The following is a 57,671-nucleotide window of genomic DNA, read 5'->3' as shown; positions in this document are numbered from 1 at the left end:
GCCCACGCCAGCCGAGGAGTTGGGTGGCCGCGCCGCCGACGACCGGTCCGGCGACCTGGGCCGTGGCGGCCACGGTGACGTTCCAGCCGAGGGCCCGGCCCAGGGTCCGCGCGGGGAACACGTCGGTCAGCAGGGCGGTGTTGTTGGTGATCACGGCGGCGGCGCCGACACCCTGCACGAGCCGGGCCGCGATCAGGAACCCCGCTGACGGGGAGAGCGCCGCGAGCCCGGTCCCGGCGGTGAAGACGACGAGCCCGGCGAGGTACAGGCTGCGGCGGCCGACGATGTCGGCGAGCCGGCCGAAGACGAGGATCAGGGCGGTGGTGACCAGCATGTAGCCGAGCAGGATCCAGTCGGCCTGCCCGGGGTCGGCCCCCAGCTCCCGGGTGATGGTGGGCAGCGCGACGGCGAGACCGCTCATCTTGAGGAACACGGCCACCACCCCTACGGCGGTGGCCGCGAACACCCGCCACGGACCTCGGCCGGCGGTCACGACCGCGGGCCCGGAGCAACGGGAGCGGCGGTCACCCGGCCTGCGACCGTGACTTCATCAGCGGCTGGATGCGGGTGCCGAAGTTCTCCAGGCCCACGAGGAAGTCGTCGAAGACGAGCATGATCCCCTTGGTGCCCTCGACCTCGGCGACCTCGTCGAGCAGCTTCGCGACGGTCTCGTACGAGCCGACCAGCGTGCCCATGTTGAAGTTGACCGCGCCCTCGGGCAGCACGATGGTCCGGGCGGTGGAGGTGTCGTCGGCGGTGGTGTCGGTGGCGGATTCGCCGGCCATGTACGCCAGCGCGGCGTGGTCGGCGTTGTCGTGGTAGTCCTGCCACTTCGCGCGGGCGGCCTCGTCGGTCTCGTCGGCGATGATCATGAAGAGGGAGAGTGCGCCGACATCACGGCCGGTCCCCTCCGCCGCGTCCACGAGCGAGGCCGTGGTGTCCGACAGGGCAAGGGGGGTGTTGACGCCGCTGCCCAGGATGAAGTTGTACTCGGCGTGCTCGGCGGCGAAGCGGATGCCCGTGGGGCTCTGCCCGGCCGCGACGATGTCGATGTGCCCGTCCGCCGGGCGCGGCGAGAGCACGCAGTCGTCCATCTCGTAGAACTCGCCCTTGAAGTTGCTGACGCCCTCGCTCCACAGCTCCTTCATCACGGTGACGTACTCGGCGGCGCGGGCGTAGCGGTTGCCGAAGTGTTCGTCGCCGGGCCAGAGGTCCATCTGGGAGTACTCGCCGGGTGCCCAGCCGGTGACGATGTTGATGCCGAAGCGGCCGGGGGCGATGGAGTCGATCGTGGTGGCCATGCGGGCGACGATCGCCGGGGGCAGGACGAGGATCGGGGTGGAGGCGTACAGCTTGATGCGCTCTGTCACGGCGGCCAGGCCCGCCATCAGCGTGAACGACTCCAGGTTGTGGTCCCAGAACTCGGTCTCGCCGCCGAAGCCCTTGAGTTTGATCATCGACAGCGCGAAGTCGAGCCCGTGCTCCTCGGCCTTCTGCACGATGGCCTTGTTCAGCTCGAAGCTCGGCAGGTACTGGGGTGAACTCTTCGATATGAGCCAGCCGTTGTTGCCGATGGGGATGAATACGCCGATGTCCATGCCGCTCCTGTGTGACGGGTGGGCGGGGGTGAGCCTGACGGGGTGACAACGTCCGGACATGATCAAGGGGTTCCATACCCCGTTCACGACGCCCCGTTCCCCCGGATGCCGAGTATTGTCACCCGAGCGAGCACGGGTGGAATGCCGGGGCAACTCGGTCTGGAGCGCTGCCTGTTGAGAGCCGTGTGCGAGAGCGGGAGTCAAAGGTGAGAGTCCTGCGCAGCACCGCGTTATATGAGGCGGGAACGGTAAAATTTACGGTATGAACGCACGTCTGGCTCTGCTCGACACCGTGGACCCCGGCGTCACCGAGAGCGAAGTGTTCCGGCTGGCGCTGCAGCACGCGGTGGGCGAGCTGGGCGCGCTCGGGGGAGCGATTCATCTGCGGGGGCCGATGTCCGCACTACGGCTGGTGTCGTCGACCGGTCTGCCGCCCGCCCTGACCCGCCCGTGGGAGATCATCGACCAGGAGGGCCCGACGGCCCCGGCCAGGGCCCTGCACCAGGGCAGTGGCGTGTGGGTGCCCGTGCCGGCCGCGCCCACGGGTCAGGATCTGGCCTGGCCCGGCACCGGGCTTGCCGCCGTGCCGGTTTCCGGCGGGGACCGCAGCATCGGCGCGCTCACGGTCCTGATGGGCGAACAGGGCGAGCCGACCCCTCGGCAGTGGGACTTCCTCCGCGACCTCGTCGCCTGGACGGAAGAGCGCATGAGCCAGGCACCGCCGCCCACCGGCCCCTCCCAGTCGGAGCCGGGCGGCGACCGTGACCGGCTGCGGCAGGCGTTGAAGGAGGTCAGCGTCGGTTCGTGGGACTGGAACATCCGCACCGGCGACCTCATCTGGGACGAGGAGGCCCTGGAGCTGTACGGCACCAGGCCGGAGGACTACACCGGCAAGATCGAGAACTGGATGCGGATCGTCCACCCCGACGACCTGGCGCCCACGCTGGACGCGGCCGGACGGGCGATCCGCGACCACGGCGTGTACGAGGCCGAGTACCGGGTGCGGCGCCTCGACGGCACGTACGGCTGGACGCAGGCCCGCGGCCGGGCGACCTACGACGAGCACGGCGAGCCCCACCGGATGATCGGCGTGGGCTGGGAGAGCAACGAGTCGCGGTCGGCCCGGGACGCGCTGAGCCGGGCCCTGCGCCACATGAGCGACGGGTTCCTCGCGGTGGACGAGGAGTGGCGGATCACCTTCGCCAACCTGGAGGCGGAGCGCACGCTGGGCCTCTCCGAGGAGGAGTTGTTCGGGCGTCTGCTGTGGGAGCTGCCCGCGGTACTGAACGTCCCCGGTCTGGAGGACCGCTGCCGCAGGGCCGCCGCCGAGGAGACGCCCGTCGGCTTCGACGCCCAGTTGGGGGGCACCGGTCGCCGCCACCACCTGCGGCTGGTCCCGGGTCCCGACGGGGTCACCATGTACCTCACCGACGTGACCGAGAAACGGCAGCACGAGGAGGAGCGCCGGGCGTCCGAGCTGGCGGTGGCCCGACGCGCGGTCCGGATGGGAGAGCTGACGGCCGCCCTCGCCAAGGCGACGACCTCGCAGGACGTGGTGGCCGCGGTCGCCCGCCGGGTGCTGCCGCCGTTCGCCGCCGCCGGGCTCCTCGTGCAGGCCGTCGAGGGCGACCGGCTGCACACGGTGGGCGCGGACGGTTACCCGGACGACTTCCTGGCCACCGTCGACGGCCGCGTCCGGACGCCCGGTGAGCCGGGCTGGGACGTGATCGCGTCCGGTCTGCCGATGTTCCTCTCCTCCACCGACGAGTACGCGGCCCACTACCCCGAGCTGGCCGCCCGACCGGAGCGGGCGGGGAAAGAGGCGTGGGCGTTCCTCCCGCTGACCGCGTCCGGCAAAACCTTCGGCGTCTGCGTCGTCGCCTTCGACCGCGCCCGCCGGCTCACGGACGAGGAACGCACCCTGCTGACCACGATCAGCGCCCTCGTCGCCCAGGCCCTGGAGCGGGCCCGGCTCTACGACGCCGAGCACACCCGGTCCCGCGAACTCCAGCGCAGTCTGCTCCCCCGCGCCCTGCCCGAGCTCCCTGCGTGCACCGCGGCCGCCCGTTACCTTCCGGCGGGCCAGGGCATGGACGTGGGCGGCGACTGGTACGACATCATCCCGCTCTCCGGCGGCCAGGTGGCCCTCGTGGTGGGCGACGTCATGGGCCACGGCCTCCCGGAGGCGGCGACGATGGGCCGGCTGCGCACAGCGCTGCACACCCTCGCCGACCTGGAACTGCCGCCCGACGAGATCATGAGCCACCTCAACGAACTCGTCGCCGGCATGGGCGAGGAGTCGTACGTGACGTGTCTGTACGCGCTCTACGACTCGACGACCCAGATCTGTTCCATCGCCGGGGCCGGGCATCCGCCACCGGCGGTGGTCCACCCGGACGGCACCGTGCACTTCCCGGAGCTGTCGGCCGATCCACCCCTCGGCGCGGCTGAACCGCCGTTCGAGACAGTCGAGTTGAAGGTGCCGGAGGGCAGTCTCCTCGTGCTCTACACCGACGGCCTGGTCGAGTCGTCGAAGCGCGAGATGGACGAGGGCATGGCGGACCTGGCCCGCCTCCTGAGTACGGCGATCCGGACCGAGTCCGGCGCGGAGGCGGACCTGGAGGACCTCTGCGACACCCTCACCGCGGGCCTGCTCCCCGCCGAACACTCGACGGCCGACGACGCCGCCCTGCTCGTCGCCCGCCTCCACGCCCTGACCAGCGACAAGATCGCCTCCTGGCCGCTCCCCCAGGACCCACGGGCGGCCGGCCAGGCCCGCCGTCACGTCCGGGAGCAGCTGCGCACCTGGGGCCTGGAGGACCTGACCCCGACCACGGAACTCCTGGCCAGCGAGCTGGTCGGCAACGTCGTACGCCACGCCAAGGGCCCGGTCAGCCTGCGCCTGCTGCACGGCGCCGAGCTGATCTGCGAGGTCTTCGACGGCAGTCTGACAATGCCCCGGATCCGCCGCGCCACGGAGACGGACGAGGGCGGGCGCGGCCTGCAACTGATCACCGCTCTCTCCCAGCGCTGGGGCACCCGCTACACGCCGACCGGCAAGTGCATCTGGACGGAGCAGGCGCTGCACGCGTCAGGCCTTGGGCAGGAACTGCCGCCCGACGCCCTGGAGTTGGCGTTCCCGAACATGGAGGACTTCACCGGAGACCTCGACGCGCTGTCCTTCGGCGACGAGGACTGACAGACCCGTCGTGAGCGCTCAGGCTGTCGCTCGACCGACCGTCCCTACCCCCACAGAAACGCGAACAGGCCGATCAGCCCGAGGATCACACCGCCGGTCAGGGCCATGCCCACGAACATCTCCCCGACACCGACGGTCGCTTCACTCTCGTAGTCGGCCAGGTTGCCGAGGTAGCACCACGTGTCGGGGCGGTCCCGCCGATAGAGCACGGGCAGCTGAACGCCCTCCTCCGGTGGAAAGCTCTTCGGTTTCCCCTTCGCCTTGGCGCGCACCAACCGGCCTGTCTCGATGGTGAATTCGAGTGTCGGCACGTAACCCTCGGGGTCGCTCTCGTCCCCACGGACCCACCGTTGCTCGACCACCACCCCGGTGGTGTCCTTCAGATGGGGCCGCACGAACTCGAGGCGTATCCGCATCAGCACCGCGACCACCGTGACCAGGGCCACGCACGCAGCCCACAGCCCCACCAGAGGCAGGAACCAGCTCAATTCGAGACTCCTTCCCGATGGCACTCGGACGGCACACCACCGCCGCTCCGGGCCGGTGCCACAGGTCTGGGAGGTCATACCCGTGGGTGTCACCGGTGGAACCACGTACGAGTGCGGACTCGCATCCCATCGGCAGGACACGCTCAGCGCAGCCGGTCCCTGGCCTTGTAGTAGGCGCCGCCGAAGGGACCATTCACCTCTCGGTCCCGGACGCGTTGCAGTGCCTGGTGGTCGTGGACCGGGTGGACTGCCATCACGCGGTACGGACGTTCCACACCATCGGCGACACCTCACCGCTGCACGCCACCGCCACGGGCCGTACGATCCTCGCCCATCTGCCGAGGGCCGACGTGGACGAGCTGATCGGCCGCGGGCTGGAGAGCTACTACGAGTCCACACCGGCCGAACCCGGTCTGTTGCGGGCCGAGTCGGAGCGCGTGCGGGCCGACGGCTACGCGGTCAACCGCAACCAGTACCGGCCGGACGTGTGCGCGCCGACGGCCGCGATCCTCGACGAGAACGGCACGCCCCTCGCCACCGCGGCCGTCTCCATGCCGGACTCGCGGTACGACGCGGAACGGCTCCCCGAACGGGGGCAGTTGGTGGCGGACACGGCTGCGGAGATCGCCGGGCGGCGCAGGGGAGGGTGAGCACGCCCGGTGTCCGCCGGCCCCGAACTCAGCGCGACTCCAAGGCGGTTACGTCCCTGACGTAGCCCTTCTCCTTGTCGACCACGTTCCGCAGCGGCCGGCCCTCCGCCCTGCGGGTGAGGTTCTCCAGGAACAGGTCCGCCAACTCGGCGCGCCAGCCAGTCACTTCACCCGCAGTGTGCGGGGAGACGATCACGCCGGGCATGTCCCACAGCGGCGAGAGGGCGGGCAGCGGCTCCTGCGCGAAGACGTCCAGGGCCGCCCCGGCCAGCCTGCCGTCCGCCAGGTGCTTCACGAGCGCCTCTTCGTCCACGAGGCCACCCCGGCCGACGTTGACCAGTCGCGCCCCGGGTTTCATCGCACCGAGGACGGACGCGTCGACCATGCAGCGGGTGGCCGGGGTGAGCGGGGCCGCGAGGATCACGTAGTCCGCGTCCGCCAGCGCGGTCCGCAGGCTCGCGCCCCGGTGCACCGTCCCGAAGTCCGGGTCGTCGGCGCGCGCGGTGCGCCCGGCGCCGCAGACCCGCATGCCGACGGCACGCAGCATGCGGGCGACGGCACGGCCGATGGGCCCTGTCCCCCACACCAGTGCCGTGCGTCCGCCGATGCGTTCGCTGTCGCGGGGGCGCCACTCGCGACGCCGCTGGTGCTCCCAACTACCCGGGAAGTCCTTGGCGAGGGCGAGGATCAGACCGAGGACGTACTCGGCGATGGCCCGGTCATAGACGCCCCGTGAGTTGGTGAGCACCACGCCCGGGTGGTCGACCAAGGCCGGGAAGAGGAGCGAGTCAACCCCGGCGGCGGCCACATGAACCCAGCCGGGGGCCAGGGCCGGGTCCTTCGGCCAACTCGCCGCGACCGCCGGGGTGATGGAGTGCCAGCACAGGAGGACGTCCGCGCCGGGCAGGAGGAGCGGAAGTTCCTCCTCGGTGGCGTACACCGTGTCCGCGAGCGCTTCGATGTGCCCGGCGTTCGGCGGCAGGGCGCCCTGGTGCAGGACGACGAGCCGGTCAGCCACGGCCGTCCGCCGCCACGGGAACCACGGGGATGGCGAGGTACTTGTACTCCAGGAACTCGTCGATGCCGACGCGTCCGCCCTCACGCCCCAGCCCCGACTGCTTGACTCCGCCGAAGGGCGCGGCCGGGTTGGAGACCAGGCCGGTGTTGATGCCGACCATGCCTGTCTCCAGCCGCTCCCCCACGCGCAGGGCGCGGTCGAGGTCGCGGGTGAACAGGTAGCCGACCAGGCCCCATTCGGTGTCGTTGGCGGCGCGGACGACCTCGTCCTCGGTGTCGAAGGTGAGGATCGCGGCGACCGGGCCGAAGATCTCCGCGCGCATCAGGTCCGAGTCCGCGCGGACCTCGGTGATCACCGTCGGCGGGTAGAAGTGGCCCGGCCCGTCCGGGACTTCGCCGCCGGTCAGCACCTTCGCGCCGCGCGTGACGGCGTCCTGCACGAGACCGTCGGCCTTGGCCCGTCCGGCGGCGTCGATCAACGGGCCCACCTGGGAGCCGGGTTGGGTGCCGGGACCGACGGCGAGTGCGGACATCCGCTCGGCGAGCCGCACGGCGAACGCGTCCGCGACCGCGCGGTGCACGAAGAAACGGTTGGCGGCGGTGCACGCCTCGCCCATGTTGCGCATCTTGGCGACCATGGCACCCTCGACGGCCCGGTCGAGGTCGGCGTCCTCGAAGACGATGAAGGGCGCGTTGCCGCCCAGCTCCATGGAGGTGCGGACGACGGTGTCGGCGCACTGGGCAAGGAGCAGCCGCCCGACCTGAGTTGAGCCCGTGAAGGACAGTTTGCGTACGCCTCCGCCGCGCAGCAGGGGCTCGATCACTCCGGCGGCGTCGGTCGTGGTCACGACGTTGAGCACACCCTCGGGCAGTCCGGCCTCGGCGAGGATTCCGGCGAGGGCCAGGCTGGACAGCGGGGTCTGCGGGGCGGGCTTGAGGACCATGGTGCAGCCCGCCGCGATCGCGGGACCGATCTTGCGAGTGCCCATGGCGAGCGGGAAGTTCCATGGGGTGATGAGGAGACAGGGTCCCACCGACTGCCGCATGACCAGGACGCGGTTGGCTCCGTCGGGGGTCCGTGTGAACCCGCCGTCGATCCGTACCGCCTCCTCGGAGAACCAGCGGAAGAACTCCGCCGCGTACCCGACCTCGCCGCGCGCCTCCGTGAGGGGCTTGCCCATCTCCAGGGTCATCAACAGGGCGAGTTCTTCCCGCCGTTCGAGGATGATCTCGTAGGCACGGCGCAGGATCTCACTGCGAGCGCGGGGCGCGGTCGCCGCCCAGGTCTCCTGCGCCGCGACCGCCGCGTCGAGGGCGCGTTGCCCGTCGGCCGGTGAGGCGTCGGCGACCTCGCACAGCCGCTCGCCGGTCGCCGGGTCGTCCACGGCGAAGTGGCCGCCGTCGACCCCGTCCTGCCAACTCCCCCCGATGAACAGCTGTTTGGGGACGGTCTCGACGACGGACACGGTGTCGACGGCAGGCGTGGACGTAGACGTGGTGGTCATCAGCGGGTTCCTCCGGGCGGGTTCGGGTCAAGCGATTGGGCCAGGCGCCGGGACTGCGGGGCGTCCGGGCCGATCGGACGCGCCGCCTGGGTTCGGCAACTGAAGCCGTCCGCAAGGACGTTGGCGTCGGAGTCGAGTGCGGCGAGCTTCGGGGTGAGCGAGAGGGCGCCGACCGTCATCGAGGTGTCGTAGTCCTCCGCCTCGAAGCCGAAGTTGCCCCCAGGGCGCGGGCGTTGTGCGCCGCCCCTCCCCCGTGTCGACCTGCCGACCCGGACGGGTCCGGGTCGGCAGGTCGACCATGGAACGGGCGTCGGTCACCCAGCCGTGCCCACCGCGACGGCGGCCGACCAGGCGCGCAGCCCCTCGTCGATCGCGCCCGCGTCGACGATCAGCGGCGGGATCATCCGGACGACGTTGCCCCACGGGCCGCAGGGCAGCAGGAGCAGCCCCTCGTCAACGGCCGCCCGCATCACGCGAGTTGCCGTCCCCGGGTCGGGCTCCCCGGCCTCCGTCACGAATTCGCTCGCCAGCATCAGGCCGAGCCCGCGCACGTCACCGATCGCGGGGTTCTTCGCGGCGACCTCGTCGAGCCCTGCCCGCAACCGGGCGCCCATGGCGGCGGCGTTCGCGACCAGGTTCTCCTCCTCGACGACGTCGAGGGTGGCGACGGCAGCCGCGCAGGCGACCGCGTTCCCGCCGTACGTTCCGCCCTGCGAACCGGGCCGTGCTTTCCGCATCAGCTCTTCGGAGGCGGCGATGCCGGACAGCGGGAAGCCGCTGGCCAGGCCCTTGGCCGTGATGAGGATGTCGGGGCGGACGCCGAAATGGTCGTGGCCCCAGAAGCGGCCGGTGCGGCCGACGCCGGTCTGGATCTCGTCGAGGACCAGGAGGATGCCGTGGCGGTCGGCACGTTCCCGAAGTCCTTGCAGGAAGGCCGAGTTGGCGGGAACGTAGCCGCCCTCGCCGAGGACCGGCTCGACGAAGATCGCGGCGGTGTCGTCGGGATCGGAGACGGTCTGGAGGAGCTGGTCGAACTCGCGCAGCGCGAACCGGGTCGCCGTCTCCTCGTCCCAGCCGTAATAGAACGCGTGCGGGAACGGTGTGACGACGACCCCGCCCATGAGCGGACCGAACCCGGTGCGCACCTTGGCGCCGGAGGTGGTCATCGACGCGGCGGCGACCGTACGGCCGTGGAAACCGCCGTGGCATACGACGACGTTGGGGCGGCCGGTGGCCTGGCGGGCGAGCCGCAGCGCGGCCTCGACGGCCTCGCTGCCGGAGTTGGCGAAGAAGAGGCTGTCGAGCCCCTCGGGCAGGACCGAGCCGAGCCGCTCCACCAGGCGCTGCAACGGCCGGTGCATGACCGTCGTGTACTGGCCGTGGATCAGCGTGGCCACCTGTTCCTGTGCGGCGGCGACCACCTTGGGGTGGCAGTGGCCGGTGCTGGTGACGCCGATGCCTGCGGTGAAGTCCAGATAGCGACGGCCGTCCGTACCGAAGAGGTGCACCCCCTCGCCGCGTTCGACGACGACCGGTGTGGCCTGGCGCAGGTGCTCTGACAGGTGTGCCATACGGCGGTTCTCCCACGACGAGAGGAGGTGCGGGGGACATCTCCCACCCTGTGGGCGGTGCGCCGGGAGGGGCAACGGTCAACGTGTTCCCCCGGGCCGCCCCGTGTGGACGGTCTGTCAACCGGAGCGCGTCCGCGGAACAGACTGTCCACCCACCGGTGGCGAAGCGAACACGGTGTTCATTGACGGTGGCCGCGCACTGAACCAGGGTGTTGCCAACCCCGGACCGCCTCACCGCCCCACTCCCCCCTCGGTGACCTGCCGGTCCCTCCGGCGTACAGCGGCGTACGCATTCGAATGCTTGACGCAAGCCCTCCTCCGCTCCGGTCCCCCTGCCGGTGCGCGTTCCCCGGCAGCCCCCGCGTCCCCAGGAGCCTCAAGCATGTCCGTGACCTCGTCCACCACCACCGGAGGTGCCTCGTCGCTCGACGACGCGCCCGTCAGTTCCTTCCACCGCCGGATCATGGCCGTCGCCATGGGCGGCCCGTTCTGTGACGGCTACCTGCTGGGCGTGATGGGTGTCGCCCTCGGCCTCATCACCCCGGCACTCGCCCTCGACACCCTGTGGACCGGCCTGGTCGCCGCGTCCGTCCTGATCGGCGTGTTCATCGGCGGAGTCGTCTTCGGCCCGATCACCGACCGGGTCGGCCGCCATCTGATGTACGTCCTCAACCTGGCCGCGTTCGTGGTCTTCTCGGCGCTCCAGTTCGTCGTCGCGGAGGCCTGGCAGCTCGTGGTGCTGCGGCTGCTCATCGGCATCGCGATCGGCGCCGACTACCCCATCGCCTCCGCCCTCACCACCGAACTGGTCCCCCGCCGTCTGCGCGGCCCGGCCCTGTCCGGCCTGGTGCTCGCGTGGTGGGTCGGCTACGGCGTGAGCTACTGGGTCGGCTGGGCGCTGACCGGTCTCGGCGACGACGCCTGGCGCTGGATGCTGGTCTCCGGCGCGGTCCCGGCGCTGGTCTTCCTCGTCTTCCGGGCCGGCATCCCCGAGTCGCCGCGCTGGCTGGCCTCGCGCGGCCGGATGGACGAGGCGCGGGCCGTCGTCAGCAAACACCTGGGCCCCGACATCGACGCCGACGAACTCCTCGCCGAACCCCGGCGGGAGCAGCGCGGTGGCTCGGGTCTCGGCAACCTCGTCGAGATCTTCAAACGCGGGTACGCGGTCCCGGTCGTCTTCTGTTCCGTGTTCTGGATCTGTCAGGTCGCGCCGGCGTTCGCGGTCCGCTCCTTCCAGCCGCAGATGCTGTCGGCCTTCGGCGTGGAGAGCACGTACGGCGCGAGCGCGCTGATCACCACGCTGGCGGTCGCGGGCATCGCGCTCGGGCTCGTGGTCGTCAACCGGATCGGCCGCCGGCCGCTGTTGATCAGCACGTTCGCGTGCATCACGGTGTCGTTGCTCGCGCTGGCCGTGCTGCCGTTGCACTGGGCGTTCCTGGTGGTGACCCTGTTCGCCGCGTTCCAGTTCTTCGAGGCGGCGGGCAGCGGGCTGCAGTTCGTCTACCCGAGCGAGCTGTTCCCGACCGACCTGCGGGCCACGGGAGTCGGCATCGCCACCGCGATGAGCCGGGTCGGGTCGGCCACGTCGACGTTCCTTCTCCCCATCGCCGCCGACGACTTGGGGGTGCGCGGCACGCTGGGCATCGCGGTGGTGATCACGCTGGCGGGGCTCGTCGTGTCGTACTTCCTCGCCCCCGAGACGAAGGACTTGAGCCTGGCGGAAGCCAGCGGCCACTCCTGAAGCTCCCCAGGTTCCGAACACCCCTCTCCCGTCAAGGAGTTCGCACCATGCGCAAGGTCGTCAGCTTCGACTGCTACCGCACCCTCATCAACTTCGACACCCGCGCCGCCACGCACGAGATCGTCAAGGACCGGCTCGCCCAACTGGGCGTGGACCCGGACCAGTTCCACCACGACGCGTACGTCATGCGCTTCCAGGGCGTCGTCGACGCGTACCGGCCCTACCGCGAGATCGTCCGCGGGACCCTGCGCAACGTCATGCTGCTGCACGGCCTGGAGTACCGGGACGAGGACGGCGAGGCGCTGGTCGAGGCCATCAAGAAGTTCAAGCCGTTCCGTGAAGTCCCGGACGCGCTAAGGCGGTTGAAGAGCGAGTACGACATCGCCATCCTCTCCAACAGCGAGGACGACCTCATCTCGTACGCCGTCGACGAGCTGGGCGTCGAGTGGGACTACGTCCTGACCGCCGAGCAGGCCGGGGCGTACAAGCCGCTGCCGCAGGCCTTCGAGTACCTGATGAAGGCGACCGGGCGCGGTCCGGAGGACATCATCCACACCGCCCAGGGCTGGGAGTACGACATCATGCCGACCAAGCGGTACCCGGGCATGCGGCGGATCTGGGTGAACCGGTACGGCTTCCCCGGCTCGGCCGCATTCCAGCCGTACGAGGAGATCAGGGACCTGTCCGAGCTGCCCGGACTGCTCGGCGTCTGATCCTCCCGGCACCCGCACGCCCGCCGCTTCGAAAGGAACACCCCGTGAGCGCGACCACGCTCGGCCGGCCCGGCCCGGTCAACGGCCGGATCTCCCACTGGTTCAGTGAACTCCCCGCACCACGCCCTGCGTTGCCCGGCGACCGCGATGCCGATGTGTGCATCGTGGGCGCGGGTCTCACCGGGTTGTGGACCGCGTACTACCTGAAGCTGGCCGACCCGTCTCTGCGAATCACCGTCCTGGAGGCCGAGTTCGCCGGGTTCGGCGCGTCCGGGCGCAACGGTGGGTGGGCGTCGGGGCTGGTGCCCGGGGCGCGTGACCGGCTCGCCAAGCAGTACGGGCGGGATGCGGTGCTCGACTATCAGCGCGCGATGAACGAGGCCGTCGACGAGATCATCACCGTCGCCGAACGGGAGGGCGTCGACGCCGACATCGTCAAGGGCGGCACTCTGCGCGTGGCCCGGACCCCGGCGCAGGCGACCCGGCTGCGGCACAAGACCGAGGCCGACCAGGAGTGGGGTGTCACGGACTCGGTGATGCTGACGCCTGAGGAGGCCGCGGAACGTATCCGCATCGAGGGGATGACGGCGGCCTCTTGGACTCCGCACTGCGCCCGGTTGCAGCCGGCGGCGCTGGTGCGCGGGCTTGCCGACGTGGTCGTACGGCTCGGTGTGAGCCTGTACGAGAAGTCGCCGGTGAGTGTGGTCGAGCCGGGGCGGGCGGTCACCGCGCATGGTGTGGTGCGGGCGCCCGTGGTGCTGCGGGCGACGGAGGGGTTCACCGCGTCGTTGAAGGGGCTGCGGCGGGCCTGGTTGCCGATGAACAGCTCGATGATCGTGACCGAGCCGCTGGCGCAGGGGGTGTGGGACGAGATCGGGTGGGCCGGGCGTGAGACCTTGGGCGACACCGCTCACGGGCACTTGTACGCCCAGCGGACTCCGGACGACCGGATCGCGATCGGGGGGCGTGGGGTGCCGTATCGGTTCGGGTCGCGGACCGACTCCGACGGGCGGGTGGCTGACCGGACGATCGGCGAGCTGACCGAGACCTTGTACAAGGTGCTGCCGCAGACCGCCGGCGCCCGTGTCGACCATGCGTGGTGCGGAGTGCTCGCGGTGCCTCGGGACTGGTCGGCGACGGTGGGGCTCGACCGGTTTACCGGGCTCGGCTGGGCCGGGGGGTACGTGGGGCACGGGGTGACCTCCACGAACCTCGCCGCCCGGACGCTCACGGATCTGGTGTTGGGGCGGGAGTCCCGGCTGACTCGGTTGCCGTGGACGGGGCATCGGCCCCGCACGTGGGAGCCGGAGCCGTTGCGGTGGCTCGGGGTGCGGGGGCTCTACGTTGCGTATCGGCTGGCGGATGCGCACGAGGCGGGCGGGCGTTCTCGGACCTCTCCGATCGCTACGGTTGCGGATCTTGTTGCCCGGCGGCCTTGAGGCGGGTGGGGTGCTCGCCACTTCGCCGTGGGGGCGGGTGGTGCGTTGGCGAGTGGCGGTTCGTTGTGGTCGCTCGCGCCGTTCCCCGCGCCCCTTTCGGGGCGCCGTCCTGAACGGCGTTTGAGCAGCGCAGGCCACCCTTGCGTTACTCGCGTCCCACCCTTCAGAGTGGGGCGGAACCACGTGTCGGGACCGGCGGCACTACGTCTTCTGGGAGCCACCGCCCATGCCGTTTCTCACGGTCGCCGACGTACTGCGACTGCCCGTCATCGCGGCCGGGCTGCCCCGAGTGGCGGCCGGGGAGGGGCAGTTGGGGCGCACGGTTCGGTGGGTCCACGTCACCGAGCTGCTCGATCCCGCCTCGTTCCTGGAGGGCGGGGAGCTGGTCCTCACCACGGGCATGCCGCACCCCTCCGACCCGACACAACTGCGCGGCTACGTCGACCAGTTGGCGGACGTCGGGGTGGCGGGGCTGGTCGTCGAGCTGGGGCGGCGGTATCAGCAGGCGCCCCCGGATCTCGTCACCGCGTGCAGTGAGCGGGATCTGCCGCTGATCGTGCTGGCGCGCGGGGTGCGGTTCATCGAGGTCACCCAGACCGTGCACGCCCTGATCCTGGACGCGCAGGGCGAGTTGCTGCGCCGCGCCCAGCATGTGCACGAGCTGTTCACGTCGCTCACTCTGCGCGGGGCCGAACCGGAGGAGTTCGTGCAGACCGCCTCCGACCTCTCGGGGTGTCCGGTCGTACTGGAGAACTTGATCCACCACGCGGTGAGTTGGGCCGTGGCCGGGCGCGCTGACGGGCAGGTGCTGGACGCGTGGCCGCGTCGTTCGCGCGCCGCCGGGACACCGGACCGGGCGGCGGTCAGCGGGCCCGAGGAGTGGCTGGTGGCGCCGGTCGAGGAGCGGAGCAGCCGGTGGGGGCGCCTGGTCATGCTGCCCCTCACGGGCGGACCGCCCTTCGGTCCTGAGCACACGATGATCCTCGAACAGGCCGCCACCGCGCTCACGTTGGCCCGGCTCACCGGAGCCCCGGAGTGGGATCGGCGGGCGCACAGTTCCGTCCTGCTCGATCTGCTGCACTGGCGGTATCGCAGCCGTACCGAGGCCCGGCTGCGGGCAGAGGCGCTCGGGCTCCCGACGACCGGGCATCGCCTTCTGCCGGTCGTCGTCGACCACGCGGGGGCGCGGGTCGGCGACACCACGGTGAGCGCCCACCTCGCCGAAGGGCTCCTCACGTCCGGCGTCAAGGCTCTGGTGGGAGACCTGTCCGGGCGCCGTACCGGACTGCTCATGGCGCTGGCCCGCGCGAGTGCCTGGCAGCCCGTGGTCGAGCGCATCGCCCTCGATCTGCGGGCCGCGTTCGGAGAGGACACGGTCATCGCGGTCGGCCCGGGGGTCACCGAACTCAGCCAGGTCACGCGGTCGTTCCGCGAGGCCGAGGAGGTCGCCGACGCGATCGGTCCCGCCTCCCGCGACCGCCCCTTCCACGTCGCCTCCGACGTGGGCCTGCCGGAGCTGCTCTACTCACTGCGGGACGACGTCCGGGTCCAGAAGTACGTGGAACACCGGCTCGGGCGCCTGGTCCAGCACGACGCCCGGCACGGCAGCGATCTGCTCACCACCCTGCGCGAATACCTCGACGCCGCCGGCAACAAGTCCATCGCGGCCAAGCGCGTGGGGCTCTCCCGGCAGGCCTTCTACCAGCGCCTGCACACCATCGAACGCCTCCTGGGCACCGACCTGGAGTCCGGCGCCGAACGCACCCAACTGCACGTGGCCGTCACCGCTTTGGAGATGCTGCAGACGCGGGCGCCGTGAACAGCCCCCCGGGCGGGCGCGTGACACCGGGTCAGGCCTCCAAGCGGCTGCCGTTGACGGCCACCCGGCGGCCCTCACGGGTGTGCGGGAAGTAGTCCCAGACGGCGTGGTGTTGGACGCTGCGGTTGTCCCAGAGGACGAGGGTGCGCTCCTGCCAGCGGACCCGGCAGTGCAGCAACTGGGTGCGGGCTATGTGCGCGTACAGCATCTCCAGCAGGGCGTCGCTCTCGACGCGGGACAGCTGGGTGATGTGCGAGGTGTAGGGGGCGTTGACGAAGAGGAGTTTGCGGTCGGTCTCCGGGTGGCGGGCGACGACCGGCTGTTCGGTGCGGGGTACCTCGTACTCGGGCGGCGGGGTCTGTCCGGCGGCGGTCCAGGGCAGGGCTCCGTCGTGGACAGCGGTGAGGCTCTCGAGGAAGCCGCGCATCGCCGGTGAGAGGACTTCGTAGGCGAGGTGCATGTTGGCGAAGACGGTGTCGCCACCGCTGCCGCCCTCGGGGATGGTGGTGATGTACAGCAGCGAACCGAGGGAGGGTTCGGCGTCGGCGGTGCCGTCGGCGTGCCAGCCGTTGCCGGCCACGGCCTTGGACTCCTTGGTCGCCTTGATCTCCAGGATGTACGGGTCGGATCCCTCGGGCGCGAGGGCCACGGGGTGCAGTTCGCCGAAGACACCCGCGAACCGCTTGTGCTCCTCGGGAGTGATGTCCTGGTCGCGGAAGACGAGGACGTGGTGGGTCTGGAACGCGTGCTTGAGTTCCTTCTCCTGCTGGGGTGTCAGCTCCTTGGAGAGGTCGAGGCCGGTGACCTCGGCGCCCAGCAACGGGGTGATCGGGGCGACGGACAGGGTGTCGTAGGGCTCGGCGGGGCGGGTGGTGATCCGCTCGACGGCCTTGAGTGCGTAGTCCTCCATGAGGGACCTCCGGGGCATCGGTGGGGGCGGGGGTGAGAGGAGAAAGCGGGCAGCGGTGCCGCACGGTGACATCCTCAGGATCTTCCGGCGGGGTGGGGCAGGGCGGCAACGGCCGCTCGCGTGTGGGGTGGGGCCGCTGCGAGGGCGGCGGCGATCGCTTCCACGTGGGGTTGCGCGACGAGTTCGTAGTGGGTGGCGTCGACGTGGTGAAGGCGGAAGGGGCGTGGCAGATGCGCGTCCCACGCGTCGGGGGCGGCCGGTTCCGGGGCCAACACCCCTTCCTCTACGGGACGTTGGGCGAGCCATACCTCGGCGGGCGTCCGGCGCAGTCGCGGCAGCCGGTGTTCGGCCATGGCGGCGAGGTTGGTCCGGCAGCAGGCCGCGAGGCGTTCGGCGTAGGCACGCCCGGATGCCGACAGCTGTCCGCCACTGTCGCCGTTGCCGCTCAACTCGCGGGCGAACACGGCGTCCACCTGTTGCTCGTCGTACGCGGCGAGCCGTTGTCCGGCGCCGGGTGGCGGTGGATCGAGAAGGTGGACGGCGTCGACAGGTCGGCCGGCGGCCTCGGCAAGTGCCGCCATGGACAAGGCAGTCCAGGCACCGAACGACCAACCTGCCAGGCGCAGGCGGTAGTCGGGGGCCGGAAACGCGGCCCGGACGGCTTCCAGGTAGTGCGCGGCACGGTCGGCGATCGAGCGGGCGGGTTGCGCCGGGTCGCGTAGCTTCGGGTCGGCGATGAGGCAGACGGTCAACTCGTCGGGCAGGGCCGCCACAAGAGGCCGGTAGGCCTGGATGTCGCCGCCGACCGGATGGACCAGGCAGAGCACGGCCGGACCCGGTCCGCGCTGCCACACCTCGACGTCCACCGCGGCGGCGGACGCGCGGGTGCCGGTGTCGAGGTGGCCGAGGATCTCGGTCAGGCTCACCCGGTGGCTCAGCCGGGACAGGTCGATGTCGGTGCCGTAGCGGCGTTTCACCTCGTCGATGAGTTCCAGCAGGGTGAGCGAGTCGGCGCCGAGGTCGTACAGCGCGGCCTCCGGGTCGACGATGTCCACGCCGAGCAAGTCGACCAGGATCTCGTTGAGTTCGGTCGTGGGGTCGCCCTGTGCGGGTTGCCCGGAGGGCGCCGGCGCGTGTCGCGAGTCGGGGTCCGGCTCGTAGAAGTAGCAAGCCTCGGTCAAGGGCGTGGTGTTGACCATCAGGTGCGGCAACTGAAGGTGCAGGGCCCGTTCGAAGACGGCCGCGCCGTCCTCGGGGGTGAGCGCCACCTTGAGGTGTTCCTGGTGGCGGGTGTCGGTGGTCAGGGCGTGCTGTGCCATGCCGACGTCCCGCCAGGCGTCCCAGCCGATGCTCATCCGGACGGTGGTGGCGTCGTCGCCGGGCGGTGCGTGGTGGGCGTAGGCGTCGAGGCAGGCGTTGGCCGCCGCGTAGTCGAACTGTCCGACTCCCCCGAACCGCGCCGCCATTGACGAGCAGTAGGCCGCGTAGTCGGGGTCGTGCTCGGCGATGAGCCGTTCGACGAGCAGGGCGCCGCGCAGTTTCGCGGCCGTGGCGCGGCGAGCGGTGACGGGGTCGCGGCGGGCGAGGAGTCCTCCGGCGGCTGTACCGGCGGCGTGGACGATGCCGGCGAGGCCGTCGAGATGCGGGGCCAACCGGTCCGCGACCGTGGTCAGTTCGTCCGTTGCGAGGTCGGCCGGGACCAGCGTGACGCGGTCCTGGTACGGCCGTAGCTCGGGCGGGGTCCCGGGCCCTCGGGCGACGAGGACCACGTGGTTGCCGGGGTGCTCCAGGAGGCGGGCGGCCAGGGTGGTGCCGATGCCTCCGGTGCCGCCGAGCACCAGGTGGGTGCCGGGGGCGGCCGAACGGACGGCGGTCGGCGGGGAGTTGAGGACCGGGACCGGTTGGAGTGTGCGCTGCCACCAGAAGCCGTCGCGCAGGGCGGTCGCCGGTTCGGTGATCGTGTCGTCCAGGAGCAGGTCGGGCAGGTGGGCCGCCCAGTCGGCCGGGCGGGGTCCGGGCAGGTCGGTCCAGCGCAGGGTCACGCCCAGTTCCTGCCGGGGCACTTCGAGAGCGGCGGCGAGCAGGCCCGCCTCAGGAGTGCGGACGGGGCCGGTGACCGGCTGCGCCCCGTGGGAGAGCAGCCAGGCCCGTGGCCGTACGGCGTCCGGTACGTCGGCCAGGGCGCGGGCGAGCGCCGCGACGGTGTCGAGGCAGGCCAACTGGGCTGTCTCCAGGGCGTGTTCATCGAGGCTGCCGTCGAGAGCCAGCGGCAGTGCGTGCAGCCAGTCGACCCCGGGGCCGCCGGAACGGGTGACCCGCTCCAGCACAGCGGCGAGTTGCCCGGTGTCGGCGGGATCGGCCTCGTAGCGGTCCTCATCGAGACGGGCGAAGGTCTCCCCGGCGCACACGGTCACCACCCGGGCGTAGTGCCGCTCCAGGAACCGCCACGCCTCGCCGCCCGCGTCCGTGACCACCACGGCGGTGCGGTGCGGTTCGTGCGCGCCGGTGCGGGCGCGGCGCAACCGCGTCCACTGCGGCTGGTGCAGCCACTGGTCGGCGGGCAACCGCCGCGGTCCGGCCGGCGGAGCCGACACGGGCGTACGCGGGAAGTCGTACTCCGCCGTGTCGAAGGCGGGCGGCGGGAAGTCCCAGGGTGCGGACGCGGGTCCCTCGGGCCATACGAGGGTGTGCCCGGCCGTCCATGCCTCGGCGAGGGCATGGGGGTCCCGGTCGCGGGTCGGGCTGCCGGTCTGCGGGGGCGGCGCCGTGATGTCGGAGAGCGCTTCGAGCCATGCGACGGCGGAGCCGGCGTCCGGGCAGACCGCCGCCGCCCGGTGGCCGAGTGCGGGCCGTCCGGCCTGGAGGTGGCGCAGCACCTGCGGATAGGTGTCGGGCCGCGCCCTCAGGTAGCCGGCGATACGGCGTCCGTCCGCGCGTACGGCGGCCTCGGAGCTGCCGGACAGCACCAGGCACGGCACCAACTCGTGGGCGGTGTCCGCGACTTGTGCCGCATCCAGGTTTTCGAGGAGCAGGTGGGCGTTGGTCCCGCCGATCCCGAAGCTGCTGACGGCGGCGACTCGCGGCCCGTCCTGGGGCCAGGGTTCGGCCGCGACCGGTATGCGGAACGGGCCGTCGTCGATCTCGGGGTTGAGCCGGTCGAAGTCCGCCGTGGGCGGGACGATCCCGTGGTGCACGGCGAGCACGGCCCGCACCATGCCGACGACGCCCGCGGCGGCGCCCAGGTGTCCGATCTGGCTCTTCACCGAGGACAGCGCGACACGCGCGTCGTCCGCCAGTCCGTACGCCTGGCGCAGTGCGGCCGCCTCCACCGGGTCCCCGAGCCGGGTACCGGTGCCGTGTGCCTCCACATAGCCGAGGTCGGCGCCGCTACGGCCGCTGCGGTGCAGGGCGGTGCGGATCGCGGCGCGTTGCCCGGCCAGGGCGGGGGCGCTGTAACTGAGCTTGTCCGAGCCGTCGTTGTTGATGCCCGAGCCGGTGATGACGGCGTAGACGGTGTCCCCGTCGCGGCGGGCGGCGGCGAGGGGCTTGAGGACGACGACGCCGGTTCCGCTGGCTCCGACGGTGCCTGCGGCGTCCGCGCTGAAGGGGCGGCAGTGGCCGTCCGGGGAGAAGATGTGCTGCGGTCGGTAGGTGTAGCCGTCGGTCAGTTCGGTGTCGACGAGGACACCGCCGACGAGCATCACGTCCGCGTCGCCCTGCCGCAGCAGCCCGGCGGCGACATGCACGCCGACGAGGGAGCTGGAGCACGCCGACTGCACGGTGAAGGCGGGGCCGGTCAGGCCGAGGTGGTAGGCGGCCTTGGTGGCCAGGAAGTCCTTCTCGTGGTGCAACGCGAGCCGGAAGGCGTCGGGGAGTTCGGCCGACTCCGCCTCGCGCAGCATGCGTTGGAAGTAGGTGTTCTCCCCGCAGGCGGCGAGGAGTCCGACCCGCTGGGCCGTCGGATCTCCGATGCCGGCGTGGGCCAGTGCCTCGACGCAGTTCATCAGGAGGTGCCGCTGCTGGGGGTCCATCAGCCGGGCCTCGTGCGGGCTGATCGTGAAGCGTCCCGGGTCGAAGTCGAGCATCCCCGCCAACTGACTGCGGGCGCCGACCCGGCCGTCCGTCGTCGGGAAGTGCTCGATGCCCCGGCGGCCGGAGACCACCAGGTCCCAGAAGGCGGCCAGGTCAGGGGCACCAGGCAAGCGTACGGCCATCCCGATGACGGCGACGGGTTCATCGGCCCGCTCCTCCGGCAGCCGTGGGGCATCGAAGATGACGGCGGTCTCGACGGCGCCCTCCGTTGTGCGTCCCTCCACAAGGCGGGCCAGCGCGCGAAGGCTGACGTGCTCGAACAACTCCGGGACGGTGAAGGCTAGTTCGTCCTCGCCCGCGCAGCGAAGCTGGAAGCGCATCAGGTCCAGGCTGGTGGCACCGGCGTCGAAGAACCGCTGTTCCACGCCGATGGCCTTGCCGGTCACCGTCTCGAACAGCGCGGCCAGCCGTCCTTCCAGCGGTGAGACGGCCGGGGCGGTCACGTCGACGGAGCGCAAGTCGCGCCCCGGGGCGGTGTACGCCGCCCGGCGGTCCAGCTTCCCGCTCGGCGTGCGCGGCAGCTCCGTCAGGCGCCGGAAACGGCTGATGCGCACGTAGGACGGCAGCAGCCCGGCCAGATGGTCCGCGAGTTCGGCCGGATCGGGGTCGCCGCCCCGGCACTGCAGACAGGCCACCAGCCGCCCGCCCTCCACCACCGCGACCGCGTGGGTCACACCGCGATACTGCAGCAACGCGGCCTCGACCTGCCCCAACTCCAGCCGGAACCCGCCGAGTTTGACCTGGCTGTCGTCGCGGCCCGCGTAGTGCAGCAGACCCTGCGCGTCGAACCGGGCCAGGTCGCCGGTGCGGTAGAAGGTCCCGAGGTCCGGGTCGTCGGTGAAGCGGTCGCGGTTCGGCGTGTCGTCACCGTTGCCGACGCCGACGTAGCAGCGGTTGGCCATGACACCGCCGATCAGCAACTCGCCGGTGACGCCGGGCGGGACGGGGAGACCGCCCTCGTCGACGACCCGCAGGACGGCGTTCGCCACCGGGTGCCCGATCGCGGGGCGCAGTGGCCAGGCTGCGGGGTCGCCGTCGAGGCGGAGGCCGCTGACGACATGGGTCTCGGTGGGGCCGTAGTGGTTGAACAGCCGGGCGTCCGGAAGGCCGGCGAACCAGCGGCGGATCGCGTCGGTGCACACCAACTGCTCTCCGGCGGTGACGACTTCGCGCAGCCGGGACGGGAACTGCCCGGTGCGCACGCCGTGTTCGGCGAGGAGTTGCAGGGCGACGTACGGCAGGAAGATCCGCTCCGCTCCCCCGGTCTCCAACTCCCGCAGCAGGAACGGAACATCGTGCCGCCAGCCGGGTTCCACCAGGCGCAGCAGGCCACCGGAGCACAGGGTCGTGAAGATCTCCTGGAAGGAGACGTCGAAGGACAGCATGGAGAACTGCTGGGTGACGGCCGGCCCGCTGAGGCCGCCGTCGGTGCGCTGCCAGGTCAGCAGATTGCACAGGGTCCGGTCGGGGACCTGGACTCCTTTGGGGGTGCCGGTGGAGCCGGACGTGAACAGGGTGTAGAGCGGGCGCAGCCCCTGGTGCGTGGGCAGTTGGGGTACTGCGGTGGGGCTGTCGGCGAGGGTGAGGATGTGCCGGGGCAGGGACGGTGGCGCGATCGCGTCGAGGACGTGTTCGCCCTCGGGTGTCACGAGTACGCACAACGGGTCGGCCTGGTCCAGCACATGCCTCAGCAGGGGCGGTGGATAGGCGGGGTCGAGCGGTACGACGGTGAGGTTGAGTCGGGCCGCCGCCAGGAGCGCCACGACATGCTCGACGGAGGGCTGGAGGTAGAGCGCCACGGCCGCCGGGGCTGGCGGATCGGCCGGGAGGCGGGTGCCGAGTGCGGTCGCCAATTCGGCTGCCTGTGCGTCGAGTTCGGCGTAGGTGAGGGTGGTCCCGCCGGTGGTGACGGCCGGGGCGTGCGGGGTGTGGGCCGCCTGTCGGGCGAACCCGTCTGCGACGGTGGTGAAGTCCGGTGCGCGCGTGGGGCCTTGGCCGTGGTCGGGCAGGGTACGGCGGTAGTCGGCGACCAGTTCGTGCAGGGTGATGGCGGCGTCCGTGTCGCCGGTCAGGTGGTCGAGGGTCTGCCGGAAGAGGCGGGCCGCGGCCTGGGCGCGTTCGGCGCCGATGTCGTCGCGGTACTCCCACAGGCAGTCGAACCCGGCCGCGTGCTCCACGACCGACAGCGTGAGGGCGCACTTGGCACCCAGCGGCTCGGGGCACAGTGGCCGCACCTCGCAGCCGTCGAGGCGCAGTGCCGAGAAGTCGGTGTTCTCCAGGACGAACAGGTAGTCGAACAAGGGAGTTCGTTCGCGGAGGGCGGGGTCCGCGAGGACGTCGGCGAGGGCGACCTCCTGGTCCTGGAGCACGGCGCGAACGGCGTCGGAGTGGGCCGAGAGCTGAGCGTCCAGTGAGCGGTGCGGCTCCAACGGCAGGTCCAGGAGCACGGTGTTGGCGAACATGCCGACCGTGTCCGCGAATTCGGGGCGGGGCCGGTTCACCACCGGCGTGGCGACCAGCGGACGCCCCTGCCCGGTCACGCCGTACAGGCTCGCGGCGAACGCGGACACCAGCAACTGGAAGCGCGTCAGGCCGAGTTGTGCGGCACGGCGGTCCAGCGCGCTGCGGCGGACCAGGTCGAGCGAGGTACGCAACAGGCGGGCTCGTGGCGCGTCGGGGGCCGGTAGCGCGGGTGACGGTTCGCCGTCACGGCCGTAGTGGGAGCGCAGCCGGGCACGGCGGTCCTCGTAGGCGGTGCTGGTGTGCCAACCGCGTTGCCAGCGGGCGAAGTCCAGGGGGGTGAGGGAGGAGTGCGGCTGAGCGCTCCGGGCGGCGCAGGCCTCGGTCAGATCGCGGAGGAGGAGGTTGAGGGACCAGCCGTCCACTGCGACGTGGTGCAGGTGCAGCAGGAGCAGTCCGCCGTCGGCCTGTGTCACCCAGGCCGTCCGCAGCATCCGCGCGTCGCCGAGGTCGAAGCGGTGGTCGAAGAACCGGTCGGCGGTGGTCTGCCACTCCTCCCCGGGACGGCCTTCGAGGCGCTGCCACGGGTCGTACGGATCACCGGCCTGCTGGAGCAGTCCGTCGGGGGTGGGGACCAGCCGGGTACGCAGGGCGACATGCCGTTCCACCATCGCGCGCACCGCGCTGTGCAGGGCCGCCGTGTCGACGCGCCCCCGGACGCGGAAGGCCAACGGCACGTCGTAGGAACGGTTTTCGGGCTCGCGCTGGTGCAGGAGCCAGAGGCGTTCCTGCTCGCTGGTGGCCGGCGCCGTCGGCTCCACGGAGGGGGCGGGCACGGGTGGGTGTTCTCCGGTGGTCGCATCCGGGGCGTGTACGGCGTCGGCGAGAGCCGCGAAGTCGGACCGCAGGACGAGGTCGTGCGGCAGGTCGACGGCGAAACGGTTGAGGATCTCGAAGCGGAAGCGCAGCGCCTTCAGCGAGTCACCGCCGCTCGCGGCCCAACGGTCGCCTGGGCGGAGGCCGTTGACGGCGAGGATGTCCTCGGCGACCTCCAGCACCCGCCTTTGCGCGGCGCTGACGGAAACGTCACCCTCCTGCGTACCGCGCCACGGGGTCCCGGCATCGCGCAGCAAGGCAGCCTGGTCGACCTTGCCGTTGGCGTTTCGCGGCAACTCGGCGACGAGGTAGGTGTGGTGGGGGCGCATGTACGAGGGCAGGGCGGCGGCGAGGTGACGGTCGTAGGCGTCGTAGGCGAGGTCGTCGCCCAGGACGAGGAAGGCGAGCAGTTCGCTGCGGTCCGCCGCGTCGCGGCGAGTGCAAATGTAGGCCTGGCGGACGGCGGGTTGGGCCAGGATCTGCCGCTCCACCTCTCCCGGTTCGATGCGGAAGCCGCGTACCTTGACCTGACGGTCGGCCCGGCCGACGTAGGTGATCCGGCCTTCGGTGTCCTGGCGTACGAGGTCGCCGGTGCGGTACCAGCGGCGTCCGCCGCCGTTCTCGTGCGGCAGCCGTACGAAGCCGCGCTCCGTCTGTTCCGGGAGGTTGCGGTAGCCGAGGGCCAACGCCGGGCCGGACAGCAGTAGTTCGGCCACTTCGCCCGGCTCGGCGATGCGGTCGTCCTCGGTGCGGAGCAGTACGGCGGTGCCGGGGAGCGGGGTGCCGATCGGGATGGTGTCGCCGGCGAAGTCGCGCGGGATGGGGCCGCAGAGAGCGAAGGTCGTCGCCTCCGTCGGCCCGTACACGTTGTGCAGGACGGTGCGGGACGCGGAGTTGGTGTCGTACCAGCGGCGCACGATGCGTGCATTGAGCTGTTCACCGCCGACGAGTATCTGTCCGATGCCGGCGAAGCAGTCCGGTACCTGCTCGACGACCGCGTTGAACAAGGCCGTTGTGATGAACAGGATGTCGACGCGGCCCTCGCTCAGCACCCTGGCGAACCGGGGTGCGCTGCGCACCTGTTCGTCGTCGAGCACGACGCAGACGCCGCCGGTCAGGAGCGGGACCCACACCTCGAAACTCAGCGCGTCGAAGGCGGGGTTGGCCAGGCTGGCGAAGCGGGCGCCGGGCCGTAGGTCGAGGTAGCCGGGGCGGGCCAGGCGCAGCACTCCGTCGTCGGTGACCTCGACGCCCTTGGGGTTCCCCGTGCTGCCGGAGGTGTAGAAGACGAAGCCCGTGGCGGTGTCGCCGGTCTCCCCAGGGGGCACGGCAGGCGAGACGGGACCGTCGTCGGTCAGGAGCAGGTGGGCGTCCAACCCGGCGATGTGCTCAGGCAGTTGGGGCGCATGCCCGCTGTCGTGGACTACGGCGACGGCGCCCGAGTCGTCCAGGATGTGCCGCCGGCGGTCGGGTGGGCTGAGCCGGTCGAGGGGGACGACGGTGGCTCCGGCGCGGCGGATGCCGAGCATGACGCAGACGAGTTGCCAGGAGCGGGGCAGGTGTACGGCGACCGCGTGGCCGGGGCGGACTCCGGCCGCGTGCAGTCGCGTTGCCACTCGGCCGCTGGCTCGTTCGAGTTCCGCGTAGTCGAGGACCCGGTCGCCGTCCTCGACGGCGACGGCGGTGGGGGTACGGCGAGCCTGGCCCAGTACGGCCTCGGCGAGGGAGACGGACCTCGTAGGGACCGGGGAGACTCTGCGGGCATGGCGGAGGTCCATCACGCCTCCCGTATCGGCAGAGCCAACTGGGCGCCGTGGTGGTCGAGTTCGGCGGCGAGCAGGGTGCCGACCTGAGCTGCTCCGACGCCCTCCAGGATCTCCCAGTGGTCGCACTCCATCGGCTCGACGCGGTAGTCGCCCTCGGCGCGGCGCCGCCAGAAGTCGCGGACCTCGGCGTGGAAGGGGGTGTCGTCGCCGTCCGGTACGGCCTGGGCGAGGACGGTGCGTGCCGGGGAGGCCGCCGGGAGGTGTTCGCGGGCGGTGAGCCGGTTGTGGTTGTAGAGGTGGAAGTAGCGGTCGACCTGGGCGTCGTCGATGCCGGGGTACATCCCGTTGAACCTCACGAGTTTGTCGCGGAACTCGGCCGCGTCGACGGCGCCGATCTCCGCGCGTGCGGAGGCGTCGTCGGTGGCCTGGGTGTCCAGGAGGACGACGCTGACGGCCCGGTGTCCGGCGCGGGCCAGGAGGCGTCCCATCTCGTGGGCGACGAGGCCGCCGTAGGACAGGCCGGTCAGGACCAGGGGGGATGCGCCGTCGGGTCGGATCAGTCGGAGGTACTCCTCGGCCATGGCCTCCACGCTCGGCAGGAGGTCCTCGTCGGGGTTCACTCCCGGGGACTGGATGCCGTACAGGCCGACGCTCTCGGGGAGGAGCGTGGCGAGGGGGAGGTAGCAGAACGCGGTGCCGCCTGCGGGGTGGACACAGACGACGCGCGGGCCGGTGCCGGGGCGGAACTCGATGAGGCTGCCGGGGGCGTCGGCGGTGCGGTCCTCGCGCAGCAGCTCGGCCAGTGACTCGATGGTGGGTCGGGTCATCACCTCGCCGACCGGCAGACGGCGGCCGAACGTCTCGGTGACGGCGTGGGCCATCTTGATGGCGGAGAGCGAAGTGCCGCCGATGTCGAAGAAGTTGTCGCTGACGCCTATGTCGGGGTGGAGCAGGATGCGCTGCCATATGCGGTACAGGCCGTGTTCGATGTGGTCGCGCGGGCTGGCCGTATTGACCTGGGTGGAGGTCGACTCCTGGGCCAGGCGCAGGAGTTGGGGCCGGTCGAGTTTGCCGCTGCGGTTGAGCGGCAGGGTGTCGAGGTCGAGGAAGACGGCGGGGATCATGTAGTCGGGCAGTCGGCGGGCGAGGGCGGTGCGCCAGTCGTGGGTGGTGCGGGCCGGTGCGGTGCCCCGGCCGACGCCGGCGAGCAGGCGGGGCTGGCCGCTCGCGTCGTGGTCGACGAGGACGGCGGCTTCGCGGACGCCGGGCAGGGCCATGAGCGCGGCCTCCACCTCGGCGGGTTCGATCCGGAATCCGCGGAGTTTGACCTGGTCGTCGGCGCGGCCCATGTAGTGCGCCTGGCCGTCGGGCAGGCGCCGGGCGAGGTCTCCGGTGCGGTAGATCCGTTCGCCGGGCACGAACGGGTCGGGCAGGAAGCGTTCCTTGGTGAGGTCGGGGCGGCCGAGATAGCCGCGGGCCAGCGAGGCTCCACCGAGGTACACCTCCCCCACCACGCCGGGCGGGACGGGTTCCATGCGGCTGTCGAGGATGTACATACGCGTGCCGGGCAGCGGGCGGCCGATGGGGCAGGGCCGGTCCAGCGGGCGGGGGTCGTAGTAGGCGGTGCTGTAGAGGGTCGCTTCGGTGGGGCCGTAGCCGAAGCAGATCCGCAGGCCGGGGAGGTGCTGTGTCATGCGGTACAGGGCGGCTTCGGTGAGCGATTCAACTCCCGTGAGCAGTGTGCGCAGTTGGAGCCCGTGCAGTCGTACGGCGGGGTCCTCGTCGATCCACTTGACGTACGCGGGCGGTAAGAAGGCCTGGGTCACGGCGTGTTCGCGCATCCATGCCAGCAGGGCCTCGGGGTCGCCGCGCAACTCCTCGGGGACGATGTGCAGTTCGCCGCCGGTGGTGAGGGGCAGCAGCAGTTCGTGGATCGAGGCGTCGAAGCCGATGCTGGACCAGGCGGAGCCGACCTCGCCGGGAGCGGTACCCATGCGGGCGTGCCAGGTGGCGAAGAGGTTGAGGACGCTGTGGTGCTCCACCGCGACGCCCTTGGGCCGTCCCGTGGACCCGGACGTGAAGATCACGTAGGCGAGTCGGTCCGGTGTGGGCGCGATGCCCGCGGGCGGTTCGTGACGGGTTGCTCCCTCGGCTTCCACAGCCGCCAAGTCGAGCCATTCCGGGGCGCGTTCCGCGCTGTCGTGGTCGCTCAGCACGAGGGGGCAGGCCGCGTCCTCGACCATGTTCGCGAGGCGTTCGGCGGGCTGGCCCGGGTCGAGCGGGAGGTAGGCGGCGCCCGCCTTGAGGATGCCCAGGATGCCGACGGCCAGGTCGCGGGACCGCTTCGCGTGGAGGCCGACGACGTCGCCGGGGCGGACGGACCGGGCGACGAGGGCGTGCGCGAGGTGGTTGGCGCGGCGGTCGAGGGCCGCGTAGTCCAGTGAGTTGTCGCGGTCGACGACGGCGGTGCGGGTCGGGCGCTCGCGGACCTGGGTCTCGAAGAGTTCGACGAGTCCGGAGGCCGCGTGCGGAGCGGCCCCGGAGGTCTCCGGCCGCGTGGCGTCGCCGTCGAGCAGTTCGCGTCGACGTTCCTGAGGTGCCATCAACTCCAGGGCGCGGACGTCCCGTTCGGGGTGGCGGGCCATGTCGGTGAGCAGGTTCCGCAGATGGCCGGCCCAGCGTTCGGCGGTGGTGTGGTCGAGGAGGGCCGTCGCGTAGTCCAGGTACCCGGTGATGCGGCCGTCGGACTCGGTCGCCGAGACGGCGAGGTCGAACTTGGCCGGGGCGTGGGTGATCGGCAGCGGCTGGGCGTCGACTCCGGGTAGGTGCAGCAGGTCCCGCCGTTCGGGCACCCAGGCCAGCATGGTCTGGAACAGCGGGGTGCGGGAGGCGCTGCGCGGCGGGTTGACCAGCTCGACGATCCGCTCGAACGGCAGGTCCTGGTGAGCGAGTGCCTCGCGTACGGCGGCGCGGGTGCGGGCGAGGGCCTCGGACACGGTGAGGGAGCCGGACAGATCGATGCGCAACGGGAGGGAGTTGACGAGGAAGCCGATGAGACCGGCGACGCCCGGGCCGCGTCGGTTGGCGAAGGGGCTGCCGACAACGATGTCCTCCTGCCCGGAGAGACGCGACAGGAGAATCGCCCAGCCGGCCAGCACGGCCACGAAGGGGGTGGCCCCGTGCTGTCTCGCGAGGCTGCGGAGCCCGGCGGTGACCTCGGCGTCGAGGCTGAACTCGGCCCGGCCGCCGTCGTATTGCTGTTCCGTCGGCCGTGGACGGTCGGTGGGCAGGTCCAGGACGGGCGGCGCGCCGTGCAGCGCGCGGCGCCAGTGGTCCTCCTGGGCGGCGAGCCCGCCGTCGAGGACGGCTTGTTCCCTGGTCCGCAGGTGGTCGGCGAACTGCACCGCGAGCGGGGGCAGCGGGTTCGGGGCTCCCGCTGCGAACGCCTCGTAGAGCCGGCCGAGTTCGTCCATCATGACGTTCATCGAGACGCCGTCGTAGATGCTGTGATGGAACGTCAGCAGGAGTACGTGGCGGTCCGGTCCGAGGGCGAGGAGGCGTCCGCGCCCGAGGGGGCCGGTGTCGAGGTCGAACGGCCTCTGTTCCTCCTCGAGTTGGCGGGCGGCGACGCGTGCCTCGGAGTCATCGGCCGCGGCGAGATCCTCGAAGGTCAGGGCGAATCCCCCACCGGGTGGGTCGATGTGCTGGCGCACGTCCCCTTCGGTGGCCACCAGCCTGGTCCGCAGGGTCTCATGACGGACGGTCAGCTCGTCGAAGGCCCGGGACAGCAGGTCGACGTCGAGCGGGCCGGTCAGGGAGAAGGCGATCGTCTCGTTGTACGCGGCGTTCGCGCCCGGGAGTTGGGCCAGGAACCACAGTCGCCGCTGGGCGAAGGAGGCCGGTCGGACGCGGGGCGCCGACTCGGCGTCGCCGGTGGCTGCTCCAGAGGACGCGCCTGGAGTGGGAACAGGGTGGGGGGTGTTGTGCACCGGCGATACCTGGCCTTCCCATCGGTGTGGGGCGGGGTGACATCAGGAGTGACGAGCCGGGATCACCGGACTGCCGTCGGTCCTGGCTCGGCGCGCTCGCCGTCGAGCGGGCGTCGTGGTGGGGGCGGGGCCGACGGCCGGGATGCGTGGGGCGAGTCCACGCGGCGAAGAGTCCTATAGCGGCCGGGCGATTCGATAAATTCGATTCCCGAAATTACTGGCCAATTACCTGGTCACATTGTTTTCCTGCGCACCCGGATTCCCTTCCGGAACTCCGTGACACAGCCGTAATCATCAATCACAGGCTCAGGACATGTCAATACTCGACATTCCGCAACACCGCACAGAACACCCACATCGAAAAAGAGTCCCGCGAAACTCGCATATCGGAAGAAAGGTTCCACAACGTCACGCATTTTCCCTCGGAGTGCGGCGAAACGCTGTTACGGGCAAAGAGGACCTCATATTCCGGCGTACCTCACGGACTCGGCCGCTCTTCCTCCTGCGGTACGGCGTATCCAGGCACAGAAGGCCAGCGCACAGTGAGTACCACGGACTCGTCCTCCGCGGCCCAGGAGTGATCCACCCCCTGGCCCCATACGACATAGTCGCCCTGTTCTTCCAACAGCACGCTTCGACCGGGGAACTCCATACGGAAGCGACCTGAGATCAGGACCAGGACAGCTGCGCGCACTTCGCCCTTCACCCACTGCACTCGCTGTTCGCCACGCGGGTGAACGCCCCATTTGACCTCCACAGCGTCGCTGTGGAGAGGGCTGCCTTCCTCCTTGAAGTGCCCGAGCAGCCATCCCCGGTCCAGTGCCGCGTCTTTGCCCGCATTACCCACGTACACGCCGTCTTCCATGCACCGGAACGCTAGCAGCCGACCACCGCGGCAGTGACAGGGTGCGTCCCGGGCCGGCGGGCCGTGCCTGCCCCGCTCACCGGATGGCGTCGAGGAGCAGGTTCGCGGCCACCGCCGCTCCGTCGGTGCGGATCCTGCTGCCCACAGCCTTGGCCCGAGCCCGTGTCTCAGGTGCCAGGGCCGTCTTGAACGCGACGCTCAAGGACTCGGTCGTCGGAGCCGGAGTGTCAAGTGCCGCACCGAGATCCAGGTCCGCCACCTGACCGGCCCAGTAGGGGTTGTCCGCCAACTGAAGCGGCACCACCACTTGCGGCACTCCCGCCCGGGCGGCCGTCAGCGTCGTCCCCGCACCCCCGTGATGGACCACCGCGGCCACCCTCCCGAACAGACTCTGATGGCTGACCTCGCCGATGGCGAGGCAGTCGTCCCTGTCGTCGCCCAGGTCCAGGTCCGCCCAACCGCGGGAGACGAGTACGCGATGATCCTGTGCGCGGATCACCCCGACGGCCCTGCGGGCGATGTCCGGGGACGGGCGGATGCTGCCGAAACCCACGTAGACCGGCGGCGCGCCCGCGCCCAGGAACGTCAACAGCTCGGCCGGCAGGGGGCGTTCGTCCGGCAGCGTCCACGCACCCGTCTGGATCACGTCGAGGCCCGGGGTCTTCCGCCACGGTCCCAGGACCGGGTCCGCCGCCAGCCACGGCCGGCCGGTGAAGACGTGATCACGGACGTTGTCCACCGGCGGCAGACCGAGTGCTGCCCGGTGGCCGTTGAGCGGCTCGGCGAACTGCGCGTTCACACTGCGGGCGTCCAGCTCCCACAGCGTCAGATTGTCGTCCGCCTCCGGCTCCGGCCAGCCCGGCCGCGGGGGCGGCGCGTGGTACGGCGACGGCAGGTTGACCGCCGAATAGCTGGTGTACACGTAGCGGACGCCCGCGGCCTCGGCCACGGACCGCGCGGCGATCTGCGCCAGGCCCGCCGCCACCAGCGCGTCACACCCGTCGAGCGCCGCGGGGAAGATCTCGAACTGTGCGTCGAGCATCTCGGTCCGGTACCGGGACAGATCCGCCGCCGACGGCAGCGTCGTCCCGCTCATCAACGCCCGCACGGGTGGCCCGACCGGCACCAGTTGCACCCCGAGACCTGCCAGCCGCTGCGCGAACTCCTCGTCGGGCGGGGCGCACATCCGCACCTCCACGCCGAGCTCCCGCAGCCGCACCGCGAGTGCCACCAGCGGTTCGACATCGCCCCGCGTCCCGTACGTGGACAACAGCACCCGCATTCCGCGACCTCTTTCGCTCGGTCTTCCCGTACGTCTCGGCCCGTGCCCGCCCGGGTCTCGAGCGGTTCTCGTCGACGGCGCGGGGTCGGCGGCAGCGGGTGCGCGGCAGCAGTGTACGTCGCGTGATCGTGAACGCGGCAGTAGTCCTCGAACACCGGGTTACCGGTATCCGAGCGCGCCTCGCCGTCGCCCGGGTGGACACGCAAGTCGGCGCTGCCGTACCGGACTTGGAAGCGTTCGCCCCTGGCCGAGTGCCGGTTCCGGAGTGCCGTACGGTGACCGATGGCCGGTCTCGTCCCCCTCGTGGGCCAACTCGGCTGTTTCGACGCCGACTTCTTCCTTCACCGGCAGCGGCGAATACCCACCGGGCACCTTGGGGACAATCTCGTCGATCAACGCCCCCGGCCCGTACCCGGCGAAGTGCGCAAGGTTCCCGATCGTCGACACAATCTGAGAGCCACTCAATGCATAGTTCGTCCGTGCCCGTTCCTGACGTTTCGATCATCTTGCCCTGCGCCGGATTCGCGACGCGCTTCGGGGCGCCCTACTCGAAGGAGCTGCACTGTCTGGCTCCCGGGGTCACCGTGCTGGACCGCAGCCTGGAGACCGTCGTCGAGCTGGCCAAGAGCGGACTCAACGTGCGCCTGGTCGTCGTGTTCGGGGCACACAAGCTGGACACAGTGAGCTATCTCGCGCGGTACGCCGACACCTTTCAGATGGTCTTCGTCTACCAGGACCATTCGCTCGAACCAGATCTCGACGGCGCGATCCGGTCCGCCCTGCCGATGACGCAGGGGCCGGTGGCCCTTGTCCTGCCCGACATCGTTGTCTCCGGCGCTGGGAGTGCCGGCAGTCTCCTGGCCGCACTGCGACAGACAGAGGTCGCGGGCTGGAGCGTTGTGGCCGCCGAGGAGCGGGACCCCGACATCCTCCGGCAGATGGGCGCGCTGGCCGTGGTCGAGGGGGACGGCATCGCTACGGTCCGGGAGGCCACCGACAAGCCATCGGACCCGTCGGGCTTCAACGCGTTCTGGGGCATGGTGGCAGTCGCCGAGGAGGAGGCACACCGGTTGCCCGACGTGGCGAGCAAAGGGGCGGACAGCCCACTGGCCGGTGCGGTCGCGCTCATCGTGGAGCGAATCGTCAACTACAACACCACCATGGGCTGACTCCCGGGGCACCGGCGAAGCCGTGCGCGGGCGGCTCTGCCGTTCTCACCGGACGGCGCCCGCGTGGCCGCGGAAGCGATCCGTGCTCAGGACCGGCGCGGGCGGTTCTCCCAGCGGTGGACCGACTTGGGCTCGATCAACCGAGGGACGACCATTTCATCGTGGGCGAGGTGAATCGGGAGGCGCTGTTCGGTCGGGTGGCGGCTGTCGTGCGTCACGACGGCGCGGGCACCGCGACAACCGCCGTTGGCCGACCCGCACCAGATGGCGGACCAGCTGTACGGGGCCGACCGGGCGGCCGAGTCAGGCATCGGTGATGCAGACGGGTGCCCGCCTCCGACCTTCGCGTCCTTGTCGGCCGCGCACGCAACAGCCCCGGCCCCCGAAACCCGCGCATCAGCCAGGTCGGCGGCGGCCGCAATCGGCACCGAGACGCCCGCGCGGAGCAATCACACCCTCGGCCGGACCAGCCTGACCAACCCCTCCACCGCGCTCGGTCATCACCAGGGTTCTTCGCCACGGCCACAGCGATTCGTCACGCCTTGGGGTCGTCCCGGCCCTCCGCCCGGATGAGCCGCTCGTCCGGAATCACCGCGACCCCGAGAATCTCGATCATCGCCTCCGGCTGCCACAACGCGGTCGTGCCGATCCCCGCCATCGCCGGATAGACCGGCCCCGCGAGCTCGCGCCAGGCCTTCCCGATCTCCTTGCCGTGCGCCTGATAGTCGGGGATGTCGGTGAGGTAGATCGTCAGGCTCACCAGGTCCTCGGGGATACCGCCGGCCGCCCGCAGCGTGGTGAGCACGTTGCCGAACGCCTGCCGGAACTGCTCGACGATGCCCCCGGGGACGATCCGCATGTCCGCGTCCAGGGCCGTCTGTCCGCCCAGGTGGAGCGTGTTGCCGCTCAGGGTGCCGTGCGAGTAGCCGCTCGGTGCGGGGAGCGAGGGCGGGTTCACCGGGATCGGAGTCATTGCTGGGTGCTCCTCGAATGGATCGAACGGACCGGACCGGACGGGCTGACTCAAGCAGCGTAGCCCATCTATTGACTGTTTTCGACGGTCGTGAAAATCTCGCTATAACGCAGTCCGGTCATCGACCGCTGTCCGGCCGCCGCCCCACCCCGAGGGAGTACGCCCATGAAGCTCGCCACCGTGGCCCACAGAGGCCGCACCACGGCCGCCGTCCTCGACGGCGACCGCTGGCGGGAGCTGCCGGCCGACGACCTCTCCGCGCTCCTGGCGACCACGGCGACCGACCGCGTCGAGGGTCTCGCCGGGGCCGAACTGCCCGGCGCCACACCCGTGTTGCCGCTGCCCTCACCCCGCAAGGTCGTCTGCTGCGGCCTCAACTACGGCGACCACATCACCGAGATGGGCCGCGAGCTGCCCGCCCACCCCACGCTCTTCGCCAAGTACGCCGACACGCTCACCGGACCCGAGGCCGACCTGGTCCTGCCGTCCGGGCTCGACGTGGACTGGGAGGCGGAGCTGGCGGTCGTGGTCGAGGCCGAACTCAGGAGCGCGGACCGTGACACGGCCGGGCGGGCGATCGCCGGATACACGGTCGCCAACGACATCAGCGTGCGGGACTGGCAGAAGCGCACGCTGCAGTGGTTCCAGGGCAAGGCGTGGGACCGCACGACCCCGCTGGGACCGGTGGTCGTCACGCCCGACGAGCTCGACCCGGTCGCGGGCGTCGAGGTGGTCTGCCGGGTCAACGGCGTCGAGCGGCAGCGCGGAAACACGAGCACGCTGGTGTTCGACGCCGCCGATCTGCTCGCCTACATCTCCACCTTCACAGTCCTGCGCCCCGGCGACATCGTGCTCACCGGTACCCCTGGTGGCGTGGGGTCAGGCATGAACCCGCCGGTCTTCCTCGCCGACGGCGATCTCGTCGAGACCGAGATCCCCGGTATCGGCACCCTGCGCAACCGCTTCCGCCTCACCGACTTCCGCGTCACCGACTCCAGGAGCTGATCATGGAACCCGATTTCTCCAAGTACGTCCTAGAGGGCGACAACTCGTTGTACGCCAACGAGTCCGGCCTGGTCGTACCGGTCGTGACGCGCGGTGGTCTGGAGGTCGGCGCGACCGGCCAGTCCGCCGGGGCGACCCGGATCTCGGGCGTCTCCGTGCAGCACACGCCGGCCACGAAGCTGTGGTTCGGGAAGGTGAGCAACGAGTCGGGTTATCGCTCGGTGCCGCACCACCACGGCGAGGCCGAGACCGGCGGCTACGTCCTCTCCGGCCGGGCCCGGATCTACTTCGGTGAACGCTTCGAGGACTACCTCGACCTCGCCGAGGGCGACTGGGTCTTCGTCCCGCCGTTCATGCCGCACGTCGAGTGCAACCTCGACCGCAACAACCCGCTGACCTGGATGACGACCCGCACCCCGGAGAACATCGTGGTCAACCTGGCCGAGGTGGCCGACGCCGACCTGCGCGACTGGCTGGACCGGCCGTGAACGACACCCAAAGCACCAACGCCGACTCCCGCGCCACCGGCGCCGACCTCCGCTCCGTCCCGACCTCGGCCGCCTTCACCGCCGCGATCGCCCTCACCCCCGTCGAGCCCGAGCACTTCGACCTCGCCTTCACCGCGACCACCCAGCCCTGCCCCTGGCCGAAGGCCTACGGCGGTGACATGGTCGCGCAGGCCACGGCCGCCGCGATGCGCTCGGTCGAGGGCAAGACGCTGCACTCGATGCACTCCTACTTCCTGCGGCCGGTCGACATCGGCGCCGAAGTCCGTTACGAGGTCGAGCTGTTGCGCGACGGGCGCGGCTACGCCACCCGCCAGGTCCGCGGTTTCCAGAACGGCAAACCCGTCTACACCTGCCTCGCCAACTTCGCCGCGGGCGAGCCGGGCGCCGGCTTCGCCGCCGAGCCCCCTGCCGGCGTACCGGATCCCACCGAACTGCCCAGCTCCGCCTCGTACTTGCGCAACACCGCCGCACCCCGGGGCACGATGACCGACACCTCCGAGGAGTACTGGAGCGGCGGCCGCAGCTTCGACATGCGGCACGTGCCCGGCCCTGTCTACCTCACGGTCGAGGGCGAGCGCGTACCCCAACAGGCCGTGTGGGTACGGCCGTTCGACACCCTGCGTCCCGTCGACGGCCTCACCGACGAGCAGCGCGACCTCGCCGCGCTCGCCTATGTCTGCGACTACACGATCCTCGAGCCCGTCCTGCGCGTGCTGGACCTGCCGTGGGCACTCCCCGGACTCATCACCGCGAGCCTCGACCACGCGATGTGGTTCCACCGGCCCGCCCCCATGGACGGCTGGCTCCTCTACGCCCAGGAAGCCGTCGCGGCCGACGCCGGTCGCGGCCTCGCCGTCGGCCGCTTCTTCACTCCTACCGGTACCCACCTGGCCACCGTCGTCCAGGAAGGCCTGATCCGCAGCTCTTGATTCCCACGCAGCTCCTGATCCCTGCACGGCCCGCCCCCGGCCTGCGGAAAGGACCCTCCCGATGGACCAGTTGGACCAGATGGGCCTCTCACCCTCCGCCTATCCGGACACGTTCGCCCGCGACCATCTCCCGCCGCGCGCCCAGTGGCCGGTCCTGGAGTTCACCACCGACGAACTCCGCTACCCCGAACGCCTCAACGCCGGCGCCGAGTTGATCGACGTCCCCACCGCCCGCTTCGGCCCCGACCGCCCGGCCCTATGCACACCGGAGGGCGAGGTGTGGACCTACGGCGAGCTCCTGCACCGCGCCAACCAGATCGCCCGTGTCCTCACCGAGGACCTCGACTTGATCCCCGGCAACCGGGTGCTCCTGCGCTCCCCCAACAACCCCTGGACCGTGGCGTGCTGGCTCGGCACCCTCAAGGCCGGCGGCATCGTCGTCACCACCATGGCGGCCCTGCGCGCCCGCGAACTCACCCCGGTCGTCGAGAAGACCCGCCCGGCCGTCGCCCTGGTCGACCACCGCTTCACGGCGGACATCGAGACCGTACGCGACACCGTCCAGCCGGACCTCAGGATCGTGGCCTACGGCGGCGACGCACCCGACGACCTGACGCGCCAAGTGGCCGCGAAACCGGCCGAGTTCACCGCCGTCGACACGGCCGCCGACGACGTCGCCCTCTTCGGACCCACCTCGGGCAGCACCGGCGTACCGAAGATCACCACGCACTTCCACCGGGACATCCTGTCGATCGACAACACCTTCGGCCGGCACACGCTCCGCCTGCGGCCGGACGACCTGGTGTCGTGCACGGCCCCGCTCGCCTTCACCTTCGGGCTCGGCATCCTGGTCGTCTGTGCCCTGCGGGCCGGCGCCTGCGCGCTGCTGACGGAGGCCGTAGCACCGGAGCCGCTGGCCGAGTTGGTCGCCGAGGCGGGGGTCACCGTGCTGGCGACCGCGCCGACGGCGTACCGGCAGATCCTCAAGGCCGGGAAGGCGGACCGGCTGCACGGTCTGCGCAGTGCGGTCAGCGCCGGGGAGCACATACCCGAGGACGTGTGGGAGCAACTCCGCGCGGAGACCGGGATCAAGGTCATCGACGGCATCGGCGCCACCGAGATGATCCACATCTTCATCTCCGCCGCCGGTGACGACATCCGGCCCGGTTCGACGGGACGGCCGGTCCCCGGTTACCGCGCCACGGTCCTCGACCTGGACGGCGAGGAGGTCGGTCCCGGTGTCGAGGGACGGCTGGCCGTGATCGGCCCGGTCGGCTGCCGTTACCTCGACGACCCACGGCAGGAGAACTACGTCGTGGGCGGCTGGAACGTCACCGGGGACACCTTCGTGCGCGACGAGGACGGCTACTTCTACTACCGGACCCGCACGGACAACATGATCGTGTCCTCCGGCTACAACATCGGCGGCCCCGAGGTGGAGTCGGCGATCAACACCCACCCGGACGTAGTCGAGTCCGCCGTGGTCGCCAAGCCCGACCCCGAACGCGGCTCCGTGGTCTGCGCGTTCGTAGTCCTGGTCGAGGGAGTCGTCGGCGACGAGGCCAAGGTCAAGGACATCCAGGACCACGTGAAGGCGCAGCTCGCGCCGTACAAGTACCCCCGGGCGGTGCGCTTCTGCGATGCGCTGCCCCGCAACACCAGCGGAAAGCTTCAGCACTTCCTGCTGCGTCGGATCGTCGAGAAGGAGAACCAGGCTTGACTTCCTCCCCCTTCCTGAAGGACGGGGATTCCTACGGCTCGCGCCGTAGGGGTTCCTGCTTCAACGCCGACTGCCCGCCAGGAGAACTCCCTTGAGGTCTTACACCAGCTCCACAGGCCGAGACGGCCAGCCCGGCCGCCTTGATGTTGCGGGCCGCGTTGATGTCGCGGTCATGTACGGCGCCGCAGTCGCACGTCCACTCGCGGGCGCTCAGCGGCATCCTCGCCGCGACCGTACCGCAGGCCCCGCACAGCTTGCTGCTGGGGAACCAGCGGTCGATCACGACGAGTTCGCGCCCGTACCAAGCGCACTTGTACTCCAGCATGGAGCGCAGTTCCGTCCACGACGCGTCACTGATGGCGCGGGCGAGCCTGCCGTTCTTCAGCAGGTTACGGACGGTGAGGTCCTCGATCACGACCGTTTGGTTCTCACGGACGAGACGCGTCGACAGCTTGTGCAGGAAGTCGCGGCGCCGGTCGGCGATCCGCGCATGGACCTCGGCGACACGCTCGCGGGCCTTCTCCCGGTTCGCCGAGCCCTTCGCCTTCCGGGACAACTCCCGCTGCGCCCGGGCGAGACGAGCGCGGTCGCGCCGCTCGTGCCGGGGGTTGGTGGCCTTCTCCCCGGTGGACAGGGTCACGAGCGACGTGATGCCCGCATCGATACCGACCGCGTTCTTCGTGGCCGGAGCCGGGGTAATGCGGTCGTCGCACAGCAGCGACACGAACCACCGGCCCGCACTGTCACGGGACACGGTCACCGTCGTCGGTACCGCACCCTCCGGGAGGGGACGCGACCAGCGGATGTCCAGAGAACCGGCCATCTTCGCCAGAGTCAGACGGCCCTCGCGCCACGTGAAGGCGGAGCGGGTGTACTCGGCCGACGAACGGGACTTCTTCCTCGACTTGAAACGCGGATACTTCGCCCGCTTGGCGAAGAAGTTCCCGAACGCCGTCTGAAGATGACGCAGCGCCTGCTGGAGCGGGACGCAGGACACCTCGGCCAGGAAGGCGAGTTCCTCGGTCTTCTTCCACTCCGTCAGCGCGGCCGACGACTGCACGTAGGAAACGCGGCGCTGCTCCCCGTACCAGGCCCGGGTGCGCTCCTCCAGCGCCTTGTTGTAGACGAGACGGACACAGCCGAACGTACGCGACAGCCCGGCCGCCTGCTCGTCCGTCGGGTAAAAGCGGTACTTGAACGCCCGCTTGACCTGCCGCGCCATACCTCACACCGTACCAACTCCCGTGTGAGGCGCGGGTATCGGCCGGTGGACGGTAGACGCCGGACCGCCCTGACAGCGAACCGAATTTCCCTGCCCTGCTCCGCAGGAGCTTCGTTTCCTCCCCCGGCTGAAGCCGGGAGTATCCACGAAGGAGAGCCCCGATGAGGATCGCGATCGTGGGCGGCGGCCCAGGTGGGCTGTACCTCGCCGCGCTGATGAAGCAGCTGGACCCCGGTCATGAGATCACCGTGTGGGAGCGCAACGCGCCCGACGACACCTTCGGCTTCGGCGTGGTCTTCTCCGACGAGACCCTCGGGGGCATCGAGAACGCGGACACCGTCGTGCACGACGCGATGGAGAGCCGCTTCGCGCGCTGGACCGACATCGACATCGAGTTCGACGGCCACCCCTTCACGGTCGGCGGCCAGGGTTTCGCGGCGATGGCCCGCAAGGACCTGCTGCACATCCTCCAGGAGCGGGCCGCCGAACTCGGCGTCACCGTGCACTACCGCACCCTCGCCCCTGAAGTGGACGAACTGCGCGACTCCTACGACCTCGTGGTCGCGGCCGACGGCATCAACTCGGCCGTGCGCACCAAGTACGCCGACGCCTTCGTCCCCTCGCTGGACCAGCGGACGAACAAGTACATGTGGCTGGGCACCGACCGGGTCTTCGAGGCGTTCCAATTCCTCGTCAAGCAGACCGAGTTCGGGACCATGCAGATCCACGGCTACCCCTACTCCGGCGCCGGTTCGACCTTCATCGTCGAGATGGCCGAGGACGTGTGGCGCAAGGCCGGCCTCGACGCGTCGGAGGGCACGCAGTTCCCGCCCGGGGTGAGCGACGAGCGGTCGGTGGACCGGATCCGCGAGATCTTCGCCGACGAACTGGCCGGGCACAACCTCCTTACCAACAACTCCCGTTGGCTCAACTTCACGACGGTCCGCAACGAGCGCTGGCACCACCACAACGTGGTCCTGCTCGGCGACGCCGCCCACACCGCGCATTTCTCGATCGGCTCCGGCACCAAGCTGGCCATGGAGGACGCCCTCGCGCTCGCCGCGTGTCTGCACGAACACCCCACCGTGGACGAGGCGTTGACGGCGTACGAGACCGAGCGCCGCCCGGTGGTGGAGTCCACCCAGCGCGCCGCCCAGGCCTCGCTGGAGTGGTTCGAGAACATCGGCCGGTACGCCGACCAGGACCCCGCGCAGTTCTGCTTCAACCTGCTCACGCGCTCCCGCCGGATCACCTTCGACAACCTCAAGGACCGAGACCCCGGCTTCGCCGACCTGATCGAGCGCGGCTTCGCGGAGGCCCAGGGCCGCACGGAGTCGGTCCCCGCGATGTTCCAGCCGTTCGCCATCGGCGGCCTGGAGCTGAAGAACCGGATCATCGTCTCGCCGATGGACATGTACTCCGCCGTCGACGGAGTACCGGACGACTTCCACGTCGTCCACCTGGGATCCAAGGCGCTCGGCGGCGCGGGCCTGGTCATGACCGAGATGGTCTGCGTCTCCCCCGAGGGCCGCATCACCCCGGGCTGCACGGGCCTGTGGAACGACACGCAGCGCGACGCGTGGACCCGGGTCACCGACTTCGTGCACGGCCGCAGCACCGCGAAGATCGGTCTCCAGCTGGGCCATTCGGGCCGCAAGGGCTCAACTCGCCTCATGTGGGAGGGCATTGACGAGCCCCTGACCGAGGGCAACTGGGAGGTCGTCGGCCCGTCCCCGCTGGCCTACGGCACGGGCTGCCACACACCGCGCGAGATGACGCGGGCCGACATGGACGCGGTCGTGGCCGACTTCGTGTCCGCCGCCCGGCGAGGCGCCGAAGCAGGCTTCGACCTCCTCGAAGTCCACGCGGCCCACGGCTACTTGCTCTCCTCCTTCCTCTCCCCGATCGCCAACCACCGCACCGACGAGTACGGCGGCGACCTCACGAACCGGCTCCGCTTCCCGCTGGAGGTCTTCGACGCCGTACGGTCCGCGTTCCCCGCCGACCGCCCGGTGACGGTACGGATCTCGGCCACCGACTGGGTCCCGGACGGGAACACCGAGCACGACGCGGTGGAGATCGCGCGGGCGTTCGTCGCGCACGGCGCGGCTGCCGTCGACGTGTCGTCCGGACAGGTCACCCAGGACGAGAAGCCGGCGTACGGCCGCTCTTACCAGACCCCGTTCGCCGACCGGATCCGGCACGAGGTCGCCGCTCCGGCGGGCGCGGCCGTGATCGCCGTAGGAGCGATCTCGTCGTACGACGACGTCAACTCGATCCTGCTCGCCGGGCGGGCCGACCTGTGCGCGCTCGGCCGTACGCATCTCTACAACCCGCAGTGGACGCTCCAGGCGGCGGCCGAGCAGGAGTACCGCGGCGCGGGTGCCGACTGGCCGGTGCAGTTCGCGGCCGGGCGCCGCAAGCCGCCGACCTCGCGGACCGACGCGGTCCGTCCGCGGCTCGCGCTGCTGCGGGAGACCCCGCGGGATGCCGTGCATCTGCGGTGGACCCCGGGCAGGGCTGCGGAATGAGCGGGCCCTGCGGCGTTCACCGTGCGCGGGTGGAGTGGATCGACACCGATGCGGCGGGGATCTACCACAACACCACGGTCGTCCGGTTCGCCGAGGCGGCGGAGGCCGAGCTGATGCGCGTGTACGACATCCCGGGGTACTTCGCGGTGGCGCCGAGGGTGCGCTACGAGGTGGAGTTCGAGGCGTCGATCCGGTTCGGCGAGGAGGTCGAGACGCGGGTCGAGCTGATCCGGCTCGGCCGGTCCTCGATGACCTTCGGCTTCGAGGTGTGGCGGAACAGCGCGGACGGCAAGCCGAACTGCCGTGCCGCGCGGGGCAGTTATGTCACCGTGCACGTCCCCGACAAGGCGGTCGGCGGCAGCGTGCCCTGGCCGGCCTCCTGGCGTTCCGCGCTGGGCGGCCGGGCGGAAGCGGACGCCGGACAGGCGCACTGAAATACTACGATCGTGACGGCAAGCGACTTCGAGGACGACAGCCCGGGCCAGCCCGCACCGCCGCGATCCCTGATCGTGACGGTGTACGGTCTCTACGCGCGCGAGGTCGGTGGCTGGATCAGTGTGAGCACCCTGATCCGGCTGCTCGCCGAACTCGACGTCGACGCCCAGGCGGTCCGCTCGTCGATCTCCCGGCTCAAGCGGCGCGAGATCCTGGTGTCCGAGCGCCGGGACGGCCGCGCGGGCTACGCGCTGTCGCCGTACGCCCGTTCCGTCCTGGAGACCGGTGACCGGCGCATCTTCGAGCGGCACGCCGTCACCGACGACGGGTGGGTCATCGCCGTCTTCTCGGTGCCGGAGAGCGAGCGCCAGCACCGGCACCAACTCCGGTCCCGGCTGGCCTGGTTGGGCTTCGGCACGGTCTCGTCCGGGATCTGGATCGCCCCGGCCCACGCCCTCGACGACACCCGCGACCACCTGCTCCGACACGGTCTGGACCAGTACGTCGACCTCTTCCGCGGCGACTACGTGGCCTTCGGTGACCCCGCCGAACAGGTGGGCCGCTGGTGGGACTTGGACGCGCTGCAGAAGCTCTACGACGATTTCGTCGCGGAGTTCACGCCGATGGCCGGGCGTTGGGCCGGGCCAGGCAGGAACACGCTGTCGGACCAGGACGCGTTCATCGACTACGTCCATGTCCTCACGGCCTGGCGCAGACTCCCCTACCTCGACCCGGGCCTGCCCAGTTCCCTCCTTCCCGCCACGTGGTCCGGCACGACGGCGGCGGACCTCTTCGCCTCGCTCCGGCACACCCTGGCGGACCCGGCGCACGTGTTCGCCCGGAGCCTGCTGGACGACCCCTCGTGATCCGGCGGCGTCAACTCCCGAACGCCTGGCGGAACTTGGCGATGTCCTCGGGCGAGGCCTCGATCGCGGCGCACATCGGGACGAAGCCGTCCTTGGCGCCGATGATGTAGTGCCCGCTTTCCGTATACGTCAGCGTCTCCGAGACCTCGGTGTCGCTGGTGAGGACGACCGTCTCCGCGTCGCCGCCCTTGAACCACCGGTCCACATGGAAAGTGGCCGTCGAGCCCTTGACGGACGTGGCCGTTCCTTCGAAGAGGGTCGGGTACTTGCTCAGGGTGTCGACGCCGGGCACCATGCACTTGCCGGAGCCGCCCTCGGCGGTGAACTTCAGCGCGCCGGCCGGGGCCACGCTCTTGGCCGTGGCCGAATGACCTTTGCCGTCACCGCTGTTGGCCATGATTCCTCCGGCGACGCCGCCGCCGATGACAAGTAGTCCGGCCGCCGCGAGTCCGAAGAGATGACGGCGTCCCCATCCCTCGGTCGCGATGCCGGCGGCGGTGGTCGCGGACTGCAGCGCGGTGTCGGTGTTCAAGGTGTCCTCCACAAGGCGGTCGATGTCGGGCGGCGGAGCAATTCCGGTCAGTGCCGGGTCCGCGGACTTCAGCCGGGCCAGCAACTCGTCGTCATTCACTGACTGCTCCTTCCTTCGTCCTTCTTGTGTCCGGTCGGTCCGGCATCCTTTCGCCGCAACCGGTCGGCGAGTCTGGTCTTCGCCCGATGGAGCCGGATGCTCACCGCGTTGGACGTCAGTCCGGTCGCCTCCGCGATCTGCCGCGGCGCCAGCCCCTCCCACGCCCACAGCCGCACCACCTCACGGTCCAGTGCCCCGAGGGCGCCCAGCGCGGCATGCAGCTCACTGTGATCCGCGGCCGCCGCCGGAGCCTCCTCCTGACTCCGGATCAGCCGCTCCACGAGCCGGAGTCTGCGCCCGTCGGCCCGGCGGGCGTTCGCCAGGCACCCCCGCGCCACCCCGTAGCACCAGGGCAACACGTCACCGGGATCGGGATCGGCCCCCGTCACCAGCCCGGGGACGTCGTCGAGCCGGCGCCACAGCACGAGCATCGTCTCCGACAGGACGTCCTCGACCATGTCGGCGCCCGTCCTTCGCAGCAGATACCGGTGCAGCGGTTCCACCACCAGATGCGCCAGTCCTTCGAAGCGCGCCCGCCGCATCCGGCGCGCCTCCTGTTCCGTCATGGATTCCACACCCCGTACTGTCCGGCAGCCGCCGGTTCCTTTCACCACGCATCACCAAGCGCCACCACGCGCATCTTGATTCAAGCTACACGTAAGTGCATAATGTCGTTATGCATAAGCGGGTTATGGATCCAGTGGTCCCCGAGGCCTCCCCCGAGGACCTGATCGTCGCCGTCGAAAGGATGGTCCGCTACGTCCGGCAGAGCGCCGTCACCGGCGGCCTGAGCATGGCCGCCTCCGCCGTACTCGGACGCCTGGGCCGTGAAGGTCCGTGCCGGCTGACCGATCTGGCCCGGGCCGAGGGCGCGACCCAGCCGAACATGACGCAGCTCGTCACCCGGCTGGAGCGCGCGGACCTGGTACGGCGCACCGCGGACCGCAGTGACGGCCGGGGCGTGCTGGTGGAGGTGACCGGCACGGGCCTGGAGGTCTCCCGGCAGCGGCGCGCCGAACGCGCCCACGCCCTCGACCAGCTCATCGCGGAGTTGAGCGAGCCGGAACAGCAGGCGGTGCGGGTCGCCCTGCCGGCCCTGGCCCGCGCGATCCAGGACCGTCAGTCCCTCTCCTGACAGACCCCCCGCACCCTTCAACTCCCTGGAGGACAAGCCCACATGAGCGCACCACGCGGAAATGCCGCAAGCCCGTTCCGACAGCCCAAGGCAGTCTGGGCCGTCGCGTTCGCCTGCGTCATCTCCTTCATGGGCATCGGTCTCGTCGACCCGATCCTGCCCGCGCTGGCCGACAGCCTGCACGCCACGCCGAGCCAGGTCTCCCTGCTGTTCAGCAGCTACCTGATCGTGACGGCGGTGGCGATGCTGTTCGTCGGCTGGTTCTCCAGCCGCTTCGGCGCCAAGCGCACCCTCGTCATAGGCCTGGCGGTCATCGTGGTCTTCGCCGCGCTGGCCGGCACCTCCGGTTCCATCAACGGCATCGTCGGCTTCCGCGCCGGCTGGGGGCTGGGCAACGCCCTGTTCATCGCCACATCCCTGGCCGTCATCGTGGCCTCGGCCAGCGGCGGGTTCGGCGGCGCCATCATCCTGTACGAGACGGCACTGGGCCTCGGTATCGCCGTAGGACCGCTGCTCGGGGGCGAGTTGGGCGGCATCAGCTGGCGCGGCCCGTTCTTCGGCGTCGCCGTCCTCATGGCCGTCGCACTCATCGCCACAGCCGTGTTCGTACCGGACATGCCCAAGCCGGAACGGGTCACCTCGCCCCTCGCGCCGTTGAAGGCGCTGCGTCACCGCGGTCTGCTGACGATGGGCATCATGGCACTGCTGTACAACTGGGGCTTCTTCACCATGCTCGGCTACGCCCCCTATCCCATGGAACTCAGCGCCCATCAGCTCGGACTCGTGTTCACCGGGTGGGGCCTGCTCGTGGCCGCGTTCAGCGTCTTCTTCGCCCCACGCCTCCAGGCGCGCTACGGCACCGCGCCCGTCCTGTACGTCAATCTGGCCGGCCTCTCCGTGGTGATGGCCGTGATCGCCGCCGGGGTCGCCACGCCGACCGTGGTCATCGTGGCGGTCATCGTCAGCGGCGCGTTCATCGGCATCAACAACACCCTGACCACCCAGGCCGTCATGCTCGTCTCGCCGGTGGAGCGCCCCGTCGCCTCGTCCGCGTACGGCTTCCTGCGTTTCATCGGCGGCGGTCTTGCCCCGTACGCGGCGGGCAAGCTCGCCGACGCCACCGATCTGAGCGTCCCGTTCTATCTGGGCGCCGCGACCTTCCTGCTCGCCATCCCGGTCCTCGCCAGCGGCCACAATCTGCTCCGCGAGGCCGAACAGCACGCAGACGAGGGCGAGTCGGTCGCGCCGACCCTCATTCCGGTCGGCAAGCCCGCGAGCGGGAGCACGCCCCGGGTCGTCGTCGCCGTATCCGCCCACGACCAGGCCGCCGCCATCGTCGACGCGGCGGCCCGGCTCGCCCGCGACACGCACAGCCCGCTGGAGGTCGTCCACGTCCAACTGACCGCCCTCGTCGAGGAATTGGCCGCCGACACGGAGACGCCCGAGCAGGCCCGTGCCGCCGTGACCGCCCACCTCGACCGCCTCGCCGAGCAGGGCGTCCCGGCGACCGGCCAGATCCTCACCACCGTCGGCGACCACTCCGCCGCCGGCCGCGTACTGGCGCGGCACGCCACCGACACGGGCGCCCGCGCCATCGCCGTCGGCCGGTCACCGCACGGCCCCCTCACCCAGTTCGCGGAAGGCAGCTTCACCACTGCTCTCACCCACGCGGCCACCTGCACCGTCGTCCTCGTCGAAACCGACAACGCACCACGGCACCTGACCTCGGCCACCCTGCCGGCGCTGCGCGACGGGGCGGCCTGACCGCCACCGCACACCGACGACGACAACGACACGTGGCGGGCCCGACGACCGACGGGCCCGCCACAGACGTGTGCGGACCCTCGTGACAGGCACCCGGGAGCGCTCGGTACGCGAAGCCGAGGTCAGGTCGCCGGTTCGCGATTTCCCTGACGGTTCGTCATGAAATAACCGTGTTAACTCGGCGCGCGAACCCTTGCCAAGCCGAGATAGTACGTGCTCGGATTATCTCTGTCGGGCGGTACCCCACCGTCCCGAATCCGCTGCTCAACCATGCACCGCGGGGCCTGTTCGCCCTGCCCCCGCTCCCCGTCTCCCCCCTCGCCTCCTCCTCTCTCCCTCTCTTCGCTCACCTTCCGTCGCCGCGCCCGGAGCGTGTCCGCGGCATGCCCGCAACCCGTCGAAGAGCGCAACCGGTACCCCCTCAGCGATACCTGGAGAAGCCCGTGTTCGATCTTTCGTCCGTCGACCTGCTCGACGCCTTCACCCGCGAGCTCCGGCTGTGCAAGCTGCGCAGCGACGAGCACGTCGTGGTGCTGTCCGAACCCGGCAGCCGCGGTGACTACGTCGCGGCCGCTTTCGGTGCCGCCAAGGCGTGCGGAGCGCATGTCATCGCCGCGACCGTGCCGGGCGGCAGCCCCGCGCCGATGCCGAGCACCCACACCGGTGCGGGTCCCGGCCTGGTCTCCGTCCTCAACGACCGCACCGCACAGGACCTGTTGAAGTCGGCCGACCTGGTCGTCGACCTGACCCGCGAGGGCTTCATCCACGCGCCGGTCCAGCAGGAGATCCTGCGCGCCGGGACCCGCATCATCTTCGTCTGCGACGCTCCCGACGTGCTGATCCGCAACCTCCCCAAGGAGGGCGACAAAGCAGAGGTGTTGGAGGGCGTCGACCTGCTGAAGCGGTCGTCGGTCATGCGGGTCACCTCGGACGCGGGCACCGACCTCACCGTCCAACTCGCCGGTTCCAAACCGGAGTTCCAGTGCGGCTTCGCCGACGACCCGGGCCGCTGGGACCACTGGCCCAGCACGATGGTGCTGTGCTGGCCGGAGATCTCCGACGGCCGGATCGTGCTCGCCGAGGGCGACATCCTGCTGCCCTTCAAGGAGTACGTCCGCTCCCCCGTCACCCTGCAGATCGCGGGCGGCCACATCGAGAAGGTGTCCGGCGGCGCCGAGGCCGAACTGCTCTCGACCTTCTTCGAGGACGCCCGGGACCAGTGGGCGCGCAGCCTCTCCCACATGGGCTGGGGCCTGATGCGCACGGCCGACTGGTTCGCCACGGCGATGTACGGCAAGGACGACCTGATGGGCATGGACGCCCGCGCCTTCGCCGGCAACTTCCTCTGGTCGACGGGCCCGCACCCGGTCCTCGGACGCGAGTCGTACGCCCACCTCGACATCGCGATGCGCGGCTGCACCGTCACGGTCGACGACGTCGAGGTCGTCACCGCCGGAAAGCTCACCGACGGCTGACCGCGTCACTGCTCGTCTACGAACCACCCGTACCCGCACGCGAGTTGGAGGAAGTGTGGCGCCCAGCCAGTCGTACGAAGTCACCGTCGTCGGAGGAGGTCTCGGCGGGCTCACCACCGCGTTGGCACTGCGGCAGCGCGGCCTGCGGGTCACCGTCCTGGAGCAGGCGTCCGAGCTCGGCGAGGCCGGCGCGGGCATCCAGACGGCGCCCAACGCGAGCCGCGTCCTGATGGGACTGGGGCTGCGTCCGCAGATGGAGGCCATCCACACCGAGCCGCTCGACCAGGTGCGGCGGCGGTGGAAGGACGGCCGGATCATCGGGCTGACCTCGCTGGGGCAGCGCTGCAAGGACCAGTTCAACGCCCCGTACTGGCACTACCACCGGGCCGATCTCCACCGCGTCCTGCTGGACGCGTGCGTCGACCCCACCGGCCCCGGCCCCGTCGTGGACGTACACACCGCGAGCAAGGTCGTCGAGCTGGACCGCACCGACCCCGAGCGTCCCGTGGCCATCACCGAGGACGGGCGCCGGTACGCCGGTGACGTGCTCGTCGGCGCCGACGGCATCCGCTCGCGGACCCGCGATCTGATGAGCGCCCCCGACACCCTGCAGTTCTCCGGCGAGATGGCCTACCGGGCTCTGATCCCAGGGGAGTTGATCGCCGCGGACCCGGCGACGCGGTGGCTCGTGGACCGCTTCCAGAGCACCATCTGGTACGGCCCCGACCGGCACCTCGTGCACTACATGATCCGCGGCGGCGAGTACCTCAACGTGGTGGCGTGCGTGCCCTGCACGGACGAGGTCGCCGAGAAGTGGAGCGTGTCCGCGACCGCACAGGATCTCGTGGACGCCTTCCCCGGCTGGGACGACCGCGTACCGGCCATGCTGTCCAAGGCGAAGGAGGACGTCTCCGCCTTCGCGCTCCACCACCGACGCCGCGACCCGGTGTGGACCGACGGCCGGGTCGCCCTCCTCGGCGACGCCTGCCACGCGATGCTCCCCTACCAGGCACAGGGCGCCTCGCAGGCCATGGAGGACGCCGCCGTACTGGCCGAGGAACTCGGCGCGGTCACCTCCGCCGGCGTCGAGGGAGCGCTGCGCCGCTACGTCGACCGGCGCGCCAAGCACGCCGGCATGGTCCAGGACGCGTCCCTGCGCAACAAGACCTTCTACCACCTGCCCGACGGCCCCGAACAGCGGGCCAGGGACGAGAAGTTGAGGAACTTCGACGGCGAGTCCGACCTCTCCTACGACTGGCTGTGGTCGGGCACGCCGCTCAACGACCCGGATCTCGGCGCGTTCTCCTACCAGTTCGCCCGCTGAGCCCCTCAAGAACTGCCACCCCCTGCACGCACCATCCGGTCCGCACGCCGGAGCCCCGCGAAAAAGCGCGCCCGCAACCGTGCGGCACGTACCAGACACGCAACACCGTGGAGCGAACGTGAAAACAGGCGATCAGATAGTTCAGGAACTCCCCTGGAAATGGCCCGTCCAGGGAAAGATCTTCATCATCGGCGGCCTCGGCTACCTGTTCGACGCGTACGACATCGCCCTGAACGGCTTCCTCATGCCGCTGGTGGGTGCGCACTTCGACCTCTCGCTGAGCGATCGCGGGTACGTGGCCACCGCCAACCTCGTCGGCATGGCCGTGGGCGCCATCGTCTGGGGCTCGGTCGCGGACCGGATCGGCCGGAAGAAGGCCTTCAGCGTCACCTTGCTGATCTTCGCCCTGTTCTCCGTCCTCGGTGCGCTCTCGCCCACCTACCCCGTCTTCCTCGCGCTGCGCTTCCTCGCGGGCATCGGCCTCGGCGGCTGTATCCCCGTGGACTACGCGCTGGTCAGCGAGTTCTCGCCGCGCAAGTACCGGGGCCGGGTGCTGACCGGGCTCGACGTGTGGTGGCCGGTGGGCGTGACGCTGTGCGGGTTCGTGTCGACGGCGCTGCTGTCGGTCGACGGCAACTGGCGGTGGATGCTGACGACGATGGTCCTGCCCGCGCTGCTGCTCTTCTGGGCCCGCCGCGGCATCCCGGAGTCGCCGATCTACCTGGCGAAGAAGGGCCGCGAGGCGGAGGCCAGGCAGGTCATCGACGACCTGGTCGCCCGCACCGGCGCACCCACCGTGCTGTACACGATCCCGGAACCCGTCGCCGAGACCGGCCCGCGCGGAGTGGCCGCCGCGGCCGAACAGCTGCGCCGCGTATGGCAGTTCAGCCCGCGTATCACCTCGGCCGCCTGGTTGCTGTTCGCCACGATCATGCTGGTCTACTACGCGGCCCTGAGCTGGATGCCGACCATCCTCAAGGACGAGGGTCTCGGGGACACCGCGGCCTTCATGAAGACCACCCTGATGAGCGGGGTCGGCATCATCGGCGTGCTGGCGTCCACGGCCCTCGTCGACATCGTCGGCCGCAAGTGGCTCATCGGGATCTCGGCACCGATCGCCTCCGCCGCGCTGGTCGTGTTCGCCCTGGTGATGAAGATGCCGACCGGGTCCGTCGTGGCCATCGCCGTCTTCGGCTTCCTGATCCAGCTCACCATCCCCGCCCTGTACGCGTACGCCTCCGAGCTGTACCCCACCGAACTGCGGGCCAGCGGCTTCGGCTGGGCCTCGTCGGTCAGCCGGGCCCTCACCGGATTCGCCCCGATGCTGTTCGGCTCCCTCATGTGGCCCGCGCTGGGGCTGGCAACAACCTTCGCGGTACTGGGAGTTGCGGTCCTGCTGGCCGTCGTGTGGATGGCGTTCGCGGCACCGGAGACGAAGGGCCGGGTCCTGGACGCCGACGAGGAGGAGCCGTCGGCTCTTCCACGGCTGAGCGTCGCCGAGCAGCCGGCGCTCTGAGGCACGGCCTAGCGGACCGCCCCAATCAACTTACGGAGGACCTTGGCTTCCTCCCCCTTCCTGAAGGACGGGGATTCCTACGGCTCGCGCCGTAGGGGTTCCTGCTTCAACGCCGACTGCCCGCCAGGAGAACTCCCTTGAGGTCTTACACCAGCTCCACAGGCCGAGACGGCCAGCCCGGCCGCCTTGATGTTGCGGGCCGCGTTGATGTCGCGGTCATGCACCGCGCCGCAATCACACGTCCACTCGCGGACACTCAGCGGCATCTTCGCCGCGACCGTGCCGCAGGCCCCGCACAGCTTGCTGCTGGGGAACCAGCGGTCGATCACGACGAGTTCGCGCCCGTACCAAGCGCACTTGTACTCCAGCATGGAGCGCAGTTCCGTCCACGACGCGTCACTGATGGCGCGGGCGAGCCTGCCGTTCTTCAGCAGGTTACGGGCGGTGAGGTCCTCGATCACGACCGTTTGGTTCTCACGGACGAGACGAGTCGACAGCTTGTGCAGGAAGTCGCGGCGCCGGTCGGCGATCCGCGCATGGACCTCGGCGACACGCTCGCGGGCCTTCTCCCGGTTCGCCGAGCCCTTCGCCTTCCGGGACAACTCCCGCTGCGCCTTCGCAAGACGAGCGCGGTCGCGCCGCTCGTGCCGGGGGTTGGTGACCTTCTCCCCGGTGGACAGGGTCACGAGCGACGTGATGCCCGCATCGATACCGACCGCGTTCTTCGTGGCCGGAGCCGGGGTAATGCGGTCGTCGCACAGCAGCGACACGAACCACCGGCCCGCACTGTCACGGGACACGGTCACCGTCGTCGGTACCGCACCCTCCGGGAGGGGACGCGACCAGCGGATGTCCAGAGAACCGGCCATCTTCGCCAGAGTCAGACGGCCCTCGCGCCACGTGAAGGCGGAGCGGGTGTACTCGGCCGACGAACGGGACTTCTTCCGGGACTTGAAACGCGGATACTTCGCCCGCTTGGCGAAGAAGTTCCCGAACGCCGTCTGAAGATGACGCAGCGCCTGCTGGAGCGGGACGCAGGACACCTCGGCCAGGAAGGCGAGTTCCTCGGTCTTCTTCCACTCCGTCAGCGCGGCCGACGACTGCACGTAGGAAACGCGGCGCTGCTCCCCGTACCAGGCCCGGGTGCGCTCCTCCAGCGCCTTGTTGTAGACGAGACGGACACAGCCGAACGTACGCGACAGCCCGGCCGCCTGCTCGTCCGTCGGGTAAAAGCGGTACTTGAACGCCCGCTTGACCTGCCGCGCCATACCTCACACCGTACCAACTCCCGTGTGAGGCACGGGTATCGGCCGATGGACGGTAGACGCCGGACCGCCCCGACGGCGAACCGAATTTCCCTGCCCTGCTCCGCAGGAGCTTCGTTTCCTCCCCCGGCTGAAGCCGGGAGTATCCACGAAGGAGGGCCCCGATGAAGCCCGCCCCCTTCCAGTACCACCGGGCCCGCGACGTCGACGGCGCCGCGCGGCTGCTGGCCGAACTCGGCGACGACGCCAAGGTCATCGCCGGCGGCCAGAGTCTCGTCGCGATGATGAACTACCGGCTGGCCCGGCCGCGCCACCTCGTCGACATAGGCGGCCTGCGCGACCTGGACCGCATGCACCGGGACTCCGACGGCGGACTGCGCATCGGGGCGCTCACCACCCATCACACGGTGGAGACCGACCCGGCCGGGGTGCTGGGGGCGGGCTTCGAGGTCCTGCAAAGGGCCATGACCTGGATCGGACACCTCCCGATCCGTACCCGTGGCACGGTCGGCGGCAGCATGGCGCACGGCGACGCCACCGCCGAGTGGTGCCTGCTCGCGGTGACGCTCGGCGCGGAGTTCGTGGCGCGCGGGCCGCAGGGGCAACGCACCATCCCCGCCGGGGACTTCTTCCACGGCTACTACACGACCGCCCTCGACCCGGACGAGATCCTCGTCGAGATCGTCTTCCCCCGTCCCGCACCGCACGCCGCGCTCACCGAATTCGCCGAGCGGCGCGGGGACTTCGCCCTCGTGGCCGCCGCCGTAGACCTCGATGTGGAGGACGGCGAGGTGCGCGGGGGCCGGGTGGCACTCGGCGGGGTGGCGTCCGCCGCCGTCCAAGTGCCGCAGGCCGAGGCGGTGTTGGCGGGCGGTGGCTCCTTCGAGGCGTGCGCTTCGGCTGCGGCGGAGGCCGTGGAGCCGCCCGCCGCCGCGTCGGGCAGTACGCACTACCGCAAGGAACTCGTACGGACCCTGGTCCGGCGCGCCTGCGAGGAGGCGGTGTCCCGATGAGCAACACCCCCGTGAACGACGGGAAGTTGGTGGGCAAGGCCGTTCGCCGTCGCGAGGATCCACGCCTGCTGGCCGGACGTGGCCGCTTCGTCGACGACATCGCGCTCCCCGGCATGCTGCACGCCCAGTTCGTCCGCAGCACGGTCGCCCACGCCGAGCTGGCCTCGGTGGACGTGTCGGCGGTGCGCGAAGTCCCGGGCGTGGTCGGGGTGTTCACGTCGGAGGACCTGGAGCTGGGCGACATCGTGGCCCAACTGGGCCGCCCGCTCGCGGAGTTCGTCCCGACCGCGATGCCGGTCCTGGCCCGGGACAAGGTCCGCTACGTCGGTGAGCCGATCGCGATCGTCGTGGCCCGGGACGCGTACGCGGCGGAGGACGGCCTGGAGGCGGCGAAGGTCTCGTACGCCACGCTGCCGCCGGTCATGTCCGAGGAGGCGGCGTTCGCGGACGGCGCCCCGCTCGTCCACGCCGAGGCCGCGCGCAACACCCTCGTGGACGTCTCGCTCTTCGCGACGGAGGGCATCGACCGGATCTTCGACGCGGCGCCCTGTGTCGTCGAGGTCGACACGAGGACCGGACGGCAGAACGCGCTGCCGCTGGAGACCCGGGGCGCCGTGGCCCACTGGGACGACCGCGAGGACCAGCTCGTCGTGCACACCTGCACCCAAATCCCGCACCAGGTAAGGACGGTGGCGTCCCGCTGCCTGCGTCTCGACGAGCGCGCGGTGCGGGTCGTGGTGCCCGACATGGGCGGCGGGTTCGGCCAGAAGTGTGTCGTCGGCCGCGAGGAGATCGCCGCCGCTGCGGCAGCCCTACGACTCCGGCGACCGGTGAAGTGGATCGAGGACCGCAAGGATGCCCTGTCCGCGTCGTTCCTGGCCCGCGAGCAGCACTACCGGGCGCGCGCGGCCTTCGATGCCGAGGGCGGGATCCTCGCGCTCGACGCGGAAGTGGTCTGCGACATGGGCGCGTATTCCTGTTACCCCTTCACGGCGGGCATCGAGCCGCTGATGGCGTCCGCCGAGATGCCCGGCGTCTACCAGCTGCCCGCGTACCGGGTGCGGGGCCGCGCGGTCACCACCAACAAGGCGCCCACCGGGCCTTATCGCGGGGTGAGCCGGCCGCAGTACGTCATGGTCATGGAACGGCTCTTCGAGCGCGCCGCCCGTCAACTCGCCCTGGATCCGGTCGAGATCCGCCGCCGCAACGTCATCACGGAGTTCCCGTACAAGGGCGTCAACAACATCACCTACGACCCGGGTTCCTACCTGGAATCGCTCAACCTGTGCGAGCGGTCGGTCCGGGAGGAGAGCTGGTACGAGAAGCAGGCAGCGGCGGCGGCCGAGGGCCGGCACATCGGCATCGGCTACTCGTGCTTCAGCGAGCGCACCGGCTACGGCTCGGCGGCCTTCGCACAGCGCAAGATGCAGGTGGTGCCCGGCTTCGACATCTCCGAGGTACGGATGGACACCAGCGGCGCGGTCACGTTCACCACCGGAACGATGAACCACGGCCAGAGCCACGAGACGACGATGGCGCAGATCGTCGCCGATGAACTCGCCCTGGACATCGCCAAGGTGAGGCTCCATCAGGGCGACACGGACCGCATCACCTACGGCTTCGGTACCTTCGCCAGCCGTTCCATCACCATCGGCGGCAGCGCCGTACGCCTGGCCGCCGCGAAGCTCGGTGACAAGCTGCGGGCAATCGCCGCGTCCCGTTGGGGAGTTGCACCCGAGGAGGTGGAGTTGGCGAACGGCGCCGCCCGCCGTCGTAGCGCTCAAGATGTCCTCACCTACGAGGAGATCGCCGATATCGCCTATCTCCGGGCCCACTTGCTCCCGAAGGACATCGAGCCGGGGCTGTCGGTCACCGCCACCTTCGACGTCTTCAACGACGGCACCTTCTCCAACGCCACGCACGCCTGCGTCGTCGAACTCCACGCCGGTACAGGGCAGGTGGAGATCCTGCGGTACGTGTGCGTCGAGGACTGCGGGGTCGCCATCAACCCGCAGGTCGTGGAGGGGCAGTGCCGGGGCGGTATCGCCCAGGGCATCGCGGGCGCGCTGTTCGAGCAGGTGACGTACGACGCCCAGGGCGAGCCGTCGGCGACCGGCTTCATGGACTACAAGGTGCCCACCGCGCACGAGATCCCCGACGTGCTGATCCACCACCTGGAGACGCCCTGCGCGTTCACCGAGACCGGTGCGAAGGGGGCCGGCGAGGGCGGCACGATCGGGGCGCCCGCCGCCGTGCTCAACGCGGTCAACGACGCCCTGCGCCCGACCGGCGTCGAACTCGACCACACACCGATCACCCCCGAGACCGTGCACCGCGCCCTGAACGGCGACCCGAGCCTGGAGTTGTCCTCATGAACACCGATCCCGTGGTGACCCACCCGGACCTCCAGCTCATCACCCTCGACGTCAACGGCGAGCGGCACGACGTGATCACCGAGCCCCGCCGCACCCTCGTCGACGTACTCCGCCACGAACTGCGTCTGACCGGTACACACGTCGGATGCGAGCACGGTATCTGCGGCGCCTGCACGGTCCTGGTCGACGAACGGCCCGTACGCGCCTGCCTGATGTTCGCGGCGCAGGCCGAGGGGGCGCGGATCCGCACGGTCGAGTCATTGTCAGAGGACGGTGGCGGCGGCAGTAGCGGTGGCGGTGGCGGTGAACTCAACGACCTGCAAAGGGCGTTCAGCGAACACCATGCGCTGCAGTGCGGGTTCTGCACGCCCGGGTTCCTGATGCTCGCGGAAGGGTTCCTCGCCGAGCGGCCGGACGCGACGAAGGAGGAGATCCGCGAGGTGGTCGCCTCGAACCTGTGCCGGTGCACCGGCTACCAGACCATCGTCGAGGCGATCGACGCCTGCGCGACGACCCGGCGCCAGGCCTGCGCCAACCCCTGCAACAGCCCTGCCGGCAAGGAGCACTGACGTATGCAGCTCACCAACACCGTGCCGATCAAAGCCTCCCCCGACGACGTCTTCGCCCTGATGAACGACGTCGAACGGGTCGCGTCCTGCATGCCGGGCGCCGCGCTCGACGGGCAGGACGGCGACACCTGGCGGGGCCGGGTGAAGATCCGGGTGGGCCCCATCAGCGCCTCGTACGCGGGTACCGTCCGCTTCCTGGAGATCGACGCCGAGCGGCGCCGACTGCGGGTGCACGCGCGCGGTACGGACACCCACGGCAGCGGGGACGCGGAGGCGGAGGTCTCTCTGGACATCCTCGCGGCGCCCGAGGGTGCGCTGCTCCAGCTCTCCACGGACCTGGTGATCCGCGGCAAGATCGTCCAGTTCGGCAAGGGCGCGATCGTCACGGTGTCGGACCGGATCATCCAGCAGTTCGCACGGAACCTGGGGAGCCTGCTGGACCAGGACCGGGCCGCAGGAGCCACTTCCGCCGTGGCCCCGACCACTCCTAAGGCGTCCCCGCTCACTCCCGTCACGTCGCAACCGACCATCGCACAGGACTCCGATCTCGACGGCCTGGCCCTGCTGTTGGGCCCGCGCGCCGCCAAGTACGGCCTGGTGGCAGGGGCGTTCGCCATCGGCGTCGTGGAGGGTTGGCTGCTCGGTCGACTCGGCGCCCAGGCACGGGAGTTGCGCACCCTCCGGAGGACGTCATGAGCCACACGCGGTACGGGCAGGAGACGGAACAGACTTACCGGCGGGCCGGGTTCGGCGCGCCCGTGCGCCGCGGCAGCCGCCCCGCGATCGTCGTAGTAGATCTCACTCGCGGCTTCACCGAGGCGGGCTTCCCGTCGGGGGCCGACCTCACCGACGTCGTCGCGGCCACCGCTGAGTTGATCGAGGCAGCGCGTCCGGCCGGCGTGCCGGTGGTGTTCACCGCGATCGCCTACACACCGGCCGAGGCGGCGGGCGACGCCGTCACCTGGCTGCAGAAGGCGCAGGGCATGCGGAGCCTGGTCGAAGGCGGCGAAGAGGTCGCGCTCGACCCGCGGCTGCCGCGCTCACCGCAGGACCATCTGATCGTGAAGAAAGGCGCGTCCGCGTTCTTCGGAACGTCCCTGGCCGCCCTGTTGACCGGCCTCGGCTGCGACACGGTCCTGGTGTGCGGCGCGACGACGAGCGGTTGCGTACGCGCCACCGCCGTGGACGCCGTGCAGTCCGGCTTCTCGGTGCTGGTGCCGACGGAGTGCGTCGGCGACCGCGCGCCCGGTCCGCACGAGGCCAAC

Annotated in this window: 41 protein-coding genes (2 of these 41 only partly in view); 24 read left to right on the top strand and 17 right to left on the bottom strand. The window is 70.7% G+C overall.

Annotation, left to right across the window (positions count from 1 at the left end; genetic code table 11):
- Together OG504_RS51010 and rutA are read right to left on the bottom strand one after the other, a co-directional pair.
- Positions 1 to 493: the 5' end (the start) of an MFS transporter gene (locus OG504_RS51010; protein ID WP_405995999.1), read on the bottom strand. 1,010 nt of this gene lie to the left of the window's left edge; the window shows 493 of its 1,503 coding nt (coding positions 1–493); its start codon is at positions 491 to 493; its stop codon lies off the left edge, out of view.
- A gap of 31 nt (positions 494 to 524) precedes the next feature.
- The gene (gene rutA, locus OG504_RS51005) at positions 525 to 1,598 is read right to left on the bottom strand and encodes a pyrimidine utilization protein A (protein WP_405995998.1); all 1,074 of its coding nucleotides are present in this window, start codon (positions 1,596 to 1,598) and stop codon (positions 525 to 527) included.
- Between the two features lie 262 nt (positions 1,599 to 1,860).
- Between rutA and OG504_RS51000 the strand changes: the two genes are divergently transcribed.
- Positions 1,861 to 4,797, top strand: coding sequence for a SpoIIE family protein phosphatase (locus OG504_RS51000; RefSeq protein WP_405995997.1), 2,937 nt, complete (start codon positions 1,861 to 1,863; stop codon positions 4,795 to 4,797).
- A gap of 44 nt (positions 4,798 to 4,841) precedes the next feature.
- Here the strand turns inward: OG504_RS51000 and OG504_RS50995 are convergent, their stop codons facing one another.
- Complete coding sequence (locus OG504_RS50995) at positions 4,842 to 5,285, bottom strand: DUF3592 domain-containing protein (RefSeq protein WP_405995996.1); 444 nt, start codon at positions 5,283 to 5,285, stop codon at positions 4,842 to 4,844.
- A gap of 233 nt (positions 5,286 to 5,518) precedes the next feature.
- On the opposite strand from OG504_RS50995, the gene OG504_RS50990 reads away from it, so the two are divergent.
- Positions 5,519 to 5,935 (top strand): IclR family transcriptional regulator, encoded by a 417-nt coding sequence (locus OG504_RS50990; protein ID WP_405995995.1) that lies wholly within the window; start codon positions 5,519 to 5,521, stop codon positions 5,933 to 5,935.
- A 28-nt stretch (positions 5,936 to 5,963) separates the two neighbouring features.
- On the opposite strand, the gene OG504_RS50985 is transcribed toward OG504_RS50990, so the two are convergent.
- The 4 genes from OG504_RS50985 to OG504_RS50970 all read right to left on the bottom strand — a co-directional run bounded on the left by OG504_RS50985 (position 5,964) and on the right by OG504_RS50970 (position 10,028).
- Positions 5,964 to 6,953 carry a D-2-hydroxyacid dehydrogenase gene (locus tag OG504_RS50985; RefSeq protein ID WP_405995994.1) on the bottom strand — a complete coding sequence of 330 codons (990 nt, stop codon included), beginning with the start codon at positions 6,951 to 6,953 and terminating at the stop codon, positions 5,964 to 5,966.
- On the bottom strand, positions 6,946 to 8,457 hold the full coding sequence (locus tag OG504_RS50980) for an NAD-dependent succinate-semialdehyde dehydrogenase (protein ID WP_405995993.1): 1,512 nt from the start codon (positions 8,455 to 8,457) through the stop codon (positions 6,946 to 6,948). Before OG504_RS50980 ends, OG504_RS50985 begins: the two co-directional genes overlap by 8 nt.
- A complete protein-coding gene (locus OG504_RS50975) occupies positions 8,457 to 8,636 on the bottom strand; it encodes a hypothetical protein (RefSeq protein WP_405995992.1) in 180 nt (59 codons plus the stop codon). Before OG504_RS50975 ends, OG504_RS50980 begins: the two co-directional genes overlap by 1 nt.
- Positions 8,637 to 8,771: 135 nt before the next feature.
- Complete coding sequence (locus tag OG504_RS50970) at positions 8,772 to 10,028, bottom strand: aspartate aminotransferase family protein (protein ID WP_405995991.1); 1,257 nt, start codon at positions 10,026 to 10,028, stop codon at positions 8,772 to 8,774.
- Positions 10,029 to 10,410: 382 nt separating this feature from the next.
- Here OG504_RS50970 and OG504_RS50965 point away from each other — a divergent pair, with 382 nt between their 5' ends.
- The 4 genes from OG504_RS50965 to OG504_RS50950 all read left to right on the top strand — a co-directional run bounded on the left by OG504_RS50965 (position 10,411) and on the right by OG504_RS50950 (position 15,740).
- Entirely contained in the window at positions 10,411 to 11,769 is a 1,359-nt protein-coding gene (locus OG504_RS50965) for an MFS transporter (RefSeq protein WP_405995990.1), read from the top strand.
- Between the two features lie 47 nt (positions 11,770 to 11,816).
- On the top strand, positions 11,817 to 12,482 hold the full coding sequence (locus tag OG504_RS50960; RefSeq protein ID WP_405995989.1) for an HAD-IA family hydrolase: 666 nt from the start codon (positions 11,817 to 11,819) through the stop codon (positions 12,480 to 12,482).
- A gap of 44 nt (positions 12,483 to 12,526) precedes the next feature.
- Positions 12,527 to 13,921 carry an NAD(P)/FAD-dependent oxidoreductase gene (locus OG504_RS50955; RefSeq protein WP_405995988.1) on the top strand — a complete coding sequence of 465 codons (1,395 nt, stop codon included), beginning with the start codon at positions 12,527 to 12,529 and terminating at the stop codon, positions 13,919 to 13,921.
- 226 nt (positions 13,922 to 14,147) lie between these two features.
- On the top strand, positions 14,148 to 15,740 hold the full coding sequence (locus tag OG504_RS50950) for a PucR family transcriptional regulator (RefSeq protein ID WP_405995987.1): 1,593 nt from the start codon (positions 14,148 to 14,150) through the stop codon (positions 15,738 to 15,740).
- A 31-nt stretch (positions 15,741 to 15,771) separates the two neighbouring features.
- Here OG504_RS50950 and OG504_RS50945 read toward each other — a convergent pair whose 3' ends face one another.
- The 5 genes from OG504_RS50945 to OG504_RS50925 all read right to left on the bottom strand — a co-directional run bounded on the left by OG504_RS50945 (position 15,772) and on the right by OG504_RS50925 (position 31,980).
- Positions 15,772 to 16,650: a TauD/TfdA dioxygenase family protein gene (locus tag OG504_RS50945; protein ID WP_405995986.1), complete on the bottom strand. Its 879-nt coding sequence runs from the start codon at positions 16,648 to 16,650 to the stop codon at positions 15,772 to 15,774.
- A 74-nt stretch (positions 16,651 to 16,724) separates the two neighbouring features.
- The gene (locus OG504_RS50940; RefSeq protein ID WP_405995985.1) at positions 16,725 to 25,856 is read right to left on the bottom strand and encodes an amino acid adenylation domain-containing protein; all 9,132 of its coding nucleotides are present in this window, start codon (positions 25,854 to 25,856) and stop codon (positions 16,725 to 16,727) included.
- Positions 25,856 to 29,833, bottom strand: a complete 3,978-nt coding sequence (locus OG504_RS50935) for a non-ribosomal peptide synthetase (protein ID WP_405995984.1) — start codon at positions 29,831 to 29,833, stop codon at positions 25,856 to 25,858. The genes OG504_RS50940 and OG504_RS50935 overlap by 1 nt, the downstream gene beginning before the upstream one ends.
- Before the next feature lie 478 nt (positions 29,834 to 30,311).
- Complete coding sequence (locus tag OG504_RS50930) at positions 30,312 to 30,698, bottom strand: signal peptidase I (RefSeq protein WP_405995983.1); 387 nt, start codon at positions 30,696 to 30,698, stop codon at positions 30,312 to 30,314.
- A 76-nt stretch (positions 30,699 to 30,774) separates the two neighbouring features.
- A complete protein-coding gene (locus OG504_RS50925) occupies positions 30,775 to 31,980 on the bottom strand; it encodes a glycosyltransferase (protein WP_405995982.1) in 1,206 nt (401 codons plus the stop codon).
- A gap of 479 nt (positions 31,981 to 32,459) precedes the next feature.
- On the opposite strand from OG504_RS50925, the gene OG504_RS50920 reads away from it, so the two are divergent.
- Entirely contained in the window at positions 32,460 to 33,149 is a 690-nt protein-coding gene (locus OG504_RS50920) for a hypothetical protein (protein ID WP_405995981.1), read from the top strand.
- A gap of 535 nt (positions 33,150 to 33,684) precedes the next feature.
- Here OG504_RS50920 and OG504_RS50915 read toward each other — a convergent pair.
- Complete coding sequence (locus OG504_RS50915) at positions 33,685 to 34,122, bottom strand: RidA family protein (RefSeq protein ID WP_405995980.1); 438 nt, start codon at positions 34,120 to 34,122, stop codon at positions 33,685 to 33,687.
- A gap of 165 nt (positions 34,123 to 34,287) precedes the next feature.
- On the opposite strand from OG504_RS50915, the gene OG504_RS50910 reads away from it, so the two are divergent.
- The 4 genes from OG504_RS50910 to OG504_RS50895 all read left to right on the top strand — a co-directional run bounded on the left by OG504_RS50910 (position 34,288) and on the right by OG504_RS50895 (position 38,285).
- The gene (locus OG504_RS50910; protein WP_405995979.1) at positions 34,288 to 35,127 is read left to right on the top strand and encodes a fumarylacetoacetate hydrolase family protein; all 840 of its coding nucleotides are present in this window, start codon (positions 34,288 to 34,290) and stop codon (positions 35,125 to 35,127) included.
- Between the two features lie 2 nt (positions 35,128 to 35,129).
- A complete protein-coding gene (locus OG504_RS50905; protein ID WP_405995978.1) occupies positions 35,130 to 35,615 on the top strand; it encodes a cupin domain-containing protein in 486 nt (161 codons plus the stop codon).
- The gene (locus OG504_RS50900; RefSeq protein ID WP_405995977.1) at positions 35,612 to 36,565 is read left to right on the top strand and encodes an acyl-CoA thioesterase; all 954 of its coding nucleotides are present in this window, start codon (positions 35,612 to 35,614) and stop codon (positions 36,563 to 36,565) included. Before OG504_RS50905 ends, OG504_RS50900 begins: the two co-directional genes overlap by 4 nt.
- Positions 36,566 to 36,626: 61 nt before the next feature.
- Complete coding sequence (locus OG504_RS50895; RefSeq protein ID WP_405995976.1) at positions 36,627 to 38,285, top strand: AMP-binding protein; 1,659 nt, start codon at positions 36,627 to 36,629, stop codon at positions 38,283 to 38,285.
- Between the two features lie 31 nt (positions 38,286 to 38,316).
- On the opposite strand, the gene OG504_RS50890 is transcribed toward OG504_RS50895, so the two are convergent.
- On the bottom strand, positions 38,317 to 39,507 hold the full coding sequence (locus tag OG504_RS50890) for an RNA-guided endonuclease InsQ/TnpB family protein (RefSeq protein ID WP_405995975.1): 1,191 nt from the start codon (positions 39,505 to 39,507) through the stop codon (positions 38,317 to 38,319).
- 161 nt (positions 39,508 to 39,668) lie between these two features.
- Here OG504_RS50890 and OG504_RS50885 point away from each other — a divergent pair, with 161 nt between their 5' ends.
- The 3 genes from OG504_RS50885 to OG504_RS50875 are packed head-to-tail and all read left to right on the top strand — an operon-like array spanning position 39,669 to position 43,339.
- Positions 39,669 to 42,038 (top strand): bifunctional salicylyl-CoA 5-hydroxylase/oxidoreductase, encoded by a 2,370-nt coding sequence (locus tag OG504_RS50885; RefSeq protein WP_405995974.1) that lies wholly within the window; start codon positions 39,669 to 39,671, stop codon positions 42,036 to 42,038.
- A 29-nt stretch (positions 42,039 to 42,067) separates the two neighbouring features.
- Complete coding sequence (locus tag OG504_RS50880) at positions 42,068 to 42,472, top strand: acyl-CoA thioesterase (RefSeq protein ID WP_405995973.1); 405 nt, start codon at positions 42,068 to 42,070, stop codon at positions 42,470 to 42,472.
- 12 nt (positions 42,473 to 42,484) lie between these two features.
- Positions 42,485 to 43,339 carry a PaaX family transcriptional regulator C-terminal domain-containing protein gene (locus tag OG504_RS50875; protein ID WP_405995972.1) on the top strand — a complete coding sequence of 285 codons (855 nt, stop codon included), beginning with the start codon at positions 42,485 to 42,487 and terminating at the stop codon, positions 43,337 to 43,339.
- 10 nt (positions 43,340 to 43,349) lie between these two features.
- On the opposite strand, the gene OG504_RS50870 is transcribed toward OG504_RS50875, so the two are convergent.
- Together OG504_RS50870 and OG504_RS50865 are read right to left on the bottom strand one after the other, a co-directional pair.
- A complete protein-coding gene (locus tag OG504_RS50870; protein ID WP_405995971.1) occupies positions 43,350 to 43,970 on the bottom strand; it encodes a hypothetical protein in 621 nt (206 codons plus the stop codon).
- Positions 43,967 to 44,536 (bottom strand): RNA polymerase sigma factor, encoded by a 570-nt coding sequence (locus tag OG504_RS50865; protein WP_405995970.1) that lies wholly within the window; start codon positions 44,534 to 44,536, stop codon positions 43,967 to 43,969. Before OG504_RS50865 ends, OG504_RS50870 begins: the two co-directional genes overlap by 4 nt.
- 110 nt (positions 44,537 to 44,646) lie before the next feature.
- On the opposite strand from OG504_RS50865, the gene OG504_RS50860 reads away from it, so the two are divergent.
- The 5 genes from OG504_RS50860 (at position 44,647) to OG504_RS50840 (ending at position 51,184) form a co-directional block, all read left to right on the top strand.
- The gene (locus OG504_RS50860) at positions 44,647 to 45,105 is read left to right on the top strand and encodes a MarR family winged helix-turn-helix transcriptional regulator (RefSeq protein ID WP_405995969.1); all 459 of its coding nucleotides are present in this window, start codon (positions 44,647 to 44,649) and stop codon (positions 45,103 to 45,105) included.
- A 42-nt stretch (positions 45,106 to 45,147) separates the two neighbouring features.
- On the top strand, positions 45,148 to 46,869 hold the full coding sequence (locus OG504_RS50855) for an MFS transporter (protein ID WP_405995968.1): 1,722 nt from the start codon (positions 45,148 to 45,150) through the stop codon (positions 46,867 to 46,869).
- A 443-nt stretch (positions 46,870 to 47,312) separates the two neighbouring features.
- Positions 47,313 to 48,344, top strand: coding sequence for a hypothetical protein (locus OG504_RS50850; protein WP_405995967.1), 1,032 nt, complete (start codon positions 47,313 to 47,315; stop codon positions 48,342 to 48,344).
- A 55-nt stretch (positions 48,345 to 48,399) separates the two neighbouring features.
- Positions 48,400 to 49,668, top strand: a complete 1,269-nt coding sequence (locus OG504_RS50845) for an FAD-dependent oxidoreductase (RefSeq protein WP_405995966.1) — start codon at positions 48,400 to 48,402, stop codon at positions 49,666 to 49,668.
- Positions 49,669 to 49,786: 118 nt separating this feature from the next.
- Complete coding sequence (locus tag OG504_RS50840) at positions 49,787 to 51,184, top strand: MFS transporter (RefSeq protein WP_405995965.1); 1,398 nt, start codon at positions 49,787 to 49,789, stop codon at positions 51,182 to 51,184.
- Between the two features lie 77 nt (positions 51,185 to 51,261).
- On the opposite strand, the gene OG504_RS50835 is transcribed toward OG504_RS50840, so the two are convergent.
- Positions 51,262 to 52,452: an RNA-guided endonuclease InsQ/TnpB family protein gene (locus tag OG504_RS50835; RefSeq protein WP_405995964.1), complete on the bottom strand. Its 1,191-nt coding sequence runs from the start codon at positions 52,450 to 52,452 to the stop codon at positions 51,262 to 51,264.
- A gap of 161 nt (positions 52,453 to 52,613) precedes the next feature.
- On the opposite strand from OG504_RS50835, the gene OG504_RS50830 reads away from it, so the two are divergent.
- The 5 genes in view from OG504_RS50830 to OG504_RS50810 are tightly spaced (at most 3 nt apart) and all read left to right on the top strand, a layout consistent with a single transcriptional unit that may run on beyond the window.
- Positions 52,614 to 53,462 (top strand): FAD binding domain-containing protein, encoded by an 849-nt coding sequence (locus OG504_RS50830; RefSeq protein WP_405995963.1) that lies wholly within the window; start codon positions 52,614 to 52,616, stop codon positions 53,460 to 53,462.
- The gene (locus OG504_RS50825) at positions 53,459 to 55,837 is read left to right on the top strand and encodes a xanthine dehydrogenase family protein molybdopterin-binding subunit (protein ID WP_405995962.1); all 2,379 of its coding nucleotides are present in this window, start codon (positions 53,459 to 53,461) and stop codon (positions 55,835 to 55,837) included. The genes OG504_RS50830 and OG504_RS50825 overlap by 4 nt, the downstream gene beginning before the upstream one ends.
- Positions 55,834 to 56,406, top strand: coding sequence for a (2Fe-2S)-binding protein (locus OG504_RS50820; RefSeq protein ID WP_405995961.1), 573 nt, complete (start codon positions 55,834 to 55,836; stop codon positions 56,404 to 56,406). Before OG504_RS50825 ends, OG504_RS50820 begins: the two co-directional genes overlap by 4 nt.
- 3 nt (positions 56,407 to 56,409) lie before the next feature.
- A complete protein-coding gene (locus OG504_RS50815; RefSeq protein WP_405995960.1) occupies positions 56,410 to 57,102 on the top strand; it encodes an SRPBCC family protein in 693 nt (230 codons plus the stop codon).
- Positions 57,099 to 57,671, top strand: the 5' portion of a protein-coding gene (locus OG504_RS50810) for an isochorismatase family protein (protein WP_405995959.1). It continues 90 nt past the right edge of the window; 573 of the gene's 663 nt are visible here — the first part of the coding sequence; the start codon lies at positions 57,099 to 57,101; its stop codon lies off the right edge, out of view. Before OG504_RS50815 ends, OG504_RS50810 begins: the two co-directional genes overlap by 4 nt.

Source organism: Streptomyces sp. NBC_00986 (assembly GCF_045162565.1).
GTDB lineage: Bacteria > Actinomycetota > Actinomycetes > Streptomycetales > Streptomycetaceae > Streptomyces.
This window is presented reverse-complemented; position numbering and strand designations above follow the sequence as displayed.

Coding starts and splice junctions, on each gene's coding strand:
- OG504_RS50885 (WP_405995974.1), top strand. CDS start 39,669: ATGAGGATCGCGATCGTGGGCGGCGGCCCAGGTGGGCTGTACCTCGCC.
- OG504_RS50970 (WP_405995991.1), bottom strand. CDS start 10,028: ATGGCACACCTGTCAGAGCACCTGCGCCAGGCCACACCGGTCGTCGTC.
- OG504_RS50930 (WP_405995983.1), bottom strand. CDS start 30,698: ATGGAAGACGGCGTGTACGTGGGTAATGCGGGCAAAGACGCGGCACTG.
- OG504_RS50945 (WP_405995986.1), bottom strand. CDS start 16,650: ATGGAGGACTACGCACTCAAGGCCGTCGAGCGGATCACCACCCGCCCC.
- OG504_RS50980 (WP_405995993.1), bottom strand. CDS start 8,457: ATGACCACCACGTCTACGTCCACGCCTGCCGTCGACACCGTGTCCGTC.
- OG504_RS50865 (WP_405995970.1), bottom strand. CDS start 44,536: ATGACGGAACAGGAGGCGCGCCGGATGCGGCGGGCGCGCTTCGAAGGA.
- OG504_RS50910 (WP_405995979.1), top strand. CDS start 34,288: ATGAAGCTCGCCACCGTGGCCCACAGAGGCCGCACCACGGCCGCCGTC.
- OG504_RS50855 (WP_405995968.1), top strand. CDS start 45,148: ATGAGCGCACCACGCGGAAATGCCGCAAGCCCGTTCCGACAGCCCAAG.
- OG504_RS50925 (WP_405995982.1), bottom strand. CDS start 31,980: ATGCGGGTGCTGTTGTCCACGTACGGGACGCGGGGCGATGTCGAACCG.
- OG504_RS50820 (WP_405995961.1), top strand. CDS start 55,834: ATGAACACCGATCCCGTGGTGACCCACCCGGACCTCCAGCTCATCACC.
- OG504_RS50950 (WP_405995987.1), top strand. CDS start 14,148: ATGCCGTTTCTCACGGTCGCCGACGTACTGCGACTGCCCGTCATCGCG.
- OG504_RS50830 (WP_405995963.1), top strand. CDS start 52,614: ATGAAGCCCGCCCCCTTCCAGTACCACCGGGCCCGCGACGTCGACGGC.
- OG504_RS50895 (WP_405995976.1), top strand. CDS start 36,627: ATGGACCAGTTGGACCAGATGGGCCTCTCACCCTCCGCCTATCCGGAC.
- OG504_RS50960 (WP_405995989.1), top strand. CDS start 11,817: ATGCGCAAGGTCGTCAGCTTCGACTGCTACCGCACCCTCATCAACTTC.
- OG504_RS50825 (WP_405995962.1), top strand. CDS start 53,459: ATGAGCAACACCCCCGTGAACGACGGGAAGTTGGTGGGCAAGGCCGTT.
- OG504_RS50905 (WP_405995978.1), top strand. CDS start 35,130: ATGGAACCCGATTTCTCCAAGTACGTCCTAGAGGGCGACAACTCGTTG.
- OG504_RS50965 (WP_405995990.1), top strand. CDS start 10,411: ATGTCCGTGACCTCGTCCACCACCACCGGAGGTGCCTCGTCGCTCGAC.
- OG504_RS50835 (WP_405995964.1), bottom strand. CDS start 52,452: ATGGCGCGGCAGGTCAAGCGGGCGTTCAAGTACCGCTTTTACCCGACG.
- OG504_RS50975 (WP_405995992.1), bottom strand. CDS start 8,636: ATGACGGTCGGCGCCCTCTCGCTCACCCCGAAGCTCGCCGCACTCGAC.
- OG504_RS50890 (WP_405995975.1), bottom strand. CDS start 39,507: ATGGCGCGGCAGGTCAAGCGGGCGTTCAAGTACCGCTTTTACCCGACG.
- OG504_RS50915 (WP_405995980.1), bottom strand. CDS start 34,122: ATGACTCCGATCCCGGTGAACCCGCCCTCGCTCCCCGCACCGAGCGGC.
- rutA (WP_405995998.1), bottom strand. CDS start 1,598: ATGGACATCGGCGTATTCATCCCCATCGGCAACAACGGCTGGCTCATA.
- OG504_RS50860 (WP_405995969.1), top strand. CDS start 44,647: ATGCATAAGCGGGTTATGGATCCAGTGGTCCCCGAGGCCTCCCCCGAG.
- OG504_RS50815 (WP_405995960.1), top strand. CDS start 56,410: ATGCAGCTCACCAACACCGTGCCGATCAAAGCCTCCCCCGACGACGTC.
- OG504_RS51000 (WP_405995997.1), top strand. CDS start 1,861: ATGAACGCACGTCTGGCTCTGCTCGACACCGTGGACCCCGGCGTCACC.
- OG504_RS50940 (WP_405995985.1), bottom strand. CDS start 25,856: ATGGACCTCCGCCATGCCCGCAGAGTCTCCCCGGTCCCTACGAGGTCC.